This is a genomic window from Glutamicibacter sp. BW80 (genome assembly GCF_002332385.1).
Classification (GTDB): Bacteria; Actinomycetota; Actinomycetes; order Actinomycetales; family Micrococcaceae; genus Glutamicibacter.
On record NZ_NRGV01000017.1, the window covers coordinates 114168 to 168715 of the forward strand.

Annotated in this window: 72 protein-coding genes and 1 other RNA gene (1 of these 73 only partly in view); 4 read left to right on the forward strand and 69 right to left on the reverse strand. The window is 55.5% G+C overall.

The window, feature by feature from the left end; genetic code table 11:
- The 32 genes from CIK76_RS04790 to CIK76_RS04975 all read right to left on the reverse strand — a co-directional run.
- Positions 1 to 790, reverse strand: the start of a protein-coding gene (locus CIK76_RS04790; RefSeq protein ID WP_176484090.1) for a glycosyl hydrolase family 18 protein. 1244 nt of this gene lie to the left of the window's left edge; the window shows 790 of its 2034 coding nt (coding positions 1-790); its start codon is at positions 788 to 790; the stop codon falls past the left edge of the window.
- Between the two features lie 53 nt (positions 791 to 843).
- Entirely contained in the window at positions 844 to 1311 is a 468-nt protein-coding gene (locus tag CIK76_RS04795) for a hypothetical protein (protein WP_096283989.1), read from the reverse strand.
- Positions 1312 to 1323: 12 nt separating this feature from the next.
- The gene (locus CIK76_RS04800) at positions 1324 to 1716 is read right to left on the reverse strand and encodes a hypothetical protein (protein WP_096283991.1); all 393 of its coding nucleotides are present in this window, start codon (positions 1714 to 1716) and stop codon (positions 1324 to 1326) included.
- Positions 1713 to 2105, reverse strand: a complete 393-nt coding sequence (locus tag CIK76_RS04805) for a hypothetical protein (RefSeq protein ID WP_096283993.1) — start codon at positions 2103 to 2105, stop codon at positions 1713 to 1715. The genes CIK76_RS04800 and CIK76_RS04805 overlap by 4 nt, the downstream gene beginning before the upstream one ends.
- 370 nt (positions 2106 to 2475) lie before the next feature.
- Complete coding sequence (locus CIK76_RS04815) at positions 2476 to 2853, reverse strand: hypothetical protein (protein WP_096283997.1); 378 nt, start codon at positions 2851 to 2853, stop codon at positions 2476 to 2478.
- Positions 2850 to 3221, reverse strand: coding sequence for a hypothetical protein (locus tag CIK76_RS04820; protein ID WP_096283999.1), 372 nt, complete (start codon positions 3219 to 3221; stop codon positions 2850 to 2852). The genes CIK76_RS04815 and CIK76_RS04820 overlap by 4 nt, the downstream gene beginning before the upstream one ends.
- Positions 3218 to 3598, reverse strand: coding sequence for a hypothetical protein (locus CIK76_RS04825; protein WP_096284001.1), 381 nt, complete (start codon positions 3596 to 3598; stop codon positions 3218 to 3220). Before CIK76_RS04825 ends, CIK76_RS04820 begins: the two co-directional genes overlap by 4 nt.
- An 866-nt stretch (positions 3599 to 4464) precedes the next feature.
- Positions 4465 to 5187: a hypothetical protein gene (locus CIK76_RS04840; RefSeq protein ID WP_096284008.1), complete on the reverse strand. Its 723-nt coding sequence runs from the start codon at positions 5185 to 5187 to the stop codon at positions 4465 to 4467.
- 9 nt (positions 5188 to 5196) lie between these two features.
- The gene (locus CIK76_RS04845) at positions 5197 to 7839 is read right to left on the reverse strand and encodes a phage tail spike protein (protein WP_141393462.1); all 2643 of its coding nucleotides are present in this window, start codon (positions 7837 to 7839) and stop codon (positions 5197 to 5199) included.
- Between the two features lie 9 nt (positions 7840 to 7848).
- On the reverse strand, positions 7849 to 8616 hold the full coding sequence (locus CIK76_RS04850) for a hypothetical protein (protein ID WP_096284012.1): 768 nt from the start codon (positions 8614 to 8616) through the stop codon (positions 7849 to 7851).
- The gene (locus CIK76_RS04855) at positions 8613 to 10958 is read right to left on the reverse strand and encodes a phage tail tape measure protein (RefSeq protein WP_096284014.1); all 2346 of its coding nucleotides are present in this window, start codon (positions 10956 to 10958) and stop codon (positions 8613 to 8615) included. The genes CIK76_RS04850 and CIK76_RS04855 overlap by 4 nt, the downstream gene beginning before the upstream one ends.
- 38 nt (positions 10959 to 10996) lie before the next feature.
- On the reverse strand, positions 10997 to 11263 hold the full coding sequence (locus CIK76_RS04860; protein WP_096257683.1) for a hypothetical protein: 267 nt from the start codon (positions 11261 to 11263) through the stop codon (positions 10997 to 10999).
- 95 nt (positions 11264 to 11358) lie between these two features.
- Entirely contained in the window at positions 11359 to 11748 is a 390-nt protein-coding gene (locus CIK76_RS04865; RefSeq protein ID WP_096257681.1) for a hypothetical protein, read from the reverse strand.
- A 99-nt stretch (positions 11749 to 11847) separates the two neighbouring features.
- Positions 11848 to 12429, reverse strand: coding sequence for a hypothetical protein (locus tag CIK76_RS04870; RefSeq protein WP_096284016.1), 582 nt, complete (start codon positions 12427 to 12429; stop codon positions 11848 to 11850).
- Between the two features lie 91 nt (positions 12430 to 12520).
- Positions 12521 to 12898 carry a hypothetical protein gene (locus CIK76_RS04875; RefSeq protein WP_096257677.1) on the reverse strand — a complete coding sequence of 126 codons (378 nt, stop codon included), beginning with the start codon at positions 12896 to 12898 and terminating at the stop codon, positions 12521 to 12523.
- Positions 12898 to 13146: a hypothetical protein gene (locus CIK76_RS04880; RefSeq protein ID WP_096257675.1), complete on the reverse strand. Its 249-nt coding sequence runs from the start codon at positions 13144 to 13146 to the stop codon at positions 12898 to 12900. The genes CIK76_RS04875 and CIK76_RS04880 overlap by 1 nt, the downstream gene beginning before the upstream one ends.
- Before the next feature lie 330 nt (positions 13147 to 13476).
- Positions 13477 to 13869 carry a Gp19/Gp15/Gp42 family protein gene (locus tag CIK76_RS04890; RefSeq protein ID WP_096284020.1) on the reverse strand — a complete coding sequence of 131 codons (393 nt, stop codon included), beginning with the start codon at positions 13867 to 13869 and terminating at the stop codon, positions 13477 to 13479.
- Positions 13870 to 13871: 2 nt separating this feature from the next.
- Positions 13872 to 14285, reverse strand: a complete 414-nt coding sequence (locus CIK76_RS04895) for a hypothetical protein (protein ID WP_096284022.1) — start codon at positions 14283 to 14285, stop codon at positions 13872 to 13874.
- Between the two features lie 77 nt (positions 14286 to 14362).
- Positions 14363 to 15385 (reverse strand): major capsid protein, encoded by a 1023-nt coding sequence (locus CIK76_RS04900; protein WP_096257667.1) that lies wholly within the window; start codon positions 15383 to 15385, stop codon positions 14363 to 14365.
- A 12-nt stretch (positions 15386 to 15397) separates the two neighbouring features.
- The gene (locus tag CIK76_RS04905; RefSeq protein ID WP_096257665.1) at positions 15398 to 15766 is read right to left on the reverse strand and encodes a K structural protein; all 369 of its coding nucleotides are present in this window, start codon (positions 15764 to 15766) and stop codon (positions 15398 to 15400) included.
- Positions 15767 to 15796: 30 nt separating this feature from the next.
- Positions 15797 to 16441 (reverse strand): hypothetical protein, encoded by a 645-nt coding sequence (locus CIK76_RS04910; RefSeq protein WP_141393463.1) that lies wholly within the window; start codon positions 16439 to 16441, stop codon positions 15797 to 15799.
- A gap of 94 nt (positions 16442 to 16535) precedes the next feature.
- Entirely contained in the window at positions 16536 to 17198 is a 663-nt protein-coding gene (locus tag CIK76_RS04915) for a hypothetical protein (protein ID WP_096257662.1), read from the reverse strand.
- Positions 17198 to 18610 (reverse strand): hypothetical protein, encoded by a 1413-nt coding sequence (locus tag CIK76_RS04920; RefSeq protein ID WP_141393464.1) that lies wholly within the window; start codon positions 18608 to 18610, stop codon positions 17198 to 17200. Before CIK76_RS04920 ends, CIK76_RS04915 begins: the two co-directional genes overlap by 1 nt.
- Positions 18611 to 18625: 15 nt before the next feature.
- Positions 18626 to 20167, reverse strand: a complete 1542-nt coding sequence (locus CIK76_RS04925; protein ID WP_096284026.1) for a hypothetical protein — start codon at positions 20165 to 20167, stop codon at positions 18626 to 18628.
- A 13-nt stretch (positions 20168 to 20180) separates the two neighbouring features.
- Entirely contained in the window at positions 20181 to 20645 is a 465-nt protein-coding gene (locus tag CIK76_RS04930) for a hypothetical protein (RefSeq protein WP_096284028.1), read from the reverse strand.
- Positions 20646 to 21095: 450 nt separating this feature from the next.
- Positions 21096 to 21437 (reverse strand): hypothetical protein, encoded by a 342-nt coding sequence (locus tag CIK76_RS04940; protein WP_096284030.1) that lies wholly within the window; start codon positions 21435 to 21437, stop codon positions 21096 to 21098.
- A 331-nt stretch (positions 21438 to 21768) separates the two neighbouring features.
- Positions 21769 to 22416, reverse strand: coding sequence for a GIY-YIG nuclease family protein (locus CIK76_RS04950; protein WP_096284032.1), 648 nt, complete (start codon positions 22414 to 22416; stop codon positions 21769 to 21771).
- A 110-nt stretch (positions 22417 to 22526) separates the two neighbouring features.
- Entirely contained in the window at positions 22527 to 23258 is a 732-nt protein-coding gene (locus tag CIK76_RS04955) for a hypothetical protein (protein WP_096284034.1), read from the reverse strand.
- 166 nt (positions 23259 to 23424) lie between these two features.
- Positions 23425 to 23721 carry a hypothetical protein gene (locus CIK76_RS04960; RefSeq protein ID WP_096284036.1) on the reverse strand — a complete coding sequence of 99 codons (297 nt, stop codon included), beginning with the start codon at positions 23719 to 23721 and terminating at the stop codon, positions 23425 to 23427.
- Positions 23708 to 24007, reverse strand: a complete 300-nt coding sequence (locus CIK76_RS04965; RefSeq protein WP_096284038.1) for a hypothetical protein — start codon at positions 24005 to 24007, stop codon at positions 23708 to 23710. The genes CIK76_RS04960 and CIK76_RS04965 overlap by 14 nt, the downstream gene beginning before the upstream one ends.
- 96 nt (positions 24008 to 24103) lie before the next feature.
- Positions 24104 to 24328: a hypothetical protein gene (locus tag CIK76_RS18990; RefSeq protein WP_141393465.1), complete on the reverse strand. Its 225-nt coding sequence runs from the start codon at positions 24326 to 24328 to the stop codon at positions 24104 to 24106.
- Positions 24325 to 24585 (reverse strand): DNA cytosine methyltransferase, encoded by a 261-nt coding sequence (locus tag CIK76_RS04975; RefSeq protein WP_255248351.1) that lies wholly within the window; start codon positions 24583 to 24585, stop codon positions 24325 to 24327. The genes CIK76_RS18990 and CIK76_RS04975 overlap by 4 nt, the downstream gene beginning before the upstream one ends.
- A gap of 76 nt (positions 24586 to 24661) precedes the next feature.
- Between CIK76_RS04975 and CIK76_RS18995 the strand changes: the two genes are divergently transcribed.
- Entirely contained in the window at positions 24662 to 25321 is a 660-nt protein-coding gene (locus tag CIK76_RS18995) for a hypothetical protein (protein WP_141393466.1), read from the forward strand.
- Positions 25322 to 25996: 675 nt separating this feature from the next.
- Here CIK76_RS18995 and CIK76_RS04990 read toward each other — a convergent pair.
- The 22 genes from CIK76_RS04990 to CIK76_RS19000 form a co-directional block, all read right to left on the reverse strand.
- Positions 25997 to 26389: a hypothetical protein gene (locus tag CIK76_RS04990; protein ID WP_096284046.1), complete on the reverse strand. Its 393-nt coding sequence runs from the start codon at positions 26387 to 26389 to the stop codon at positions 25997 to 25999.
- A 10-nt stretch (positions 26390 to 26399) separates the two neighbouring features.
- The gene (gene dnaN, locus CIK76_RS04995; RefSeq protein WP_096284048.1) at positions 26400 to 27497 is read right to left on the reverse strand and encodes a DNA polymerase III subunit beta; all 1098 of its coding nucleotides are present in this window, start codon (positions 27495 to 27497) and stop codon (positions 26400 to 26402) included.
- A 10-nt stretch (positions 27498 to 27507) separates the two neighbouring features.
- A complete protein-coding gene (locus CIK76_RS05000) occupies positions 27508 to 27789 on the reverse strand; it encodes a hypothetical protein (RefSeq protein WP_096284050.1) in 282 nt (93 codons plus the stop codon).
- A 365-nt stretch (positions 27790 to 28154) separates the two neighbouring features.
- Positions 28155 to 28427 carry a glutaredoxin domain-containing protein gene (locus CIK76_RS05005; RefSeq protein WP_096284052.1) on the reverse strand — a complete coding sequence of 91 codons (273 nt, stop codon included), beginning with the start codon at positions 28425 to 28427 and terminating at the stop codon, positions 28155 to 28157.
- Positions 28428 to 28966: 539 nt separating this feature from the next.
- On the reverse strand, positions 28967 to 29206 hold the full coding sequence (locus CIK76_RS05015; protein WP_096284054.1) for a hypothetical protein: 240 nt from the start codon (positions 29204 to 29206) through the stop codon (positions 28967 to 28969).
- 252 nt (positions 29207 to 29458) lie between these two features.
- A complete protein-coding gene (locus CIK76_RS05025; RefSeq protein ID WP_096284057.1) occupies positions 29459 to 30142 on the reverse strand; it encodes a single-stranded DNA-binding protein in 684 nt (227 codons plus the stop codon).
- Positions 30135 to 30719: a hypothetical protein gene (locus CIK76_RS05030; protein ID WP_096284059.1), complete on the reverse strand. Its 585-nt coding sequence runs from the start codon at positions 30717 to 30719 to the stop codon at positions 30135 to 30137. The genes CIK76_RS05025 and CIK76_RS05030 overlap by 8 nt, the downstream gene beginning before the upstream one ends.
- Positions 30720 to 30721: 2 nt before the next feature.
- On the reverse strand, positions 30722 to 31549 hold the full coding sequence (locus CIK76_RS05035; protein WP_255248352.1) for a lambda exonuclease family protein: 828 nt from the start codon (positions 31547 to 31549) through the stop codon (positions 30722 to 30724).
- Entirely contained in the window at positions 31550 to 32764 is a 1215-nt protein-coding gene (locus CIK76_RS05040) for an ATP-binding protein (RefSeq protein ID WP_176484092.1), read from the reverse strand.
- Entirely contained in the window at positions 32761 to 33090 is a 330-nt protein-coding gene (locus tag CIK76_RS05045; RefSeq protein ID WP_096284063.1) for a hypothetical protein, read from the reverse strand. The genes CIK76_RS05040 and CIK76_RS05045 overlap by 4 nt, the downstream gene beginning before the upstream one ends.
- Complete coding sequence (locus CIK76_RS05050; RefSeq protein WP_096284066.1) at positions 33080 to 33460, reverse strand: hypothetical protein; 381 nt, start codon at positions 33458 to 33460, stop codon at positions 33080 to 33082. Before CIK76_RS05050 ends, CIK76_RS05045 begins: the two co-directional genes overlap by 11 nt.
- Positions 33457 to 33921 (reverse strand): hypothetical protein, encoded by a 465-nt coding sequence (locus CIK76_RS05055; RefSeq protein ID WP_141393468.1) that lies wholly within the window; start codon positions 33919 to 33921, stop codon positions 33457 to 33459. Before CIK76_RS05055 ends, CIK76_RS05050 begins: the two co-directional genes overlap by 4 nt.
- Before the next feature lie 155 nt (positions 33922 to 34076).
- The gene (locus CIK76_RS05060; RefSeq protein ID WP_096284070.1) at positions 34077 to 34412 is read right to left on the reverse strand and encodes a hypothetical protein; all 336 of its coding nucleotides are present in this window, start codon (positions 34410 to 34412) and stop codon (positions 34077 to 34079) included.
- A 57-nt stretch (positions 34413 to 34469) separates the two neighbouring features.
- Positions 34470 to 34634 carry a hypothetical protein gene (locus CIK76_RS19285; protein ID WP_176484093.1) on the reverse strand — a complete coding sequence of 55 codons (165 nt, stop codon included), beginning with the start codon at positions 34632 to 34634 and terminating at the stop codon, positions 34470 to 34472.
- The gene (locus tag CIK76_RS05065) at positions 34631 to 35008 is read right to left on the reverse strand and encodes a hypothetical protein (protein ID WP_141393469.1); all 378 of its coding nucleotides are present in this window, start codon (positions 35006 to 35008) and stop codon (positions 34631 to 34633) included. The genes CIK76_RS19285 and CIK76_RS05065 overlap by 4 nt, the downstream gene beginning before the upstream one ends.
- Before the next feature lie 222 nt (positions 35009 to 35230).
- Positions 35231 to 35833 carry an ead/Ea22-like family protein gene (locus tag CIK76_RS05070; RefSeq protein WP_176484094.1) on the reverse strand — a complete coding sequence of 201 codons (603 nt, stop codon included), beginning with the start codon at positions 35831 to 35833 and terminating at the stop codon, positions 35231 to 35233.
- Positions 35834 to 36406: 573 nt separating this feature from the next.
- Entirely contained in the window at positions 36407 to 36691 is a 285-nt protein-coding gene (locus CIK76_RS05085; RefSeq protein WP_096284080.1) for a hypothetical protein, read from the reverse strand.
- 65 nt (positions 36692 to 36756) lie between these two features.
- Positions 36757 to 36960 carry a hypothetical protein gene (locus CIK76_RS05090; protein ID WP_096284082.1) on the reverse strand — a complete coding sequence of 68 codons (204 nt, stop codon included), beginning with the start codon at positions 36958 to 36960 and terminating at the stop codon, positions 36757 to 36759.
- Complete coding sequence (locus CIK76_RS19290) at positions 36960 to 37124, reverse strand: hypothetical protein (protein ID WP_176484095.1); 165 nt, start codon at positions 37122 to 37124, stop codon at positions 36960 to 36962. Before CIK76_RS19290 ends, CIK76_RS05090 begins: the two co-directional genes overlap by 1 nt.
- The gene (locus CIK76_RS05095; RefSeq protein WP_096284084.1) at positions 37121 to 37405 is read right to left on the reverse strand and encodes a hypothetical protein; all 285 of its coding nucleotides are present in this window, start codon (positions 37403 to 37405) and stop codon (positions 37121 to 37123) included. Before CIK76_RS05095 ends, CIK76_RS19290 begins: the two co-directional genes overlap by 4 nt.
- Before the next feature lie 94 nt (positions 37406 to 37499).
- Positions 37500 to 37736, reverse strand: a complete 237-nt coding sequence (locus tag CIK76_RS05100; protein ID WP_096284087.1) for a hypothetical protein — start codon at positions 37734 to 37736, stop codon at positions 37500 to 37502.
- Positions 37733 to 37912 carry a hypothetical protein gene (locus CIK76_RS19000; protein WP_141393470.1) on the reverse strand — a complete coding sequence of 60 codons (180 nt, stop codon included), beginning with the start codon at positions 37910 to 37912 and terminating at the stop codon, positions 37733 to 37735. Before CIK76_RS19000 ends, CIK76_RS05100 begins: the two co-directional genes overlap by 4 nt.
- Positions 37913 to 38128: 216 nt before the next feature.
- Here CIK76_RS19000 and CIK76_RS05105 point away from each other — a divergent pair, with 216 nt between their 5' ends.
- Both CIK76_RS05105 and CIK76_RS05110 read left to right on the forward strand, forming a co-directional pair.
- Positions 38129 to 38584: a helix-turn-helix transcriptional regulator gene (locus CIK76_RS05105; protein WP_096284089.1), complete on the forward strand. Its 456-nt coding sequence runs from the start codon at positions 38129 to 38131 to the stop codon at positions 38582 to 38584.
- Positions 38559 to 38978 carry an ImmA/IrrE family metallo-endopeptidase gene (locus tag CIK76_RS05110; protein WP_096284091.1) on the forward strand — a complete coding sequence of 140 codons (420 nt, stop codon included), beginning with the start codon at positions 38559 to 38561 and terminating at the stop codon, positions 38976 to 38978. Before CIK76_RS05105 ends, CIK76_RS05110 begins: the two co-directional genes overlap by 26 nt.
- Before the next feature lie 50 nt (positions 38979 to 39028).
- Here CIK76_RS05110 and CIK76_RS19005 read toward each other — a convergent pair whose 3' ends face one another.
- The 13 genes from CIK76_RS19005 to CIK76_RS05180 form a co-directional block, all read right to left on the reverse strand.
- A complete protein-coding gene (locus tag CIK76_RS19005) occupies positions 39029 to 39649 on the reverse strand; it encodes a hypothetical protein (RefSeq protein ID WP_141393471.1) in 621 nt (206 codons plus the stop codon).
- A gap of 75 nt (positions 39650 to 39724) precedes the next feature.
- Complete coding sequence (locus tag CIK76_RS05125) at positions 39725 to 40777, reverse strand: site-specific integrase (protein ID WP_141393472.1); 1053 nt, start codon at positions 40775 to 40777, stop codon at positions 39725 to 39727.
- Between the two features lie 202 nt (positions 40778 to 40979).
- Positions 40980 to 41348, reverse strand: a transfer-messenger RNA (tmRNA) gene (gene ssrA / locus CIK76_RS05130).
- A gap of 105 nt (positions 41349 to 41453) precedes the next feature.
- Positions 41454 to 41933, reverse strand: a complete 480-nt coding sequence (gene smpB / locus CIK76_RS05135; protein WP_096284099.1) for an SsrA-binding protein SmpB — start codon at positions 41931 to 41933, stop codon at positions 41454 to 41456.
- 54 nt (positions 41934 to 41987) lie between these two features.
- Positions 41988 to 43451, reverse strand: coding sequence for a M23 family metallopeptidase (locus CIK76_RS05140; RefSeq protein ID WP_096284101.1), 1464 nt, complete (start codon positions 43449 to 43451; stop codon positions 41988 to 41990).
- A gap of 61 nt (positions 43452 to 43512) precedes the next feature.
- Positions 43513 to 44427: a permease-like cell division protein FtsX gene (gene ftsX, locus CIK76_RS05145; protein ID WP_096284103.1), complete on the reverse strand. Its 915-nt coding sequence runs from the start codon at positions 44425 to 44427 to the stop codon at positions 43513 to 43515.
- On the reverse strand, positions 44424 to 45218 hold the full coding sequence (gene ftsE, locus CIK76_RS05150; RefSeq protein WP_096284105.1) for a cell division ATP-binding protein FtsE: 795 nt from the start codon (positions 45216 to 45218) through the stop codon (positions 44424 to 44426). Before ftsE ends, ftsX begins: the two co-directional genes overlap by 4 nt.
- A gap of 358 nt (positions 45219 to 45576) precedes the next feature.
- Positions 45577 to 45702, reverse strand: a complete 126-nt coding sequence (locus CIK76_RS19575) for a putative transporter small subunit (RefSeq protein WP_096284107.1) — start codon at positions 45700 to 45702, stop codon at positions 45577 to 45579.
- Positions 45703 to 45704: 2 nt separating this feature from the next.
- Positions 45705 to 47414 (reverse strand): sodium:solute symporter family protein, encoded by a 1710-nt coding sequence (locus CIK76_RS05160; protein WP_096284109.1) that lies wholly within the window; start codon positions 47412 to 47414, stop codon positions 45705 to 45707.
- Between the two features lie 645 nt (positions 47415 to 48059).
- A complete protein-coding gene (gene prfB / locus CIK76_RS05165; protein WP_096284111.1) occupies positions 48060 to 49175 on the reverse strand; it encodes a peptide chain release factor 2 in 1116 nt (371 codons plus the stop codon).
- Between the two features lie 48 nt (positions 49176 to 49223).
- Entirely contained in the window at positions 49224 to 49622 is a 399-nt protein-coding gene (locus CIK76_RS05170) for a hypothetical protein (protein WP_096284113.1), read from the reverse strand.
- A 58-nt stretch (positions 49623 to 49680) separates the two neighbouring features.
- Entirely contained in the window at positions 49681 to 50103 is a 423-nt protein-coding gene (locus CIK76_RS05175) for a hypothetical protein (RefSeq protein ID WP_141393473.1), read from the reverse strand.
- A complete protein-coding gene (locus CIK76_RS05180) occupies positions 50096 to 50443 on the reverse strand; it encodes a TadE family protein (protein WP_255248353.1) in 348 nt (115 codons plus the stop codon). The genes CIK76_RS05175 and CIK76_RS05180 overlap by 8 nt, the downstream gene beginning before the upstream one ends.
- A 232-nt stretch (positions 50444 to 50675) precedes the next feature.
- Here CIK76_RS05180 and CIK76_RS05185 point away from each other — a divergent pair, with 232 nt between their 5' ends.
- Positions 50676 to 52169 (forward strand): recombinase family protein, encoded by a 1494-nt coding sequence (locus tag CIK76_RS05185; protein ID WP_096284119.1) that lies wholly within the window; start codon positions 50676 to 50678, stop codon positions 52167 to 52169.
- Between the two features lie 172 nt (positions 52170 to 52341).
- Here CIK76_RS05185 and CIK76_RS05190 read toward each other — a convergent pair whose 3' ends face one another.
- Positions 52342 to 53664, reverse strand: a complete 1323-nt coding sequence (locus CIK76_RS05190; protein WP_141393474.1) for an AAA family ATPase — start codon at positions 53662 to 53664, stop codon at positions 52342 to 52344.
- 1 nt (position 53665) lies between these two features.
- A complete protein-coding gene (locus CIK76_RS05195) occupies positions 53666 to 54283 on the reverse strand; it encodes a hypothetical protein (protein WP_141393475.1) in 618 nt (205 codons plus the stop codon).
- Positions 54284 to 54548: the final 265 nt, after the last annotated feature.

Consider the following 54548-nt stretch of genomic DNA (forward strand, 5'->3'; position numbering starts at 1 on the left):
GTGAGCGGCTCGATTCGTCGCGGTAGCATAACCATCCGATAGCTTCGTGTGTGCCTGTGTCTGACCAGGGGCGCGCTCCGGTGAAGTATTGCCATGCGCTGTAATACGTGCCAGACACGCCGCGCCGGGTTGCTCCCCATGATGCCGGGTAGTCGTGGATTGACCAGAAGTAGGCGTAGAGCGGTAGGCCCATGCTGACCTTGGCGGGGTCGATCTGCGAGGCCGCCCAATCGTAAACCTGTTCAAGCCAGAAGCCGGGAGATACCGGGCCGGGCGCACTACCGGACCAAGCGAAGTCGTAGGACATGATCGAAACGTGGTCGAGTATCTGCCCTAGTTGTTTGTAGCGCACCCAGTTTTCGCCACCGACTGAGCCGGTCGCGGTGAGTGCGGGTAGTGCGCCAGATGCTTTCTTGCCGAGCGAGTGAGCCCGGTTGGTGACGACTCGAAACAGTTCTTCGGAATCCGCTGAGCGTGTGTTTCCGCCCGCTTCCATGTCCAAATCTACGCCGTATAGCCACGGGTACATGTCGAACATTTTGGTTTCGACTTGATCAGCGAGGCGGGTGCGGGCGGTGGCTGAGTCGCGCAACGCTTCGAAGATTGTGTATGGCCCATCTATGGGGTCATCCATGTTTCGGAAGCAACCCCACCAGCGGATGTGCGGCCATTTTGCCCGGTATGCGTCGAGCTGCGCGGGGTCGAATGTTTCGGTGAGTGTGCCGTCTTTGCCGACGATCCAGCCGAAGATTGATAGGTCGGTGATTCGGTCGCCGTACTGATCTAGCACTAGGCGGATTCGGTCAGTCCAAGATAGGCCAACCCATGCCCAAACGTTCGCCATTATGACCTCTCATTCCATGAAGCTTGTAGGTGTGCGCGTCCGGTCAGGACTGTGTTTAGTGTGAGGTCTTGGCGCTCGGTGATGATCGGTGCGCGCCCGTAGCCTTGCGAGGCGTAGTGATTGAGGCCATCAACTTCGGCAACGCCGTTGAGAGCCCCGAATTTGTATGCGCCCACACGGGTAACGCCCTTGCCGCGAATTCGCATGTATACGGGCGCGGCCTTGTCTGCGTTGGATAGGGCGACGACTTGCAAGCCGGGGTTGATTACCCCGTTGCGGTATTGCGCCCGCCCTATCGTTGTTCCGACCTCAGCGGGGTTAGGCACGATGCCGGTCGGCTGCTCACCGGCCTGTAACTGAATGTCGGTTATCGTGACGCTGGCCGAGGTTGGAATGTCGGTAGCGCTGATTTTTAGCTTGATCGACGCGACAGGCTTATCAACGTAGATCGGCTGCTGTAGGCGCACGATACCCCCTTGCTAACTTCGCCGAACGTAGGTTGCCTGGCAGACAACGTTCTTGTTCGTGCCGTCCGCGATGCCACCGCCCCAATATGGGAGATGCAAAGTGCCGTCTGCATGTAGCTCTAGAACGACAGTGCCGACACCGTATTGGAAGGCAGGCAACGTCCAGTATCGAACCGCTGAACCGCCAACTTCGGGCAGTAGTTCATCAGGAAGCGCGCTAATGATCTGTCGCGCCGTTCCCCCGCGAGTGTGCAACTGCAAGGTGACCTCGTTGGCCGTGACCTTCGCTAGAAAGTTGAACGACGAAGACGGGCCGAGCATGTGCCAGTTATTGATCGCGTACTCATGCAAATCCAGCCACGGCTCACGGTCAGGATAAGGCTGCGGAATAGCTGAAAGACTCATACTGTCCTCCGAAGGTAGGTTGATTCCACGACGTAGTTACTCAGGGTGCCGTCTGTGAGTTCCGGGTAGCTTCCCGTTATCGAGAAGATTTGTGTTCGCCCGTCCGTTCGCATCCAAAACGCTATATCGCCGGGTGCTGCGGCATACGCACCGAAAACTCGGTCGCCAGCCGGGATGATTTCGTCTGGCAGTTCGCTTGTTATGAACCGGTCAGTTCCGCGCCGTGTGCGTAGGTAGATGCTGATTTCGTTTCCGTCGATCTTCGCCATGAATGGGAAGTTCACCGGGTCAGCAGCCCAGTTATTGAGCACGAGACTCGACAGGTCATACCAAGGGCTAGCATCAGGATACGGCTGCGGCATTTTCGGGAAATCATAGAGGCTACTCACGCTGGCCTCCGTAGCGTGCGTGCTTCGAAGCTGAGTGAGCCTCTATCGTTCAATCGGGCTGAGTAGATTTGCATGAACCGCCAAGACGCATTCCACTGAACTTGCGCGGCCACTGTGCCGTGTAAAGCGATCCGCGCTGTGGATACTCCGGGCATCAGATCGGCAGGCAAGTTCTGGAAGAAATACCTATTGTCGGGGTCAGTGATTTGCGAGGTGTCTAGTCGGATATCCCATGAAACATGATTCGGCTCAACGGTCGCCGTCACCGATCCGGGCCCGAATGCTTTCACACCGTTCACGAGGAACTGTGAAATGTCGTAGGTAGGAAACTGGTCAGGATACCGAGATTCGACCATCGGAAGATTCAAACTCATGCTGACCTCCGTATGGTTCGTGCTTCGAACATGATTGCGCCGTCGAGTAGGCTTTTGGACGCGTCGCTGAGGAACACCCATCCGCTTCGGTGCCATTGAATGAGCGTGAAGCCCACGCCCAACGCACCGGGGCGCGTGATGCCAATCGGTGGTGTTAGTTCTGGCGGTAGGCCTTGGAACATTCGGCGGTTCGGGTTGTTCTCCGCGTTGAAGGTATTGATTCGCACATCCCAGAAAACGTGGTTAGCCTCAATCGTTGCCATGACCGAGCCAGCGCTGAACGGCTCACACCCATTAGTGAGAAACTGCGACACATCGTAAGTCGGGTTGATACCCGGATACGGCACGTCCACTATCGGAAGAACAAGGCTCATGAGATCACCCTCCGTGGCATAATCCCGGTCACGATGACCACATCGTTCGGGTAAGAAGCGCCTCGGGACTGCTCAGGGATCAGCATCATCCGGTTCGTGATCTTTACAGCGCTCGCCACACCGTCAATAAACGCAGCCAAAAAGGGGTTTCCCACGGGCAGTATTTCGTTAGGAAGCTGCTCGGTAAGCGTCCACGATCTGGCATTAGCGCCATTCAGGCGAATACTGTAGGAAACCTTATTCCCTTCAACCAAGGCGGTCGCCTCGTTTACTGTTTGCGCGACCCACCCGCCGACCAAAAAAGTTCCAACGCTCACGAACGCGGGCAAGTTCTCGTACGGTTGCGGGATAACCCGAAGATCACTCATACCGCTGCCCTCCGTGGCCAAGTCATAGAAAGTTCAACGTGAGCGGCGTCGCCCATGACTCGATTCAGCCATCCTGGGAAATAGATGTTGCCGTACTGGTTGACCTGCACCGGGGCTGGCGTGTCGTAGTGCATGGCAATCCCTGGGCTGATCGTCGGCGGTCGCAATTCGGGCGGCAAGCCAATCACAATGAAATTTCGGTTGTCGATCATCTGATTTGTGCGTGCCCGTATCCCTGCGATAACAAGGTTCGGTTGCACTTGCGCCCAGCACCCGAATCCGATTGGTTCAGCGCCCTCAGCCAAAAACTGCCGTATATCGTAGATTGGATACTTCGACGGGTAAGGCGTTTCTAAGATCGGAAGATCAAGGCTCACTATGCCCTCCTTTGGTAGGTGACGGAAAACAGAAGAATCTCCCCCGCAGGGAACCCGCCAAGAGGGTTGTAGGAGTATGGTGGCACGTAGAATCGGCCTCCCGTGAGAATTTGGCATTCAACAGTGCCAATGTCACGCAAATGAGCCACGAAGGTCTCCGGGTTTGCCGGACGTAGCCCTACAGGCAAAGTAAACGCGGCCTTCGGGTCACCCGTCACGAGAGACCCTGAAAGGGTGACCGTGTTCCCATCGACTAAAGCTTTCACTGACCGCGTCAACGCATCAGCGTTCCACCCATTGACGAGATAACCGGACAGGTCAAGCCACGGATTTGCGTCCGGGTAAACATTGTTTGCCGCGACCTCAGCCACTACGCTGCCCTCCATCCGGTCATGACGAAACCGATTTGCGTAGTCCCGGATGGGTCTTGGCCTGTCCGCGTTGGCACGACGATCCTGCCAGCCGTATCCGCAACCACCTGCGAAGGGGTGCCAAGATAGTCAGCATACGCAATTGTCGATGACCCAACCCTGAACTCTTTGGGTAGATTCTCGAAAAGAAGCCACCCGCCATTCGCAATCCTCGAAACATACTCAGACCCTACGACCAATCGAACTGCATAGTGAATCGTGTTCCCGTCCACCTGAGCAGCGGCAGAACCCGTAAATCTCGGGCGCAGACCGGGAAGTAGATAAGAGCTGATGTCGAACCAAGGCTTTGACTCTGGATAGTAGGTACTCAATGGCGACGCATCATTCACGGCATCCTCCTGAAAGGCGACAATCCCGGCGTGAGGTACTGAGAAACGTCGTACCAAGGATTCTTCGTCGGGTAGGGCTGAGAACTGAGCAGAGGCAGATCGATCATTACTGGCTCCGTTCCGACTTTGTGCCCAGCTTCGGGCGAGTCAAGCCAATGCGCCCGGTTGCGCCCGCCGTCCTGCCAACAAGCACGAACGCCGGACGCGCTGCCCGCGAAGCCGGAAGAATGAAATCGTGCTCCACCCGGTAAGACCAATCCGGCCAAGCCGTGAGTGAAAGCTCAGCATTTGAGCCGGTCACCGTCGCGCCGTCCATGTAATCCACACGCGGCCGCAACGAACCAACGCCCGCCAAACCTTGAGTAAACACCTGCATCGACCAGCCATAAGGCCGAGACGACGACTGCACCGCATCACTGCTCGGATACCAAAAACCAATATCGCCAGTGCCCGGCAACGCGGCAACATCAATCCACGAAACCCAGCCAAGGTCAGCATCCCAAAGCGTTTCAACATGCGCGTTATTGCCCGAAGAATCACCAACCCAAACCTGAGCCGGTGCCATAATACGGTTCAAATAAATCTGCGACTCCGCAACCTGAGATTCCAGCGCATCAATACGTGCGTTCAATTCCTCAGCCCCCTCCGGTGGCACAATCCCCGCCGACCACGGCAACTCCGTAACGTGGGGCAACCAACCCGACACCACGCCCCCAGGCTGTAGCATCAGGTCGGTTACCTCCACCGTCGCGCCGGTCGGCAAGCCCTTCGAGGTCACGCGCAGTTTGATCAGATTCGGATTACCCGAAGTGCGCAAAACACCTTGCAACGTGACCTCCTAAGAAATTTCGATCTGGATAGTCTCAGACGTTCCATCCTCGTAAGTAACCACAGCTTCAACGCCAATGTCAGGAACAAAACCAGTCGGCCCCGTACTGCGCACGTCAAAACTGAAAGCATACGATTCGCGATTGTCCGGCGTGACCGTCTGCTCAATCCACCGCTCGCCCGGCCCGCTAAACATGACCGCTTGATCCCCCGTGCCTTCACCGTCCACGACTTCCGCGCCGAAGCTAGCCCAATGAGCCAGCCCGTTATCGAAACGCGCATTCAGTAGAAGGTTGAAAGGCACAAGGTCAAAAGCGCCTTGCCCCGTGCCCGTGGTAAGCAAGCCCGCGTCCGTGGATTCCGAAGAGCCTAATTCGCGAAGCTTGGCCGAGAGCGTGATGCCCGAGCGCCACGGCTTGATAATGTCGTACTCCAAACGCACAATGCGCTGCGTGTCCGAAATACCAATCTCTTCGTCAACTACCGTCACGAAATCGCCCGCATCGAACGCGTCAAGCTCGTTGCCTGTATCGGCAACCGTGACCTCGTATGAATACGACGGCTTCGAACGGTTTGCCAGGGTCGCGTTGGCCATTGCGAGCATCGTGTAAGGCGACGTGCCAGACTTGAAATCGTAAGTCGCCGAACGAACTTCTGACGTGTGCGAATAATCCTCCACATACGGCACACCGTTATTCACCGAGGCGATGGTTTGCCCGTCCGCGTTGCGCGCATAGATCCGGGTGATTAGCGAGGTTGTATCAATCACGCGCTTAGGATCGCTCAGACCCTTGCCGTAGAAGAACGCCACGCCGTTATCGCGGCCCGAATTCGTGACCAGTGAAACCCGATGATTGCGGTTATCAAACACCAAATCGCCGCCGTGATTCTTTTGAACCTCACGCAACAGGGCGAGCGGATTCGTGTTCTCAATCGAATACGTGCGCAAAGTCCGCACGTTCGCCACGTCCACAGACCAACCCGTGCCAGCCAACGCAATAGTCATCACGTCGCCCGCCGCCACCTGCCGAAACTCCTGCGCGTCAATCTGCCCCGCCGTCGCCAAATCATAAAATTCAGCCTCAGCATAAACGGACGTGTGAACCTTCCGGCCAGACCGCGCATCCGTGATACGCCGAATACGGTAACGCTCCCCCGCAACCTCAACGAATCGCTCGCTAGTCAACGTCGAAGCGTACTTATGAGTCGCGGGCAAAGTGAACTCAAACTTATGCTCGCCGTTCACCTCAGACGTGACCACAGCACCCAAAGAATCAATGATCACCGTCACCGGCACATCATCACCGTCATAAAGAATGATCGGCGCATGCGGATAATTCGGAGGCGCGCCAGCTTCCCACTCACGCGCCGTCACCGTCACCGTGAAAGTACGCGAAACCTTGCGCCCAATTTCATCAGTCAAAGTAACCGTCACTTGACCGTCGCCGACCTCGAAGCCCGAGGCCAAAGTAAGCACCGAACCTGAGATAGTCGCCGAAGCGACAGGCGGCGTGCTAATACTCCACGACGGCGCACCCTGATTAGAGAACACCAAAGGAATATTGACCAGGCCGCCCTGTTCCAAGGTCTGATTCGGGATAGCTTCAAGCGTCGGCGCTGGCTCGCTCGGAACGTCCACCGTGAAACCGCTGAACGACTGGCCAACCGTCATCGGCACAGTCCACCGCAACAGGCCATTCAACGCGGCGGGAAGCTGCGAGCCCGTCTGCCACGTCGCGCCAGCGTCAGTAGACCAATAAGGCGTAACCTCAGCCGGTGCGCCCGTCACGACAGGCTGAGCGCTCCACGAAACCCGCTCAGCACCCGTCGAAAGGGTGCCCGCAACTTGGGCGGTAATAGATGACTCGCTCAACGTGTAGCGTGTCCGATTCGCGTCCTTTTGCCCGTCTGCCCATTTGCCAAGAGCCACCGAATCAACGAACCCTGGCAGGTCGAAACTTGCCCCAGGGTGAGCTACTAGCGCTTCGTCAAAAACGCCCGTAGTCCAATACCCAGCAGACTGCAAAGCGTACACATCAAGATCAGCCGTCGAAGCCGGGTTAGGCGCACCAGCCAAGGCGCGCACAGGGCCGATCCAAGACGCGCCAGTATCTGCAAGCACGCTGAAAAGCTGCGAAGTCTGCGCACCATAATCAAGCAGCTGCCCAACAAACTGCCAACCGAGCGTCTGCACCCAAGGGGTATCCTCGTACTGGTCAAGCAAGCTAGCGCCAGTCGAGCTATACACCTGGTGACGCAACCGGCCACTAGCCGCCGTCGCCAAGTACGCAACCGGGCTAGAACCGCCTCGCGTAGACATGAGCGGAGAATGCGCCATGACGTAACTTTGACGCGTCCACAAGCCCATCAAGAGCTTTCCGCTGGACGGCCACAAGCCACTGAAATAAGGTAGCTTGAAACCGCCCTGATCAGTCGCCGGGTTTACCTGATTCAGACCCATCTGATAGCCCCACTGGCCCGCAACGTACCCATCATTCGCGCCGCCGACCACGCGTTGCCACATCCGCGAAGGGGTCACAGCATCCGCATAATCCAAGCCCGAAGCTGGCTCAATACGCTGCAACGCAACAGGATTCAAATCAGGGTAAGAAGTCGGAACCTCCCCAGACCACGAAAAACGGTTATCCCACAAAAGAGCCCCCTAAATCCTGCGCGCATTCGCATACAACCGACGCGAACCCGTAGGCGCGCCCGGCACCGAAACACTCACCGTCTGCCCCGGCGTAAGCGACGCACGGCGAAAATGACTCATGAAACGAACGATGCTGGCCAACCTCGCGCCCGTCGTCGCATCCTTTTGATAAAACTCCATCGCCTGATAATCCAAAACGTTCGTGCGCCCCGAAGTCGTAGCCGAAACCACAACCTCAAAGCCGCCAACCTTCACCGTCGCCTGAGCGCCAGATGGAAACTCAATCTGCGGATAAGCAACCGTATTTCCACGATCCAAAGTGAACGAAAGCGACGAAGCGAAACTAACCGGCACCTGTTCGGCCTCCATCGCCGCCGCATCGCCCACCGTCTCGAATGAAACATCAGCGCGCAACGTGAAGCTCTTACCGCGATGCCAGCCACAAGGGCGCCAGTCGATCTGGCCCGAAACCATGACTTCCCACCACTGCCATGCCGTATCCAGCTCGGCAATCAAGCTCTGCGCGCCACGGTGCGGGGCAATCAAGCCCACGAAATTATCGCGTCGCTCTGCAGCCTGTTCCGGCGTAGACCCCTCGATAAGAACGTCAAAAGTGAACGCCGTGTGAGACTGAGAAGCGCCGTAGAAATACCGCGCATCCCGGCCTTCTGTGTCCTCAGTTTCCAAAGACAACCCGCCGAGTGACGGCCACTCAGCAAGAGTCGCCGTCACCCCAGCCAGGCTATTTGTATCCACGCCACCGAAGATAAAACTCAACTCACCGGCCCCCCTAGACTTACTTTGCCGTTGGATCGGTTGGAATTGCTTCCCCGAGCGTAAAGACCCTGAGAAATGTCGCTAACTCCAATATCTGCCTGAACCTCAACCGGGCGCTCAGCCAACTTTTGAAGCGCGTAGATAATCCGATCAACGTCGCCGGAAGCCATGCCCCCGCCGCCGCCTTCCGGCACGTGCTGAGATAGCTTCGACAATGGAATGACAGCTTCCGGCCCGGCCTCGCCCACAACCGCAAGCGTCGGCTTCGTGACAACGCCACCCTTTGCCAACATAGGAATGTTCGGCACAGACCAGCCGCTGCCACCCACACCAGGAACCCAGTCCGGGATAGTAAAGCTGATCTTTCCGACCGTGTTATTCCAGAATCCGGCAATCGAATTGAACGCATTGCGGAACGGGGTCATGATCGCATCGCCGATTCGTCCAAAGATCCCTGAAACCGTGGATACGGCGCCAGAAAAGAAGCCCATAATTCCATCCCAAATATTCGAGACGGTGGTCTTCACGAAATTCCAGCCGCTAGACCAGATAGATTTGATCGTGTTCAGAATGTTTGAAATGTTCGTCTTGACGTTATTGATGTAAGTCTTGACGAATCCAACAATGCCTTCCCAGACTGACTTCGCTACGCTCTTGATGCCGTTCCAGACGCTTGACCAAATACTCTTGATCGCATTGATTACCGTCGAGATGACCAGCTTCACCGCATTGATGTAGCCCGTAACGAAAGCCACGATTCCAGCCCAAACCGCCGAAGCCACAGTCTTGATCGTGTTCCACACGCTCGACCACGTTGCGCTAATCGCTGAAACGACATTCGCAATAACAGTCTGCACGCCAGTGATCGCCGAACTAATGAAGCCGGTAATCGCATCCCAAACAGACTGCGCAAACGAAGATACCGCGCTCCAAACAGCAGACCACGTATCACTAATCCAAGTTAGCGTTGAACCGATAAAGTCACCGGCAACCTGAATCGAAGTCTGAATGAACCCCCAAACCGCATCCCAAATGGTCTGGAAAAACTCGGTTTGAGTCGCAAGGTAAACGATGCCAGCCACAAGGGCGACAAGGCCAAGGACAACCCATGTGATCGGGCTTGCCAGCAGGGCCGCGTTCGCCGCCCAAATGCTCGTAGTCCACGCCACAACAGCCGCAACCAGAGTCACACCGATAATTCCCGCCACAATGCCGAGAACCCACTGATTTTCACCCAGCCAGGCGCCGAACGCCTGAATGCTCGGCATCATGTCCGTCAGTGCCGTGGAAATGGTGCTAAAAATGCCCGAGGCCAACGGCTCTAGCGCCAGCGTCGCATTATTCTTGACCACATCCCATTGCTGGCCAAAGCTCATAGTTTCCTCAGCAGTGCCAAGGATCGTGTCCGCGGTCTGCCCTGCAGCCTTGCCAAGGTCATCCATGTTTATGGCGCCGGACTCCAACGCCCCGATGAACTGCGAGGCGCCGCGAGTACCGAACACCTCAGATGCCAAGTCCAGCGCGGCCGCCTTGTCGCCGGATTCAATAAATCCGCCAATCTCGCTTTGCACACGCTGGAACGCCTCGGCAGGCTCTTCGCCGTCCTTGGCAAGGTTGACAAGCCCCCGAGACATGGACGACATGACCTGAGTCGAGTTCAGGCCGGCCTTATCCAGCGAACCAATCAGCACAGCAGTCTCTTCGAAGCTGAACCCGAGCGCCTGAACAGCCGGAGCATTCTCGGATACCTGAGAAGCCAAGTCATTCATGCCAACGCCTGTAGCCTGGGATACCTGAAAAAGGTGATCCATCGACTTAGAAACGTCGTCGCCCTCGATCTTGAAAGCACTAAACGCCGCGGAAGTCTTGCCAACGTCCACGGCCTCACCGAGGATATTGCCCGCTTGCAGGTACTGCGCCGCGACGGTTTCCATCGTCTCGCCCGATAGGCCCATGCGGGTGTTGATATCGGCAACCGCCGTACCAATATCGCCGAACTCATTCGGTACCGTCTTGCCAACGTTCTTGGCAACCTGCACCAGACCTTCAAGGTCATCACCCGTCGCCCCAGTGCCGACGCGAATTGAGTTAGCCATTTGGTCGAACGTGTCGCCAATTTTCCACATGCCAGCAAACGCGCCTGTGACAGCCGCCGCCGCACCGAGCGCAACTAGGCCTTTTTTGAACGACCCGGAAAACTTGCCGCCCGCGCTCTTGCCCGCCTGCTCCCCCGCCTTATTCGCGCCGGGGGTCAAGACGTCGGCAATCGTTCCCTGCGCACCCTCCATCGACGGAATGAGATGGACGTAAGCCTGAGCAATATCAACGCCGCTACCAGCCATTTAGACCCCCTTCGGGCATAAAAAAAGACCCCAAAGGGTCAATTGGATTCCCACCAGTCATCGAACTGGCTAATCGGAATAGGGTCTTTGCCGAACGAGCGCGAACCGTTTTCAGCGCCGGGGCGGTCAATCGGCTTCGGATGCGGCGCATTTTTACGCCCTGCACGCTGCCAATTTCCCTCGGCGAGCATGTCGCCAATGAGCGCCAAGAGCTGCGCATTAACTTCACCGTTGGCCCAAGCGGCAACCTCTGGATGCATCGCACGCGCAATAGCCGAACCGGCCGGAGCATGACGCACAATCACCCAAAGGTCACGCCACGAGAGCTCAAAAGTGCCAAGATCATCTATGTGCTTCCCGAGAGTCAGCAGATGATACTCAATGGCCTCGCCATACTCCCTTAGGAGCTGGACGAGGCCGAAGATTCCCCCAACTCAATGTTGGAAACCCGGCCCCATTCCTGCATGACTTCCTGAATTTCGCCCTTAGTACCAGCGGCGTAGCAACCCGGCGCGTACTTCTCGAAAAGCTCACGCTGAATTCGAGACAACGACGCCAACATGTCGGGATCAAAATCATCAGGCAGAACCGGCTCTTCACCCGAAGCGCTCGCCAGCTCCTTGGCTTCCTGAATCTTCTTGATCATCGGCTGCGCAGTCGTCGCCGCTTCCTCTAAGCGCTCGGCCAAATCGGCGCTAATGTACTGGCGCAACGGAATGGAAAACTTCTTCTTGGAACCGGAGAGCTGAAACTCAAAAACGTTCTGCTTGAAACTAGGCTTGAAAACCATTTGCGGGAACACCTTTCAAAAATTTGGAATGGGAGCGCATTAGAAAAAGGGTGAGCCGGGGAGCGCTCCCGCATGAAGAAACCCCGGCCCACCAGCCTGTTAGGCGGAGAAAACCCCGTCATCGGTGTAGATGTGAACGTTGTATCCGTCCGCATCTGGGAACGTCTTTAGCGTGATCGGCCAAGTGATCGCGTTCGTCTTCGTGAACGCAACTTCGCCCTGCTCAGACACCTGGCCGTCAGGCACCACAATCAGCACCTTGGCTTTGCCGTCCTTGACGCGGAACTGCCACGGCTTACGCGGCATATCCGTAGCGCCCATGGAAGCCTTGATGATGCGGCCCGTGCTGTCAGTTGCCGGGGTGACCTTCACATTGTCGTCGCCGAAGTAGTTCTTCAACGCCGCTTCGTTCGTCTCCAAATGAGCCCACGCCAGAGTGCCGTTGAATTCCTCCAAGATTTCCTTGATGGTCGCACCCGACCAGTCTTTGATCCCGGTCATTGACCGTTCGGGGGTCAGCGTGAGTCCGTCCTCGGAGATATACCCCGAGTCTTCCCAATCGGCCCCGGCCGCCTCTCCCGGCGCAGTCGGCAGAACAGCTTCTGGGCCACCCGAAAGGATCGCCCCGGTGGTTGCCTGATCCGGCCCACCTACAAGAACATTCTTGGCATCAATAGCCATGGTTATTACCCCTTCCGGGCATTAAAGAACAACGCCACGCACCGCAATTTGGTACGTGGCATAAAAACGTGAGTGAGTTGGAGCGCGAGGGCTAAGCGATCACCGCATGATGGACATGGATAGCCGCATTGAACTGATACCGAAACAGGGTCGGCTTGTCAGGATGCGGAAGATTGACCGGAAGGTTTGCTTCCACCTCGTAGAACTGCACCCCATCAAGAAAAAGACCGTCCAAGCCCTTGACTAGCCCCCACACCCGTTGCGCCAGCTTGATCGCTAAAGCCTCGCGCTCGCCGTAGCAGTCAAAGACCAGCCTCGGGCGACCGGACACCAGCGTTGCTTCGGGGCCACCCAAAGAGAAAGCGACCAAAAAATTCTTGTCGTTCGTCATCTTTGAAGAAACGGGTACGCCCGCCAGCGGTTTCAGGTACTCGCGCACCAGGTACTCAACATCGGCAGGAGCTTGCATTAGCCGCCACCAAGTGCGCGCAACAGTGTCGCGTTGCGTGCATTGTCGATAGCGGCCTCTGTCGTCTCTGTGCCAATGAAGACACGGGCGCGAGTCTGCCCCCGAGTTCCTGCCACGGCTTCATAGCCCGGCCCGGCGCGGTTGGCGATCTTCTGCCCTTCACTCATAAGTAGGCTGGCAACAGCCGGGTCATTGAGTAGCGCCCGAGCGCCCGCGCTTTTCAGCTTGACCTTGATTTTTCTAGCCATCACGCCTCCGCAATCGAATTCGAACGTGGTCAGTACGCAAGCCGTAAATCCACGACTCAGGCTCGCCAAGTAGCACGAACTGACCGTCAGTAACGGGAAGCTCAACCCTTGCGCGACGTGGCACCATGGCAGTCTCGGGAAGGTAGACCGTGAAGTCAGCGACCACACCATCAGCATGCTCAAAGTCGCGGCCACCGTTCCCCGGCTGCACAGAACACCCATCAATCGGCGTGCGCGTCGGAACCGTCCAGCTCTCCACCGTCTCTCCGCGCTCCACAATCTCTTCGGGCATGAGCACGACAACAGTCTGGTTAGCGAATCGGGGCAACATTACGGCAACCCCGGAACGATCATGAACGCCTTGCGGCCACTCTTCCCGCTACCCAAAAGCGCCTTGTCATCCTTCGTCAGATACAAGTTGCCGTTCGGGTTGCTAAACGAAAGGCCAGTGCTCACACCGCCCGCGGTTTCGTTGCGCGATGCCACGCCCTCAACATCGTTGATAGCTGCGAGCAAGGCACGCTTGACCATTCGGCAAACAATGAGCTTGGGAACTTCCGCGTCAAGCTTCCCTGTCGAAATTCGCCCGTCAATTCCGGGGTAAAGCTGCCGAAGGACAATCGAAGACTCTTTGAGCTTCTGATCCCCCTCGGCGTCATATTCGGTCGGCATGCCCGGCCAGTGAGAGCGCAAGTCTTCAATAGTTGCGAATGGTACGGCCATGCTTAGACCTGCTTACGCGGGCGCCCACGCTTAGGCGTTGCGGGCTTAGTGAAGTCTGGCTCGCCCGATTCCTCAGCGGTAGCGTTTTCGTCGCTCTCCGCCGATTCTGCGCCCTCGCCTTCGGCAGGGTCAGACTTATCCTTCTGATCCTGCTCGGCCGCCGTGCGAGCCTCTGCAAGAATGGCCTCAGCATCCACCTGGGCTTTGGCGATGATGCCCGCCGCGTCATTTTCAGCGCGAGCGATGACTAGCGCGGCCTGATCCTCGGTAGGGTCGGCAACAATCTCCACGGCAACGGGGTTTGGCGCGGGTTGCTTGCCAGTCGCCCAATCAGGCAACTCTTCACCCGGTTTGAATTCATGAAGGCGGCCAGAGACGTCCAAAGCGGACGCATGGCCAAGAGAAATGATCCCCATTACGGGAACCTCCTAAAAGAATAAGGAAACGCCACTAGGCCGCCTGAATATTCAGACGGCCTAGTGAAATCTCATGCTTAGGTGAGAGCCAGACCCGAAAGGGTCAGGTTTGCGTTCGGCACAACCGGCAACGCGATAGCAGATGCCTTAGTCCACTGCGCCACCGGGTCGTTATCCGAGTACGAACCAACCACGATGCCCGGCGCCTCGGTCGAGTCGATGCCGTAGTTCTCGTCCAGCGCCTCAGCAGTGACACCCCACAGGGTTTCGCCGAGCTTCTTACCGGCAGGCGGCAAGAACAGGATGCGCTTTGGGTCGAGGATGGACTGAGCAACCCCTTCTTCTACCTCCACCTGCGCATCGTAAGTTACGAGCGTCGGCAGTCGGAACGAAGCCAGCAGGGCATTCAAGGCATCAATGGTGACGATGTTCTGAGTCGAACCGGCAGGTAGGACATACCCGCGGATAGCGCTGTTTCGCATCAGAACGGAAACCAGCTGCTCGGAGGCCAACATTTCGGCCGGGCGCACGCCGTTGGTCGCGACGTACACACCGACCCATGCCAGTAGGTCGTTGATCGGGTCGGAATCGGCCTGATCCCAGCGAATGATCGCGGTCTGCGAGTGATTCGCTGCGCGCCCGAAGTCGGCTTCGAGAGCGAGCCCGTTCTCAGACACCGTAACCGAGCCATTCATCAGCGCGTCGCCGCGGGCAATTTCGAGTCGGGCCTTAATTGCCGTTGCCAGCTCAACCGCGTCATTCAAGATTGCATTCTTGATACCTTCATCAAGCTTGCGCATCTTTAGGCGGTCGTACTCACCGAGGCGGCGCTTCTCCGAAATTGGAGGAAGCTCACCGTGGATGCGAGAAATTCCGCGACGCCCGGAAATGGGCGATTCCGTGTCATACGAACGGTACGATGCCGCACGCGACAAGCCACCGCCACCAACCGACGCACGGAAATCAATATCATCCGTTGGCACGTCTGGAAGGTACGCGGACAGGCCGAACGCATTCTGCGGAAGGTCGGCCAAAGCCGAGCGGACATAACCAGTCAGCTCAGTAGGAGTGATGTAATCACTCGAAAGAACAAGCGACATAAGATTGCCTCCTTAGGCGAAGATGATTCGACCGGAGGCAGTAGCCTGCCCGGCTTCGTCAACGGATACGGGAAGCTTGGCTGCCTTTACGCGGCCATGCTCAAGAATTGCGCCACCAACCGGCGTTGCCGGATCGGCAGGAGCCTTAACCGTGGTGAACAGGAAGCCAGCAAGGTCGGCAAGCTCGGTCCAAAGGACATACGTCTCGCCAGACTTAGCCAGCGGCAGGCCAGACTTCAGCCAACCGTCCGGGTAATGAGTGTCCTTGGTGAATGTCGAAACGTCCAAGGTAATGGTCTGCGCAGCATTAGTGCCATGGGCAGAGCCGAGCCAAGACTGATCGTCCTGGCCGAAGGATTCACGCTTGATAGTGAGATCCACGATTCCCTCCTAAAGGGGTAAAAGAATTGATTATTTCTTGCGGCTTTCGTAGAGGTCGCGCCCAGCGTCCAAAGACCCTGCGGGCGTGCCTTTGCCCGACGCGCCTACACGTCGATTCACTCGGTTTCGTGCGTCCTTTGCGAGTCGCTCAGCGAGCTTCGTGCGCTTCTCCTCATCGGAGATTGAAGCCAACAATTCAACATCGGCTTCGTCAACAATTCCGTGAGTCGCTGCCAACGTAGAAACCTGAGCTTCGGCTTTCAACGAGGCAATCTCAGCGTCTTTAGTAGCAATCACCGCGTCTCGCTCAGATACGGATTCGGTCAGCGTCTCGTTCTCAGTGCGCAACGTATTTCGTTCGTCGCGAGCCTTGCGAAGATCGGCCAGAACGGCTTTCTTCGATTCGCCCGATTTGAATTCGTCGTCGGACTTATCCGCGTCCGCATCTTCACCGGCCGCGTCCTCGCCTTTGCCTTCCGAATCCTTGTCGCCGGATTCCTTCGACTTGTCTTCGTCCGGCGCTTGCCCCTCGGATTCTTTCAAGTCCGTAGCATCGTCGGATTCGTTCGATTTGTCGGAATCGTCCGAACCAGTGCCGTCGTTACCTTCAAGGAACCGTGCGCCCTGCATGCCCATCGCGGACATGTAATACGGCAACGGCTCATAAGTTGGCATGACAGATTTCAGCATTGCTACCTCCACATTTTGTTTGCCGTCTCGGCGGTTGAACCCGGCACCATCTAGGGCGGGAAAATAAAATTACGGGCGATCAGGCGCCCTGACGCTCGGCGAGCAGTTTTTCTGGGTCATACCCGTACTCGACGCGTGCGCGGGTTTCTTCCCACACCGGCATCGCATGGCACCGGCAGCCGCCGTGAAAGCGGGTCATCTCACCGTCTGCGCCCTGAGTTTGATCGACAGTGCCGCGAGAGTAAACGAATCCACGACTGGCAAGCATCAGGCAGAAATCGCAAGCACCAGGCTCAGGTACGCGAGCAAATGCCGCACCGTCACGAGCAGAGTTATTCCACACCGTGTTATGCCCCGGCGCCAACGAGTATTCGTTAGCGATCAGCAACATAAAGTCCGCGAATTCCGAAGTCTGGCCAGTGAACAGGTGACCGGCCTCGCGAGTTGCGAAACCAATCCGGGCGTTCACCTGTTCGATCGGCAACGGCGGGGCTAGCACTGATCGAAACGGGCCAGGCAGGCCATTGGCTGCGCGAAATCCTTCGAACCATTCAGCCGCCGCCGTTGCAGAAACATCGCCCCACCGCTCAATCAAGGGTGGAACAAGTTCAAACAACGCCGCACGAGCCGAAACCGGATTATCCAAATCGATACGCGCCAAAATTCGACGCAAATCAGCCGCAACCCGACGCGAAATGTCGTCATTCGCGGCAGGTAAGCGGTTAAGGACAGCCCGTGACATTACGAATCCTCAGGAGCACTAGGTGCCGGAGGGCGTTCGCCGGTCACGTCGCCGCCAACGAGGCGATCTAAGACCGAACCAGCGTTCGACTTCCGCATGTATGCCGTGTTGCGCTTGATCTGATCATCAGACAAGCCGTAAAGCTCCATAGCAAGTTCAGGATCACCATCAGGGAACGCTTGAACATACTTCAACGCCGCATCGGAACGGGCCGCGACAGTAGGCGTACCAGGATCAGCGAAACGAATCGACAGGCCACGAGTGACACGCTCAATCGCCGCGAACGATGTTGCACGCTTTACCGCTAGAACCTTGCGCGCAAGATTCAGCATCGCCGATTCGTAGGAAAGCTCAATCTGATACTCGATCAGCGAGAGCATGTCGGCCTCGGCTGCTCGAATAGCATCGGCCGAGGCGGGCTGATTCTCCTGAATGCCCAAATAGCTCATAGGCATCGAAGTTTCCGAGGAAACTTGCAAACCAATTGACTTGAACATCTCAGAATGCGGTTGCATCGAAGCCTGAGAAAGCTGTTGCAACTGCGCCCGAACTAGCTTGCCCTCTTCGTCATCCCACACGTCAGGCAAAGCCCACACGCCGCCCGTGATCGCCTTCCACAAGTCGATTCGGTTGCCGCTTTCATCGGTGAAGTGCTCTTCGCTCGCGCCAAGCAAAGCCCGTTGCGGAGCAGAGAAGAATTCAGCCGTGACTTCCATGCGTAGCAGGGTGCGCACGCCGCGTTCCATTGCGCCAATCAGCGGGCGGGTGATGCGCGAACGCCCGAACGGGCGGTCAACATCCCAATCCCAAACGAACGGCTCACAGCCAACCACGTCATGGCCTTGGCGCGCTTCATCGACGACAACCCATCGACCATCGACGCGATCAATCGCCAAAATCCAACCGGGAACGTGCATATTCACGCTGTTGCCGCTCACTACTTCAAGAGCCGCTGTCACGATGCCCGTGCGCGAGTCTTGAATGCAAGTAGCTTGCATGGCGGTTCGCACAGCGATGATAACCTCAGGGTCACCAGCACTAGTGTCACCGCTCGCGGTGAAGACGAACGCCGGGCCATGCCTCAAAGATGACTTGATAGCGCCACGCAAAGAACGCGACACATAGCGCCCGTCGAAAACCTCTTGCAGTTCGTCAAGCTCAGTTCCATTACCGGGAAGGCGGAAACCCTCAGGGCGAATGCGCGAACTAGGAACCGATACGGTTTTCTCGCCCCAGCCGAGCGGTGTCTGGAAATCCACCATATGAGGCGGAACCGAAAACCCGACCCGATCCAACCGGCGCTTAGAATCATGCAAGTTCCGGCGCAACTGATTACGTGGCGAGCGTTGCCGAATGGTGCGCAGCATCTCTTCAAACTTCGATCGCTCCGAAGCGTCTAGTTCACGTAGCACACGCACCACCTCCAATCACAAAACCACCGCATGACGCTTCCGCGAAGAGCCACCATCAGGGCCACCGCTAGAACGCTTACGACGACCAAATTTGACCGAACCATAAAGCGCGCAAGTCGCGGCCATAGTCGGCATAAGATCAACTTCCAAATCCGAGCGATTCCATTTGAAAGAACCCGGTCGATTCTTGATCGGCTCTTTCACTGTGGATTTCATAGACACAAAGAAATGCTCTTGCTCAACAAACCACGTAATCGAACGCTCACGCTTTACCGCGTGATAAAGCTGCCCGCAAGCCTGAATGAATTCGTTCGTGTCAAGAATTCGAACGGTAAGACCCCGCTTTTTCAGCGGCGCTTCGAGCAAGTCACGCGCCGGGCTGAAAGCATCCATAACCACAGGAACGCGCCTTTTGCACCGCTCCCAAAGCCAATTGACAAGAGCGGAAATACCCTCTTCGCTAAATGGCGAGTTCGCCGCAAGCTCTAAGTGGGTTTTCGTATCCCCTGGCACGGCCGCGCAAATTGAAACCTTCCTTTTCTCGGGATTCATATCAACCCCAAACGCGGACACCGGCAAATCATGGTCGAGTTCATCGGCGCCAACCTGCAGCGCCTTCAAAACCTTTTCAGAGAACGCAAGTTCCAACACCTCGGCGGGCGAAGGGAACATGTTCAGGCGCTCGCGAGCAAACGACTTAGCAGACCACCGTTCCATCTCGCCTTCAATCGTGGACTCGGCTAAACGAATCCCGAGCGCCGGGTTACCCTCAGCCCAATTGCGACGGTCGCGAACGAAAGCTTGCAATTCAATCTCGGTCATCTTGTCGAGCTCGCCTTGTGGCGAATGCTCAACCCATGCCGTGCGCTTCGAACGGCCCGTAACCGCTGCAGAGCGAACGCGAATGAACGGTTCGCCGCGCTCCCCCACAACCTTCGGAGGCGTGCCCATATAAACGGTCACCGGGTCACCCGAAGGTGAAGCCGAAGTAGTAGGCTCTAGCGCTTCCTGTTCATCCTCTTCATATTCCTGCGCTTCATCAACGATCAGGAAATCAAAAGAGGAACCACGGCCAGCGCCGCCCGTGCGAGCTCCGAGCTCAATAAGTCCACCGTTCGAAAGCTCGATTGCTTCCTGCCCGTTGGTCTTTCGAATCTCGACAACCATTTGGTTTAGCTCGGGGTACTTCGCGTTAGGGTCATTCACCTTGCGCCCGAAGAACTGCATTAGGCGCTTGAACGCCTTGCGCGCCGAGGTGAGCAAATGCGAGGTGTGCAAAATCTTGTACCCCATCATGACAAGCAAATAAAGCTCTACAGCCTCAAGCGCGCCATTCTTGCCATTCTGCCGAGCAACTGACAAGCCCCAAGTGGAAGCCGCCCAGCGCCCCTCGGGGGTCATGCGGAACCAAATGCGAACCGTATTCGCTTGCCACTCATCAAGAGTCAAGCCATAAGCCGCGGCAAGGTCGATACAAGCCTCAGCGTGAACCGTCGAAACGTTCGGGCACTTCGGCGAAATCTGATAGCGCGCAACCTGAGAGCCAACCAAAGACAAGGAGCATCACCTCTTAGCCGTTCTGAGCCGCCACGCGGGCACGCATCTTATCCAGCGCCGTAACGCCTGTCGGAAGCGGGGCCGCGGGTGCGCCCTTCGTTGCCGTAGCCGTCAAGCCGTAGCGAGAAATCTTTTCAATCAAAGTCGCGAACGCCGTTTGCTGCTGCCGGGCCTCGCTGAGAACATTCTGGAATTTGACCTCAACCGTGAAGGGCTCGCCGTCATCCTCGGGGAAATCAAGCCGGAACTGCATCAATTCCAAGACGCCTTTGCCCTGAATAATGTTGTCCAACTCGTTCAGCCGGTCAGCCGTTCGGGCCGCCTCCAAAACCAAAGCATCGCGACCAACCTCGCCCGTTTTCAGAGCCTCCCAAAGCTCTTGACCGCGCTCACCTAAACCGAAAACATCCATGCCGAGAACCTCCAAAAAGACCAAAAGGCCAAAAATAAAGAAATCCCTAGTCAGCCTGACAATCAAGCTCGGGGGGATATTTTCGCTATGCCAGGTGGGGCGGGGCTGGGGTGGGGCAGGAACCTCCTACCCCCTACCCTTCAGGCTGTGGATATGTGGATATGTGGATAACTGTGAATAACTTATGCACATTTGGGGATAACGGGGTTTACCATTTTCGGCTTGTCCGTAGTGGCTTGTTTGCCATTACGGTTTTGACCTTTGGTGCTTGCCGGTTTCCTTTGCTGATGTTGCATGTTCGGCAGATGACGATCAGGTTCGAGGGGTGATCGCTTCCGCCTTTTGAGTATGGGATCATGTGCTCGACTTGTGCGCCGTTGAATGCTCGCCGGTCTTTGTAGTTGAGGCGTTGCTTGCAGTAGAGGCAGTTGGTTTGGCCTCGGTCTTGTGCGTCGCGTATGACTAGGCGTGCGGTGTTGAGCCATGCGGTTGTGCCGGTGCGTGAGGTTGCCATGCTTAGGCTCGCGTGAGGATTGGCCCGTTGGTTGTGTCCAGCGCCGGGATTAGGTGGAAGGCGTCTTCCTCGGTCATGCCTCGGCCTTGGATGATTGCTAGGCCTAGGTTCTCGCCTCTGAGGTTGCGAGCCTGGCGGGGGAAGAGGATTCTCGCGCCGTTGGTGAGCGTTATGGATTCTTGCCCGTTCATCATTCGAACGCGGTCTACTATCTCGACGGGTAGCAGGTCTGTGAGCTGGCGAATGATGGCCGTTAGTGCTTTGTGGGATTCGGGGATGATCGCGATGTTTCGGCCTGATGCGATTTCGTGCAGCATCGCGTCAATGCATGGCTGGCTGAGCATTTCGTTTTCCCCTTTATCTAAGTAGGTTCTCGGCAGGGCGAACCGCTATCGCAAGGAGTAAATAGCGTTTGTGGTGTCCGTCCTTTACGCCTCGGTCGCCCACATGGAAGGCGCGGAGGTTGTCGCTTGACCGAGAAGTGTAGTGACGGCGTTGACTCACCCTACTCGCATACGAGGTTTTGTTAGGGGGCGCGCCACTGAGCGCCAAAGTTCGGATTTGAACCGAAAACCTACCGCTTACAAGGCGGTTGCTCTGCCGTTGAGCTACAAGGGCATTAACGCAAAAAAGGCGATCACCTTCAAACAGTGATCGCCTTTCTATACGTTTATCTCAAGCAGCAACTAACCGGTGCTGCTTGAAGTCTTGTTTCGCTTGGTTGATGTGTTCGATCAGGTCTTGGCCTTGATTGAACCATTCTCGACCGTTTGCGAGGTGGTGCAAGAATTTGTGGTGCATCTGGCGTTCAACTTTGAGCGTGCCTGGATGCGTTGCGAGAAGTATTGAGTGCGGCGGGTATGCCTTGAGTCGTTCTTCGACGCTTCGGGTGTAACCGATTTTGATCAGTTCGCCGACGAGTAGGTAGTAGATGAAACCGGCTTCGATTGAAGTTTGGTTCTTCCATCGTTCGGCGTTCTTGGCCGCGGTTTCTCGTTCTCGTTGTCGGTCTTCTTCTTCCCATTCGATCAGCTGTTGGCGGGCACGCTTCCTGGCTTCGCTTTCAGTTTTTTCGTTCTTGAGAGCTTCGAATGCGATCCATGCGTGATCTTCGCACATTGGGAGGCTTAGGAAGCCTCCGTTGAATTTGCAGCCTTCGAATCCGCAGATGCCAACGAGTTGATTCTTGTGAACTTCGTAGCCGTAGGGCGAGACTTGTTTGGGGCGATAGTTGCGCGCTAACTTCGAAATCTTTCGTAAGTTGCGGTCTTCTTGGGAGAGTGGTTTACTTTCCATGTTGATCTGCTTTCTCAGATTAACCATTCCCCGAACTGTTGACGCAGTTGCGGGGCTTTAATTTTTTAGGAGCTGGGCGAAAGTTTTTACACTTATGCCCAGCTCCTACACGCTAATTTACATTAGTTCGTCGCAAATTAAAAGTTTGTCGCTCTTCTGCTTTCGCCGACGTGTCGGTAGTGAATTTTGAGTATGTCGGCGATGTTGTAGGTAGGGTGTTCGCGCTTGCTTCGATTTGGGTTTGTTGGCTCTAGTTTTCCTTCTCTCGCCCAGTTGCGCACGTCGGTTGATTTGATGCTGAGGTTTGCGTTTTCGCGTATCCATTTGAGCGCGTGCCTGGTTTGCATGTTTTCGGGCGTTGCTCGGTGGATGCGAAATTGGGTCATTGCTTCGGTTTGTTCGTAGTAGTTTTCGCAGTCTTCGCATACTCCTGAGTCCGCTTCTCCGGCTTCCGGTTTGGGGTTTTCGGTTACTACTTTGCCGCCGCAGGTGCATGTGGTGATGACGCGGATTTCTGGCGGGTTGTCGATGCAGCTGTTGGCGTTGTCTATTAGCTGCTTGAGTTCGGGGAGAAAGTTGCCGGCGCGTTGGTCTTTGGCGAGGCTTTCGGCGTTGGCGTGTGTCCATAGTCCGAGTGCTTGGCGTAGTTCTAGCGCGCCGTAGCGTAGTGGCATTGCTGATCCAGTAGAAAGCCCCCCGCCGCCTTCGTGGCGTTGGGGGGCTGTCTTGTCGAGTTTTGCCATTGTGGTGAACAGGTCATCGAGTAGTTCGGGTACTTTGTCGAGCCAGGCTTGCAGGTCGCTTGTGCATTGTCCGCATAGGTAGAGGTTGGTGGGGTTTGCGCAGTCCTCGCCGGTGCATGTGGTCATTGGGTCTTCTCCCGTCCGTCAAGTGAGTGATGGGTGTGTAGCCAGCGGTCGCCGGCTGGATGGTGGATGACTTCACTGATGGGGCCACAGACGCATGAGTCTTGGTTTTCGGTGCCATGCTCGGTTAGGTCGTTGTCCGGGTAGACGTGCCAGTGTCGTTGGTCGCTCACTTGGCTGGCCCTACTAGCGCGTATTCGGACTGCATGCGGTTCGCCTCTGTCTCGGCGATTACGCGCATAAGGCCGGGTAGCACTTCACGCACTGCGTCTAAGTAGGCTTGCACTAGCCCGTTAACCGCGCCCGTGAACGCCTTGGCATGTTGGTTCACTGCGTACCAGGGGTTGAGCTCTCGGCGCTGCTGGTTGGCCTGTTCGAGTGCTTTGCGCATGTAGAGCTTGGCGAGGTTTGGTTGCCCGGTTTCGATGGCTCGTCGGGCGCGGGTGATCAGTTCATCGGTAGTCATCGGGGTTGCCTCCTGTGATTTCGTGGATTCGGTCTATGGCACGGGCGGTGGATTCGGGTGCTCTGGAGTGCATCTTGTATCCGCGGATGCCGCTTATGGTTATTTCGGTTTGCCGGTCGATGGGCATAGGTCTGACGATCATGCCGTCATGCCATCGTTTAAATTCGGTGTTGGTTTCGAACTGAATTTCAGCGGTCGGGCTTTCGGTGTAGAACATGATCTGTTCACCGTCTTCCATCTCGACGGCTAAACCAATGCGCTTGATACGTCGCGGGTCGTGGATCATGCGGTTGGCTCCGTCCAGGTTGCTTTGATTGTGGTCGCTCGGTAGCCAGATTCGCGGGGGTCGCGTCGGTCGCCTTGTTGGTGGCTGAATGAGATTTCAGCGCCAGCGGGAACGCCGGTTAGAAACTCTTGCATTTCGGTGGCTGTGAGCATTGCGGTTACGGTCATTGAGGCGCTGCGGGTGATGTTTGCCATTTGGGGTTATTGCCTTTCGGTTGAGCGTGTGCGTGATTGCGCAGTCGTTGAATGCTTGCCGGGAGAATTCGCGCATCATGCGTTCGGCGGTTATTAGTTCGTCGATGATGCTGTAAATGTGGATCACGGTTTGCGCCCTTTGGCTACCGAGTGGTTGGTGCACTCTGGCGAGGCCCAGAGGATATCTGAGCTGGAAATGTAGCGGGGGTCAGTGACTTGGATATCGGCGAGAACGTGGTCTGTTGCTGGATGGTTGAGGCTGTGCGTTTCGATTGCGCGTTCCCAGTGGTTCATCGCGGTCTTCACGGTTACGCCTGGAATCTCTAGTAGGCCGGTGGATGATCCTCCTGCGCCGCAAAACATGTCGGTGATTGTGATGCTCAATTTGTTGTCTCCTAGGTATAAGAAAAGTCGCCGACATGTTTGGGCATGTTGACGACTCGTTGGTATTGATTGACTTATGAATATTGGTTCTCTAATTCCGTGGCCGCTGAATGCGGACCTAACTGACTTCTGGGTTTTGTGGGCAACTGTGTTTACCGCAATTGGAACTGTGGTTCTTGCGGTATTCGCAGTCTTCGCTTGGAAATCAGCCAAGGAGACTCTGCGTTCCCAGCAAGTAAGCGAACAGCTTTCAGCCGCATCACGATATGTCGCTGCTCTTTACGCTTTGGCCCGGGTAAGCGGTTCCACCCCCGCACAGTTCACGCCTCCGTCTACAGGAAACATCCATGTGGATTTCGCTCTCCGAGACGGGCAATACAGCTCATACGTTGATCATCTCGTTGACGATGTGGAAGTCAACGGCGGGTTGTGGCGTGCATACCATTCTGAATCTGCCGCGATCTTAGCTCCTTTGATACATGGCGAAGCAATGCTGATCGAGGCTCAGTCTTGGTGGAAGAATCCTGAAGAGAAACTCAGCAATTACCGCAACGATCAATTCCAACTGAACGCCAAGTACGGTCGTGATTTTGCTCGGCTCATCTTCGACTGGCAAGTGCGCGAAGATGAGCGTAAAAGCCTCAGTGCACTAGTCGAACAGGAAGTAGCTAGCTTCATTGAAAAATCTCCGTGCAACCCAGGCAAGGCTACTGAATCCGGGATCCCTAGCTCGTAGTCGTTTTCCAGTTTGCTGGTGGCTGTGTTGGCTCACCCCGAGTTAGGCGTTTTCCCATTAGACGTTCGGGTCGGTCGCCAAGCATTATGTCTGCTCGGCATGCTCGGCATGTGTGCGCGTCTTGCCCTGCGTGGTCTTCGCACGGTGGCATCTTCGCTTTCATGTGAGTGGAGTTGCTTGGTGCTGTTGCATCCCAGTGCTTGCCGGTGACGGTGTACAGGTTCGGGGTTCTTTTCAGATACCCGCCGTTTGGCTCTGTCATCGTCGCGTAGTGTGCTGCGGCTCTGAGTGCGTGCTCGAAGTCGTGGGCGGGTATCCCGTCGCCTTGGTTGGCTTCTTGAAGGATCTTGTCTACGGGGTTGTTTGACCAGTCGGGGCGCATGAGCTTGATGATTTGGACTAGCCGTTGCCCTTGCGATCTGGTGAGTATCATTTTTTGTTTTCCTCCTATCTAAAAAATGGCGGCGATCGATTTGAAGCCTCGCGTTAAGTACTTGACGATCGCCGCTTTTCTTCATTGGCACATTAAAAAGATGACCAAAAACTAACTGTGGATTCGACGCGACGTAAGTAGTTAATGGTGTTGGTGTTGGTGTTGGTGTTGGTGCCACTTTTTGCTAGACGTTTGCTACGTGGTTTGCTACTGGTTCTGCTGTAGCACCTGCTAGGCGTTTGCTAGGCGTTTGGGTTCTCGCACCAGTAGCACCCAGGCTTCACGATCCCTTGATTTGTATGGTTTTTCGTGTGCCCGCCAAGCGCCCCAGCAGCAGATTTGTTCGACTTGTGTTGCAGGATTTCCTTCTTCGATTTCTGGTGCTTCAAGTAGTCATGCATCGCGTAGTCGTCGCCCTTTTTGTCTACCCAACCGACTTTGAGAAGCTGCTCCTGCACCTTGGGTGGATACTCTTCGAACACCCATGAATCAACGTGGCCATCTGTCATGAACTCATTGCAATGTGCCCAAAGCTCCAACAAAGTCACGCGGGCTTCAAAGTTGAGTCGCCGGAACTTTGGGTGTCGAAAGAGTTCGTTAGTGACCGCGATGTATGGTCGCGTATCTCTGGACACGTAGTAGCTCCTATTGGTTTGGTAGTCGAACTGGCATGAGTAGATAACGGCTGCTGCCGTCGCTTGGCTCTAAAGTCGTTGGCTTTGGGCCTGCTGGCGAGATCTTCACCTGATCCGTGTCGATGGATCGCAGTACGGTCAGGAGGAAGCCTGGGTTGAACGCAAGAATGAACTCGTCATAGGAGTCAGTTTCGATAGCAACTGACGCGGCATTATCTCCACCGCCAGCATCGAGCACGATCATCGAATCTTTTGCGGTGAGGCGTACTGGCGTGTTTCGTTCAGCCATAACACTTACCGCGTCAACAGCATCAATGAGCTCTTTGCGGTCGATGGTGTGGGTGTCGGTGCTCGCGTTGGTGAAGAGTGCCCGAACCTTTGGGTAGTCGCCACTTAGCAGGCTGATACTGCTTGTGTACGCCCCGGAGGTGACACCGATCCTTGATGCTTCACCATCCTCCATGCTGATGTGCAGAGTGGTTTCACCGGCGATGGTTTTGGAAATGGTTTTGAGCCAGTCCGTTGACACGGTTGCGGATATTTTCATTTCTGCGTTTGGTTCCCAGCCGGCGTAATCGGTGCCGATCTTGTACCGGTCGGTGGCCAACCCGTCGATCCGCTCCCCCAGCTCCAAATGGATGCTCTTCAATACTGGCAAGGCTTCGTCTGTTGATGCGCATCCTTCGAGTGCGTGGATTAGTTTGGAGAAGTCGTTGCCGTTGATGCTGCCAATGTCTTCTGGGTTGCCGTTGAGGTTCTTCGGGTACTCGCTGGCGGGCATGACTGGCATTTCAAACTTCATTGAGCCTTGGGAAATATATGCGCGCTCTGATTCGACGTGCACAGTGACCGGCTTCTTTGATTTGAACTTGTTGACGGCTAGCCCAAGCATCTGCCCGTATAGGAGAGCGCGGCCAGGCTGTTCAACGTCTACTGCCACGGCAACTCTTGAATAGCGAAGGTAATCAGATCCGCTGGCGCGCAGCTCGTGCGGTTGAACTTCGAGCAGTACGGCGCTCATGATTGGTGAGGTGGGCCGGGCAGCGATTGCGGTTTGAGCGAACCGTACGGCTTCTTTGAGGTCTGCGGGATCGATAGAGAACTTCATGGTCGTTTTCCTATTCGTGGTCGAGGGTTGGAACGATGAGCGAGATTTCTAGGCCGGTTTTGGTTATGTCGTGGTCGATGGTGACGCTGAAATGTTTCCCGGATTCGCTCGGTCGCAGGTGATGACCCGCCAGTTTGAGTTTGAAGATTGCCGATTGCCGCTGTGCTTCGTTTTTGAAGTAGAGGCAGACATGCAAGGGCACGTCTTGGTATTCGCGCCCTGGTAGGTCGTCGGCTTCGAGGATGGCGGCAAGCTTGCGTAGTGCGTCGGCTTGCTGTTGAGGGTTGGTCATCGTCGATAACCTTTCAGGTAGACGGGGCGGCCTTGAAGGCCTACCCCGTTGAAGTCGCTGTCGGCTCGCCCGATGGCTTGTTCAGCAACGGGGTCTCGGTAGAGTGACCGCCCGGTTTTTGCTGATTGCTGTGGCGGGGTGTGGCATTTGCAGGTTCCAGACCGGCAGAACATATGTGGTGCTCTGCCTTTGCAGAGCCGGCAGCATGGCGGGGTGTCGGTCGTCATTTGGTCACCATGCGCACTTTCTGGCGGCGTTTGTCTTTGTTGTGCAGGTTTGCCAGTCGAGCTTGGAATGCTTTGGCGCTTCGCATGTTCTCTTCATGCGATGGCCGCGGCGTGATGATTTTTCTCTTGGTCGGCACGTTAGTTCGCCTCCAAGATGTGTTCGTTGATTAGGTCGGGCCGGAAGCTGAACCAATCGGCTATGAGCACGTTGTGTTCGTCGTAGACGGTCACGTAAGGCATTTCTGCCGGGGTGTTGAGTTCTTCTGCTCTGGCTCGGATCGCGGCGGCTAGAGGCTCGTTCTCTTTGGTCGATGCGTCGATGGTCGCGTATGGGATTTTCGCGTCATCGAGCTTGCGTTTGGTGATCCGGCATTTCTGGCATGAGGTCGTGGTGAATACAGTTACGTTCATTTGGCGTTCTTTCTTTCTTGTCGTTTACGAGACATGTATGCGCGATTTCTTGCGCGATGACACTCCAGGCATCGCCTATAAGTAGTCGTTCTTGTCTTGGTTATCCGGGTGTTTTCTGGGGTGAAAAGGTGACCGTGAGCGCATTCATCTCGGCGAGCGAATTCGGCAGTTGGGCCTACCCCGCGGAGTACGTTTTCTTTGATCGTCACCGGTTCAAGATGTGATGGATTCACGCAGTTTCTAACTCGACATAGATGGTCAAGCACAAGCCCCTGCGGTATCTCGCCCACTAGCTGCTCATAGGTCAAACGGTGCACTCTTAGGCAGGTGCCGTTGCTGCCGATAATCCCGTATCCGTCCAGGAGTGCTCCGGTCCAAAGCCAACAGGATTCGGTGACCTGTACCGATTTCCAAAGTCTTCCAAGAAGCGCTTTCAAAATAAGTTCCTTTGGGAATGGTTCGGGGCTGGCATCCGTAGTGAATGCCAGCCCCGTTTTGGGTATGAAAAAAGCCAGTACGTTATGCACTGGCTTGGAGGGTTATTTCTTTAGCATCCTCGGTGTGAATGGCGTGTTGCCGAAAAGCGTTCGGATTGCGTAGACCGGCAAAACGAGCTGCCAGAATGTCAGTCCGATTTCAGGGAACCATGCGGCAACGAACCACCACACGATGAGCGTCCGAAGCGCGAGCATGAAGATCGCGGCGAACACTTTTCCGAACCATCCCTCACCGTTTAGTGCTGGGGTGACTACTTCGACTTTGCTGTACTGCTCTGCCATGTTTTTGCCTTTCTTGGCATAAGAAAAGCGCTACCCGGTTTGGGTTAGCGCTTAGGGGTTACTGCGTGGTGAGTGACGCCAGGATGACGAAGTAGATTCCAACTACGAATGGAGCGAAAGTGATGCAGCCATTCACCCAGAACGGCCAGTTGAACCTATCTGCTGTGCGATCCACTAGGACTATCCACCCGAATAAGATTCCTACCGCTATGAGTAGGCAGACGAGAATCCCCAGAGCGGTCAGCGCGCCCATCAGAATGGTGGCTCGTCTGTGCCTGGGTTGCCCCAACCGCCGCCGCCCTGCTGTGGTTGCGATTGACCGCCGCCAGTGCTCCACGGGTCATTGCTTGGCGCGTTCCATCCTCCGCCCTGTGGTGGTTGCGGCGGTTGCTGTTGCTGTGGAAGCTGATTCCAGCCTCCCCCATTGCCCTGCTGAGGTGGCGGGCCTTGCTGGTTGTTATTCCACCCGCCGCCCTGTTGCTGAGGATTCCCGCCCCCGTCCTGCTGGCTTTGCGGTGGATTGCCCCACCCGCCCGGCTCATAGGTGTTCGCGTTCGAAGCTCCCCCGCCCTGCTGAGGCGCGTTCTGTTGAGGCGTTGGCTTGTTGCGTGCCTTTTCGAACGGCTGAATCCCCCATGCTGTGAAGTCCAATGCAACACCGCGTGTTCCATCTTGCTTGTCGTAATCGCGTGACCAAAACTCACCTACAAGTTTCACGCGGTCGCCCTGTTTTAGGCCACGCTCATAATGCATTTCACCGAGTGATCCCCAGATCGACACGTTGAACCCTTGCGTCTTCAAAGTCTCATAAGTGCCGTCTTGGCGTTTACGATCTTTATTTTCGATGACACGAAAGTTCAGCACGTTAGAACCGCTCGGCGTTGTCTTCAACTGGGAATCGGCGGCGAGATTACCGGTCACTGTCATTTCAGCCATTCGCGTTTCCTCCTATTTTTTCCATGATTACCGCGTAGTCGTGCAAAGTGATTTCGTGCGGCCCTGCTAATTGTCGACCAAGTACCTGCGCCGAAAACTGGGCAGGACTTTCGATACCGGCATTTGTGGCAGCCATGTTGATTTCGTTCCACTGAGCCGGGCTAATCGTCGGCTCTGCGTTTACTGCGGCGACGGTTAGGGGCTCGATCTTGTGGGTTTTGCGTTTATTCTTCGAAGCTGGCAAGACAATGGGCTTCATCTTGTCAATGCCGGACATGTGGCTAATTTCGATACCGCCCACCTTGTCCGGTCCGAAAGTAGTATCGGGGTTGCGGAACAAGGTCAGTTGCGAACCGATATAGGCCAGCGGGTCTTTGCCCCAAACGCTCACCATGATTCGACGCATAGATTTTGAGGGGCGGTAAGGCCTCCCAGGTATCTCCGTGAGATGGAAGTTGAAAGGTTGCTCTCGGCTACCTTTCGTCACGTTCTCTATAGTGAAAGTCCGCGGCCCTGTTCGTAGATCCTCAGCGTTGAGCTGGTCGGACTTCGGGGCAATGCTCTCCGTCATATCCATGGTTACCAAACCTCCATATCTGCAAAGTGGTCGATGCGTTCGGTTGGTGGCAACCCGGCGATGCGCTCGTAGTATTCGCTGATCATTTCCTCAGCATTTTCTTCGAACGCACGCAGGGCAAGCTTGATCGCTTCCTGCCATGCCGGGATCGGGTACACGCGCTTGACGTACATTGGCATGCCACCGGTCCAGCTGAGGTAGTCGCACCAATCGCGGCCACTGACCAAGAGTCCGCATTGGATTTGCGCCATGTTTTCAGGTGGCACGCAATCATCAAGGAACGTTTCGAGTTGCTTTTTCTGTGCACGTGACTTGACTTCGATTAGCCCCTTTTCACCAACAAGACCGTCTGGTGAGTAGCCGATCTTATACCCGTCAATTTCGCGGGTTATGAAGCCAACTTCTCGGGCTTCGGCGTAGTGCTCGCTGTAATGTTCTCGGGCTATTGGTTCGTCAAGGTTTCCGCGTTCCATGTCTCGCGAGGTGAATGACGGTTCAACGAAGCCGGTGATTCTTTCGGCAGCGAGTGATCGGGTTAGGCCTCGCGAAGTTTCGTTGCTCGCGGGCTTCATGGTCTTAGTGGTGATCAGTAATCCGACAACGGAGGCAGTAACTAGGCCGCGGCGCTGTTCGAACCATTCATCAGTGCCTTGTTCGATCTTCTCAAAAATCACTGGCTCACTGGATAGTGCTAGTTTCGGCATAGTCTCTACCGGCTCCGGCTGGCGCTCAACCTTGTCTGGCTTCGGTTCGGTAAACGTCTTGGATACGACTACGGGCGGTGTCTCCACTTTCGGAGTGACCGCCCGCGCCCCTGTCTTGATGACCATTTAGATCAGCTCTCCTTCTGAGAAGAAGTATTCGTCATCGCCCTTGTCTTCCTTCACGAGCTCGATGAACACTTGGAAGTTGGTTGCTTCGGCCATGTCGTTGAGGATCTGCATCCCTTCCATGTCGAGCACGTTGCCGTCTCGAATGACGATGACGCGGATCTCTGGGTTGGTGGCCATGATCATCGCGCAGGACACGATCAGCTGTTCGCGGCCTGATGCGCGACTGAATGGCACGCCTTGGTACAGCACGCCTTCGTCATCGAAGGTGAGTCCTTCGATTGGCATTTCAGCTTGTGCGAGTCCGTCAGTTTTGCGCTGGTCGAGCGTCTTGATCTGCTCGGTGAGGTCTGCGTACTGGTTGCGCAAAGAGTCCTTGGCAGCCACCTGTTCGCGTGCCTGGTTGTTCGCACGGATTGAGGCGTTGGACTCTTCGACGCTTGCTAGCTGGGCTTCAAGCGCGGATGTATCGGCAGGGAGAGGCTGAGATTCAAGTTCAGCTTGACGGTCATTTACAGCAACTGACCACCCTTCAAGCTGACGCGTGAGCTGGGCGATTTCGGCGGTAATTTCCTCTACCTTAGATTCGGCATAATTCAGCCCATCCTCGGCATCCTTGATCTTCGCTGCCTGATCGGTTGCTAGGCGAATAGCCGAGATAATTTCACCGGCGCTGGTTTCTTCGGTTGGCAGGCTGGAATCTACTACAGCTTCACCTAGCGCCTTGCCCTGCTGCCCAACACTGAGTCGCTGCGCTTCGAGGCGTTTACGTTCAGCGTCCAGCTCGGCAGGCTTGAACGGCAGATCCACGATGCTTAGCAGTGCGGCGAGTTGATCCTTTTCGCCCATGCTGATGAACTTGCGCCCGTCGATACCGAGCGAGCTGATTCGTGCATCCAAGTCCTTCTGACCAAACTTGTTACCCTCAGCATCCAAGCCCTTGAGCGTGGTTCCTGATGGGGTGTAGCCGCGGATCAGCGTCGAGCCATCCGACAGTTTGATATCGATGGTTGCTTTGCCGTGGCCGTCTTTGATGGGGCGCTTGATGTTGCGCCCGTTATGCCCGGTCAGTGCAGCTTCGAGGCCGTCATTGGTGGAGGTCTTGCCGGCACCGTTCTTGCCCGCGAGGACGATCAGGTTGCCCGATGGTTCGATCTTGGCGTAGCTGACTTTCTGAAAGTTTTTCAGGGTCGCTTCGGTTATCTGCGTGCTCAATTTTTGTTCTCCTTGGTTTCGGTTTCGGGCAAAGCAAAAGCCCCGCCTAATTTGGTGGGGCCGTGTCGTGTTTCGTGTGCGAGTCCGGTCATTCTCGCTTTTTCGAACCGGTTGTGCGCCGTGGCGGCTAGATGGTCGTAAACCTCAGCATTCGCCTCCGTGCGGATCTGGGCTAGCCAGCGGTCGAACTCGGTGCGAGCTTCGGTGCGGCTGTACGCAAATCCAGTCACCATCGCCCCGGCTACGTACTGCTCTCGAATAACGTCAGTGTCCGGCACGTATTCCCCGCCGTGATATGCAGCCTCGTGCTTCTCATTAGCGCCCATTAGTGGTGGCCTTTCTTATCTGGTCGGCTCGGAATTTGAGCTGATTAGCGATTCCTTGTCGTGCTGAGGCGTAGGCGTGATAGCGCGTATTGTCAGCGCCGGTAAGCGTTACGGCGGTTCGGGCGTAGCCTTCGCCTTCGTCTTCGATTACCTTGGCGAGCCGTTCCACCTCCGCGGCCTCCTGCTCCTGCATGTGCTTTTCCAGCACCTCGGCCAGGTGGGCGCGGTGATGTTCTCGGCGTTCATCCGAATGTGGCTCCACCCATTCGCAACCTAGGCATTCTGATCGCCAGCCGCCTTTGTCATTGATGTCGTCGATGGAGCCGACAGTCACTAGCGTGTGCGCTTCGAGGATTTCTTGGATGGTCATGGCTTTTTCCTTTCGTAGCTGGCCTTGCACCGCGCACACAGGCCGGCGTATTGGTAGTCGGTAAGTTTTGGTTTCAGGTCTTCGCCTGCCGGAAATCTGCGACCTCCGAAGATCCCGGTTTCCCCGTTGAGCCATGCCATGCACTCGGCTTCGTTATCCAGGTCGAGTCCACTGCTGACCATGACTACGCCTTGCACTCCGTGGCAGAGGGCTGTCCTGTGCAATGCCCCCGGCCCGGCGATCCTGTAGCGATAGACGTGGAACTTCTCGCGTGGCCGGGCTAGCGCGTAGCCAGCGTCTTGATCACGCATGTCCTCGGTAAACCAGTCAGCGCCCATTGGGCTTGCCCCCTCGGTGTAGTAGTGGTTTCCACGGTTTGCTTCTTGTCCAGAGCCAGCCGTGGTCACATTCGCAAAACCCGGTGATCCAGTCCGGTGCACCGCATCCGACTTCCGCGCCATAGTGCATATGGTGGCCACATTCTGGGCATCCGTGGTGTTCGCAGATATTGCTCCATGCGCCAACGGTCGCGCCCCAGTCGATGCAGTAGTGACCGCGATGGTATCCATCGCCCCATATGTCATTGACGTGGCGCGACTGCTCAGCGTAGACCTTCCTAGGCACCTGGCACCTCCGGGCGGTACGTCCAAGGGCCGGATGCATTCGGGGTGCGGCGCATTTGGTTGTAGAAGTTTGCGAGGTCGTCGCAAGCTCCGCGGCAGTCCTCACAGGTGGCGTAACTACCCGGCTCGTGGATGCCGTCACAAGTCCAGCCTGCAAGGTTTACCTGCTCACCAGTCACTACCGGATGGGCGGCGGCGAGGTAAGCGGATACGGCGGCGCGGGCGAGGTCGATAGGCGCTTCTGGAAGCTCTTGGCCGAAAGACGCATCAATTACCGCATCACACGCCACTTCGAGCGCGTCCGGGTTTAGCGGGGTTTGGTTAGTCATGGTCGCTCCTATCGTGGGTGTATGCATCTGGGCAATCGGTGTACATGCAGATTTCACTCACTTCTCTGCGCTCCCGTCGTGTTCGATGCATTTGGCAAGGATTGTTTCGCCTTCCCATTCGCGGTCGTTGAAGTCGGGTAGCATCTCGCTGCCGGTGTAGATTGCATCCGACTTTTCGCATCCCTGCGCCGGGCAGGAGACGTAGATGTGATGGCTACTCACTTCTCCGCCCTCCCGCCAAGCTCGCGTGCACGGCTGGCAACGGCGAGCCACGCCTTCTGGATGTGGTCGTCTAAATGGCTGAACTGCAAAAAGATTCGATCTGACCCGTAAGTGCCCGAGGCCTTGAACAGTTCCAGCGCTTCGGCTTCCAACTCGGCTTGATCCTTCGCTTCGGCGGCGCGCTTGTCACGTATCTGAATGTGCCGACGTAGACCCATCACTGCTTCACCTAGCCAGTCATCGTCAACATCAGGTAGCCCCGCCGCTTCGAGGATTGCTAGAGCGAACTTGGCTGATTCGTCAGGGGTATATCTGACAGCTCGGGCACCGGGGCCGTCGCTCGCCACGATCAGTGGCCCGCGAGAGTCGCTCATTACCGTGATGCTCGTGTTTGGTCGCTCCGTGATCGTCAAGTACTCAGTCGGTTTCATTTGTTTTCTCCTTGGTTGGTTCGTGCCATACGGTCGGCGTAGTCGATAGCTTCGGCGTGGGTGTGAAATCGAGCTAGCCAGCCATGCGCCGGTAGGATGCGCCCGCTTCTTCCTTCCACGCACCACGCCCAATGTTTCCCGCCGAGCCTGCGAACCTTTAGACGGTCAGCCACGGGTATCACCATCCAGTGCGCGGAGAATTTCGCCGGACAACGTGCGAATATTCGGCATGTTCATCTGAGCCACTTCTGCCTGAGACTCCAAAGCCAGCTCCCGCACTCTTGCTACGGCCTGCTCAGCCTTGAACAGCTCCGAGCGTTCCCGCGAGCTACGGTGAGCCCAGCGCTTGTTAGCTTCAAGCGCCGACTCTAGGTTCTCCTCAGCCTGTTCGAGGCGGGTGATTAGCGCGAGGACGGTTTCAGGGTTTGCGGCGGCCATGAACCGGGCGTTCGGGTGGCGTACGTCCACAACATCTGCCCGATACACCTTGGGGTGATTGCGCGGGGTGTCATCCGGCAAGTTCTGATTACGTGCAACCTCGTACACCATCAGATCCTTGGCGGTCTCCATCATCAATGAGTCGTCATCGAGGAAACGTGGAACTGCTCCCTGCATACCCCAGCGTTCGAAGTCCATGACTTGGCAGCGCCCAGCACCCTTGATCCACGTTGCAAGGTACAGCTGGCGGTTGTCGGCGTTCCCTGACCAATGCCACGGACCCGGTGTCGCTGTTTCCGCGGTCTTGCGTAGTTCGGATAGATCTTTCACAGGATCAACTCCCAAAGTAGTGTCACGCCGATCACGATGCCGACAGGTATAAGAAAAGCCCCAGCCACAAGGGCAAGGGCAACAGGGGTCAAGTGTCCGGGATCATCATTCACAGCCGTCACACTCCCGCTTCGCGTCAAACTCTGCGAGCCAAGCTCGATGATCAGCCGCACGCTGAGCACGCCACTCCGCAACAAATTTGCGGTGTCGATGCCGAGCAATCAGAGTGAGTACTAATGCAACAAGGAAAATCGCGGTAATGGTCGAATAAAGAGGATTCATGCGTCTGCCCTTTCCTTCCGTGGCTCCCAAAGGATCAACCGCCCACCATTACGTGACTTCGTGCGCGACTTGCCATAACTAACTTCGACTAGCGAGAATTCGGCGATAGCGCGACGCATGGCCGCGCCGTACCAATTTGAATGCCTCGGCGAAGTGCCCAGGCGCTTACGAACGTCGTCATTCGAAAACGGCGTTCCCTCCCCCACAAGCTCCGCAACAGTTCCGGTATAGACTTCGAAAAATTCCTCTTTCGAAGTCTCAAAAAGCATCGGAACCGGCAAGCCCGCCGCGCTAACCATTGAGGGTCTTCTTATGCTTCATGGCCCTTAGTTCGTCCTTCACATGAGCACGAGCACGACGCTTAGCGTTCTCAACGCACCGCGAAAAGAGACGATGGCGGAAGACCCAGTTCGTGCCCTTGTGATCCTCGGCGACGTAGAAACGCATGCCAGCATCGACTAGGTACAATTCGAATACTTCGTGATGCCGGGTCGGCCTCACGCTCACACGGGCGGTTCTCATATCACCGTGCACCACATAATCAAGCTTCGGTTCGGGCGGGGCTAGAATAGACATGTTGTGTTTTCCTTTCGAGGGATGCAAAAGGCCACCAGTTCGCACCTGGTGGCCTTACTTTTTGATTAGAATAGGTCGCTACGTTTAGCCGGTGGCCTCGGGCGAAATGCGGGCACTTGCGGCTCCGGCGAATGCTTCTCGCCAAGCGCCACCCCCTTATTCCAGTCCTCAACGGTGATCTGCCCGTTCTTTTCGAGCAGTGCCAGAAAATAGCCAGCCATGATCGGATCAACAAGACGTGCAGGCGGGGCAATCGGTTCGGTGCTCATTACTTCTCCTTGTAAGTTGCGGTGGCATCGCCAGATACTGGCAATGGGTAATCGTCGTCATGGAAGTCGTTCAGTTCGGGCGCTGACAATCTGGCGAAGTCCTGCGCAGGAATCACACGCTGCGACAACCAAAGCTCAACCATCGGATCAGGGCAGTCACTCATGCAGCCATCAACCTTCTCTCTACTGACTTATGGTGATCGCACTCTTTCGGGTTCATCACGTGAGCAACAGCGGTTTCGCCGGTGATATCGCTGTACTCCTTCTCATAAGCGAGCGCCAAGAACTCGGCGGCTTCAATCGCTTTGTCGGCGCGATCGTTGAACGCACGCTCAAGCCGGCGTGCAGTTTTCTTCATCTCTGAAAACGTCGAACTAACGCCGTTGATCGCGTTATAACGAGCAAGTTCAGTGAGGAAGCCCGGCTTCGGGTTGTTTTTGGGCATGACAAATAGTCCTTTACTTTCCGCAAACAACACGGAAGGGAGGGTTCGAAAGATACTGCGGGATGTTTGCCCAGAATCGGGCGGGGGTGCCTAGTTAGGCGAAGGGGTCTTCGTCGCCGGTTACCGGGTCGATGACTGGCTTTTCTTTTTGCTCTTTCACAAACGCGATAATCGCGTCAATATTGTCTTGGTCAAGCATGATGCGGTTGTTACTCAGTCGCGTGTGGTGCTTCTCGCTTGCCCGGCAGTACCGGCGAAGCTCGGTCGGCGTCATCCCTAATTCAGGGGCAACCACCTCCGGCGTGCGGAAGTACGCGGTTTCGGTACTCATGCCATGACCTTTTCGGTCACCACTTCGAACATTTCGCCGATACCCATGTTGTAAGTGACTACCATTGCGGCAATGAATCCGCTTGACGGCGAGCCCCCTGCATCGATCCGGCGAAGCGTTGTGCGGTCAACGCCGATCATTCGGGCCTGTATATCTTCGCTATCAATACCGTTCATTTTGCGAAGTCGCCCTAGTAGTCCAGGACGAATTTGGAGTGTCGCTGACATAACTCCCTCTCTGTGCATATTTGCTTCGTGATGATGTAAGACTACAACACAAGTATGCGAACTTACAACACTGTTATTAGCGATGATGCGAAACTACTCTGCTAATTCGCATGAAATCAGGCTAATCGGCTTGCAAATGATGCAAAGATGCTACAAGATTGAGTCATGACAACGTTTGAAAGCTACATAAAGGACGCCACAGGCGAGGGAAGCTTGCACGCGATTGAGCGTCGGACAGGTATTGCCCGCGCAACTCTCACGCGAAAGCTAAAGGGTATTCCTCCCGTAGAAACAGTCGTGGCAATTTGCAGGGCGTATGGGCTCAGCTTTTCCGAAGCGTTCGTTGAGGCCGGATATATCCGACAAGATGAAGCCGACACACTAGCCAGCGACGGGGCGCTGCGCCTCGCGACAGATCGGCAACTTGCCGAGGAAATATTGCGTCGAGCCCTAGCCGCCGAGGGCACCGAATCCTCGGAGCTCAATCAGCCAATCCGACTCGTAGACAATTTGCCCGACTACTCTCAAATGTCGGATGAAGATGTTAGAAATGCTTATGACCTAGCAGCGCTCAAGAAGCCCGAAAACATTGGAGATGACGAGCTACCACATGCACCTTGAAAGCCTGGCTTCGGTTTCAGGGGTCCGGGTCAGAACGGCACCGGTTCCCCCTGGCCACTGGGGCTTATACGATCACTCTCACAAGCTGATCACCATCAAGCCCGGCCTCGGGCGAATGCAATACAACTACGCTCTAGCCCACGAACTAGGACACGCTCACTTCGGGCATCATGGGCATCAACCGAAACAGGAACGCATCGCCGATAAATGGGCGGCGCGACAACTCATAGATTTTGAAGACTTGCTCGAACATTCGAAGGTCAGCATGGATAGGCTGACCACCGCCGCGAATTTAGGCGTATTGCCGAGCGTTTTGGAAACTTACATTCAGTCCTGCCTATCCCCTCGGCAGTCAATCTGCTTATTGAACCACTTGGCCGAAATTTACGCATAAAAAAAGACCCTCACCGATTGGTGAGGGTCTAATTTTTAGCCGAGGGTTACTCAATCGGCTTTCTTACTCGTTTTGGAGCCGCGATCCGGAAGCAGCTGCTTTATGAATCCCAATACGGGCAAGGATAGGAATGCCCCGCCAGCTATCGGGTTGCCGAAAGCGAAGAATAAAGCCGACCCAATCATGCACAAAACCATGAGGGATACAGCGGCTACTCGCCCAGCCTCGGCCTCTTTGACCTCGGCCTCTACCAACTTATCCATTCGATTCGTGTACCCAATAGTCTGCGACTCATGAATAGCGAACAACCGCTCAGGTGCATCCGGAAGTATCGCTTGATACTCACGCATGTCCTGAGGTGAAGGCATAGGCCCAGTCCAGCTAGACATTGAAGATTGCGACGCAGTAACTACCTCAAGCAGTCTGCCGGTAACAATGTCGGCAATTTCGCCTTCTAGTGCTTCGAGGCCTTTGCTGTTTTCATCGCCTGCAGGCGACCCACTAGCTGGCTGTAACGTGCCGCTTCCGCTTGCTCGGCTTCCATCTGTTCCCGCATCCGGCGTATCTTGCTGGAATTGTTCAGGCTCAGATCGTTCAGTCGGAGCGGATTCCATGCCTTTCGGCTCGCTCGCGGGCGGATCTTGTGTGCCATGGTTGTCATTTCCGGTCACGCCCTTCTCTTTCTACGCATGTTTCTGTTGCTTTATTGATCATAGCTACTGTGGCTGTGAAAACCATAGATTTCTTTAACCGAGTGCGTCGGCGGCCTTTTGGTCATCGTCGGTCGCGAGCCGGGCGTAAATCTTCAAAGTGGTTTGCGGGTCTTCATGCCCGAGGCGGGCTTGCACCACGTTAACTGCTACGCCGGCTTGCAGTAGATGCGTCGTGTGCGCTTTGCGGATTTCGTGGATCCATGGTTTTTCGTCTAGGCCGCCGTTCTTGACCAATTCGTTGATCGCGGGCTGCCAAGTGTATTTGTGGAAGTAGCTATTTCGAAGAAACTCACCGTCTGGCCGGGTGAATAAGTATTGGCCCGGGCGCATGTCCTTCATGTGCTCTATCAAGTCCGCGGATAGTTCCAAGGTGCAAGTGACGTTTCGCTTCGCCATTTCGGTTTTTGGTGGGCCGATCTTTTCGCCTTCGTCGGTGGCCTTCCAGGCGCGGCTGACCATGATGATGCATCGCTTGCCTTCGATCCGAATATCACGCTTACGCAACGCGGTTGCCTCGTTGTAGCGAAGGCCGGTCTTTGAGAGCACGCGAATAAATAGCTTGTAGCGCTCTGGCATCGCATCCTCGATGATAACGAGGTCATCCTTCGACAGATATACCGCTTCGCGTGCTTCGCCCGTGTCCGGGTCGCCTACGCCCTTTGCGACGTTCTTTGTCATCTTGCCGTCATGGACGGCGGTATCGAATGCACTCGATAGTAGCGCGTGAATATTCTTTTTAGTCCGCTGAGATAGTTCTGAGCCGACCGGCACATTCGAGCCCTTCACTGCGCGCAACCCGTCCATCCATTCGATGACGGCTTGCTTAGTCACTTTGTCGATTGCCAGCTTGCCGAGGTTCGAATCTACGATGTGCCCGGCGTTGTTGTTTCGGTAGCGCTTGATCGTTCCCGATTGCGGCTTGCTGAGCTGGTCGATGTGGGCGGTGACGATTTCGTGAACGCGTGGAAGTCGTTTGTCGTGCACGCGTTTTACCTCGATAGCGGCTTTGAGGCTGGCACCATTCGCTTCGAGAAAATCTTTGAACGTCTGGGCCTTGTCCGGTTCATCGAACATGCGTGAAGACATTTTCCCGGTGTCTTTGTTTCGGTAGACAACCCGGTAACCCGTGCCCTTTTTCCGATCCACTTCTTGGATGACTGCCACTTTGATCTAGCCCGTTCTATGTCGTGTCTAAGTTGTTCCGGGTTAGCTTTAAGCATCATCTAGGCCGTTTTAAGCATCATGAAAAAAGAAAACCCCGTAACCACAAGGGCTACGGGGCTTACTATAGTGGAGATGGGGAGAATTGAACTCCCGTCCGATGTGGCGTTGCCAGGTCTTCTCCGGGCGCAGTTTGCTGCGGAATTTCTCTGCCCCAACCATCACGCAAACATGTGGTTGATCCGGGCACAGTTACCAAAATATGTACCCAACAGCGGTAACGGCCGCTGGATACAGTGGCTATCTAAATGACGTAAGGAACAGGGGCGATAGCATCCCCTGGCTTACGGACTGTCTGGCTGCTTAGGCAGCGAGAGCGAAGTCAGTGCGCTTTGAGTCGGCACTTATTGTTTTGCAAAGAGCGTTTACGAGATAACTTTGCATCCTCGGCCCGCTTCATCTGTCGCGACTCACACCGTCGAAACCGATCATCCCCGTATTTTGTTGTCAGTCCCGGTCTCCCGGGTGCAACCACACCAATGGTGCGTTAATCAATCATAGCGCAATTCGGGAGGGTATCCCAACGAGTTTCGCCTCACGCTTATGCGTGGCCGCGATTACGCTCTCGCATTGCCCGTAGTGCTTCGCGATTGTCCTGCTGTTCACGCAGCGTCTGTCGCTTATCGTATTCGCGCTTGCCGCGGGCCACACCGATTTCGATCTTCGCGCGCCCATCTTTGAAGTACAACTTCAATGGGACGATTGTCAGACCTGACTCAGAGATTTTACGTTCGATCTTGAGCAGTTCTGCGCGATGCAGCAATAGCTTGCGACGACGTCGGGCGGCATGATTAGTCCACGAACCGTTCAGGTACTCAGGAATGTAGCAGTTCTCAATGTAGAGCTCATTGCGGTAGAACTGGCCGAAGCCCTCCACCAGCGAAGCTTTGCCTTCGCGCAGTGACTTAACTTCGGTCCCTGTCAGCACCATGCCCGCTTCGAAGGTATCTAGAATCTCAAAATCGTGGCGCGCCTTGCGGTTGCTCGCGATGATGCGATCTTCTTGGTTCTTCTTAGCCATGACACTCCTTGCATGTCGCGGGCGGATTCCCGCGCACAAATAACAAGTCTAACGCTAGAGAAGTCCCAATGGGTTCACATGCGAACCGTTGATGATCGTTTCGAAGTGCAGGTGACAGCCGGTCGAGTTACCCGTCGTGCCCACATACCCGACAACTTGGCCCTGGTTGACGTGCTGCCCGTTGCTCACAGCGATACGTGAAAGGTGATGGTAGTTTGTCGCCAAAGCCTTGCCCTTGACGACACCGTGCGAGACGGTCACCTTATTGCCCGAGGAACCACCCCATCCGGCGAACCACACTTCACCACTGGTAGCTGCGACAACCGGTGAACCACATTGGCCGCCGAAACCCCAGTCGACGCCTGCGTGAACATAGCCACCGCGACCGGTGTAGTCAATGGTTCCCGCCGGGGTCGGACGCCAGCCGAAGCTGGAAGTAATTCGCGAGCTGCTCGTTGGCTTGATCAAGCCCCAGCTGCTTGGTTCCGCGCGGGATTCGGTCTTCGGCTTTGCCTTGGGAGCGACGTATTGCTTCTTCTGGTACGTCTGCTGCTTCCGCTTCGCTTCGGCGGCTTGGCGCTCCTGCTCGGCCTCGTAGGCTGCCTTCTCTTTAGCGATGCGCTGACGCTCCGCCTCGGCTTCCTTGCGAGCTTTCTCCTCCGCCTTGCGCTTGCGCTCGGCTTCTTCGCGGATCAGGCGCTCTTGGCGTTCTTTGATCTGCTGATTCACCGTGGCGTATTCCTGCTCTTGCGACTTCAGCTTCGCCTGAATCTGCGGCTTCTTAGATTCCAGCTCGGCGCTGAGAGATTCGGTGCTGGCCACGAGGGCGTTCAATTCATCTTTGGCCGATTGCGCTGCATCGCGGGCGCCCTGTTCCTGCGCGAGAGCTTCTTCGGCTTGTCCCTTGAGTGAAGAAATTTCTTCCTCCACGGCGGCCAGGCGAAGTTTGTTACTCTCGTCAGTTGCCTTCTCTTGCGCCAGATCGTTATATACGGCGTTCTGAGAATCCATGGCCCTATTGGCCATGTCTAGACCGTCGGCCATGGCAGTGGCCGAGTCCATGTTCAGGATCATGTCTAGACCACTGGAAACTCCACCGCGCTTGTAAGCCTCGGAGGCGATTTGCGCCATGGTGTTTTCAGCTTCAGCTATCTTGGCTGCGTTTTCTTCGATCGCTTTGGCAACCTTGTCACGGGTGGCCTGGGCACTGATCAACCGGTTCGTCAGGTCAGCGACAGTGGCTTGGGCATTTGCTACACGGCTTTGCGCGTCGGCCAAGGCCGCTTCTGCCACTGGAACTTGGGCTTGTTGCTCTCGCAGCTTGCGATCCGTCTCAACGATATCCGCGTCTAGGACTTCCATATCCTGTTCAAGGTTGTCGATGTTCTGTTCGACCTTTTCCTTACGGTCATCCAGTTCGTCGGCGAGTACGATACCCGCCGGCAAAGTAAGCGACAAAGCAAGGGCTCCACCGATGGTGGCGCGTAGGAACTTACGTCGCACCGCGTTGGATAGCATACTGCTCCTTAGAGGGTTTTTGTGCATCAAGTTCTGAAGTTCGATCAAAGATAACGAACAGCTAAACCTTCAGGTAACGCTTCAACGTTACCACTGAAGAAATTGTGGCTAAAACGATACCAATAATCAAGAGCCCTGGAGCAACGAGTAGAACTTCATTCGTCGAGATGAAGGCAACGCCAACGTTTTCGTTGGCGAGTTTATCTTGAACAAGGAACTTCACAAGCAGCCACAAGGTGCCCGAAGCAAGTAAACCACCGATAACGGAGGCAATCACGCCTTCGATAATAAACGGAAGTTGGATGGTCGTTTTCGAAGCACCGACCAAACGCATAATCGTGGTTTCCAAACGCCGGTGCATCGCAGAAAGTTGAATGGTCGTACCGGTCAACAGCACCGCGCAGGCAATCATCACGATCGCCACCACAGCCGCAGCGGCCGATGCTACTCGGACGAGCTGGAAGACCTTTTCCAAAAGTTCGCGTTGATCCACCACCGAGTCGACGCCCGCAACGGTGGAGAACGCCTCGTTGATCACCGGATACTTCTCCGGGTCAACTAGCCCAACACGGAACGACTCCGGAAGCTGATCCTCGGTGACCTGATCCACCAGGGAAGAGTTCTTGTATTGCTCCTTGAAGTTCTTCAGGGCATCAGACTTCGACTCATACGCGAATTCCTTGATGTACGGAGACATCTCGTCAGATTCCAGCAGCTGTTGAATACTCGTGCGCTGCTCATCGGTGACCCCCTCGCCGGCGCAATTGGGCGCGGCGGTGTTGTCGTCGCACAGGAAGACCGCAACTTCCATGCGGTCGTACCAGTAGCCCTTCATCTGGTTGATCTGCAGCTGCAGCAACGCCGAAGCGCCGACGAAGGTCAGGGATACGAATGTCACCAAAACAACCGAGACGACCATGATGACATTTTGCCGAAGGCCCTTAGCAGCCTCGCGGAGGATAAATCCTAGTCTCACTGGTCCTCGTCCTTCTCTACGTTCGTTGCGAGCTCGCCAGATGCTTCCTTAGCGGCCTCACCGGTGAGCAGCTCGCGAGAACCATCTTGATTAATTACGGTGGTCATCGCCGTGTACTGACCATCAGCTTCGTCGCGGACGACGTTGCCCTTACTCAGTTCGATGACGCGATGACGGAATTCGCTGACCAATTCGTGGGCATGCGTGGCCATCAGCACGGTGGTGCCATTCTGATTAATCCGATCAAGCACGTTCATAACCTCGACGCTGTTTTTGCGGTCGAGGTTACCAGTCGGCTCATCGGCAAGCAGGATCGATGGCTTGTTCACGATGGCGCGGGCAATACCCACGCGTTGCTGCTCGCCACCTGAAAGTTCGGTTGGTTTACGGCGGGCTTTGTCTTCTAGCCCGACCATTCTCAGCGCGTCCGGAACTCGATCACGAATCTGCGCGCGGGAGGCACCAATAACTTCCATCGCAAACGCGACATTATCGAACACTGTCCGTTCGCGAAGTAGCCTGAAGTCCTGGAACACGAAACCGATGTCGCGGCGCAATTTGGGCACACGGCGGCTCGGGATACGGTTCAGGTTTTGACCTGCAACGTATACCGCTCCATCCGTGGCTCGTTTTTCGCGCAGTATCAAGCTCAGAAAAGTAGACTTTCCCGAGCCGGATTCTCCAACTAAGAAGGCGAATTCGCCACGGTTAACCTCGATGTTTACGTCATTCAAAGCAGCATTCTTCTGCTTCGGCTCGTAAACCATCGAGACATTTTCGAATTTAATCATGTCTTCAATCGCTAGTTGCCGTCGGGGCGCGACCCACGGAAACTCGGGTCGAGATCGAACGTTTTTGATGCGCCAGTCTTCCAAACCTTATCGGTGCAACGTGAACATCGTGTGCGGCTGGGGCGGTGTGTTGTCACATTCATGCTGTTTCCACAGCCTTGGCGCAATCCGTGAAGCACGGTGACCTGACTACTTTTTCGTCCAACAAGTAGCCCCGGTGACCTTGCGCACATCAGCGGTGCTTCCGGATAGTTCAGGGGTCCGGCATATCCCACAAGGGATTCTGATCTTTTCGCTATTAAATGCTTCAGGGGCAAGCGTCGGCAAATGACCGGCGCTTACCCCTGAAATTAGACTGCTAGATCAGCGGGTGGCCATTGCGCTTTGCTGCGAGGGCCTCGGCGATGAAGGCCCTGCCAATAAAGATCGCCACTCCGGCGACAACCACGGGCCAGGCCAATACGTAAATGGTGAGTGCCAACATGTTTATTCCTTCCCCTTCGGAGTATTCGTACCTTCGGTTTTATCGGCACCACTCGTGGCGGTGGCGATCAGCTCGTCGACCGGGTCGAAGTCGCCAGCGCGCTCGGCGATGACCGCAAAGTCAAAGTCTTCCTTGGAACGGAACGACATGAAGTAGCAAATCAGGGTACTCACCGAGTAAGCGACGAGCGAGGCGGTCAAGGTCGTGTAGTCACGCAAGAAGCCGAAGCAGAATGGGGCCGCGACGAGCGTGGCGATGGTGCCGACGATCAATGCCGGGCGCAGCCCAAAGAAGCCGAAGCTCATCAGACCAAGCACGATGCCGATACCAAGAATCGCCAGGAGCTCGATGACTACGGCGGTGAATCCGGTCATTGGGATCAAATCGAAACGCACCGGAACGAAAACAGCCAAGGCGACCAAAACCGCTGCGGTGAAGGCCTTGTTCGTGACCTTTTTCCAGTAGAAGCTGGCAAGCACTGGGAAAACCAAGGCACCCCAAAGTGCACCGACGAAGACCAAAAGGTCAAGGATGTTCAATTGCAAACTAGCGAGGCAGACCGCCAAGACCGTTGCCACGATCATCGTGATGCGTCCTACCAACAACATGGTCTTCGGATTGGCTTTCTTCTTGCCTGCAACGTTCTGGCCGTAAACATCGGCCATCATAATCGATGACAAAGCAGCTAGGTCCGAGTCAGCGGTGGATGAAAGCGCACCGATGATCATAACGAAGAACAGAGCCAACAAGATACCAGGCAGGTAGCTCATGGCCATCTCCGGAATGATGTTGTTGACGTTGCCATCGGTTGGTTCGAAGCCTAGGTACAGGGCTAGTACGCCGATCATGCCGACGCCGATTACCATGGCGCCGTAGCCGATGGTAGCGGTGATGAAGGTCGGCTTGATCAAATCCTCGCGAACCGCAAACAGACGCTGTGCGATGGTTTGGTTACCGATTGCGTAAGCCAACACCGCGGCGATATACGGGGCACCCTGGTTCAGGAATGCTTCGGAAGAGAAGAAGTTCGATTGTTGGGCGGTCAGGTTGCCGGCACCGGTCTCGAACGCCGCGGGGAATCCGGCAGCGAAGAAAATGAACGGGACGATGATTGCCACGGCGCCAAGCATCGCCATAACTTGCATGAAGTCGGTGAGAACTGAGGCGCGAAATCCGGACCACAGCGTGTAGAGCAATACGCCACCGGCTACCGCGAGTACGCCTTGAATGAAGTTGAAGGGAGAGAGCATGGAGATGAGCACGCCACCGGCGATGAAGTTGGACATCAATGAGATGACCGAACCGACAATATTCGAACCGGCTAGCATCAGCTGGCTGGAGCGACCGTGACGGGCGTTCATAACTTCGGCCAGGGTATGGGCCTTCGGTGCGACTTTGCGGATCCGCTTACCGAACGGGTAGATGAACAGAATCATCAAGGCGCCCCAGAGTCCATAGTGGATAGGACCACTGATGCCGTAGGTGTAGCCCGAGGCGGCGGAGGCATACATTGAGGATGCCCAGATCCATGTCGCGGTCATACTGGCCGCGGAGATTCCGAATCCGATTTTATTGCCTGCGGTCATGTAACCGTCGGCGTTTTCATTTTTCTGGCCAATCTTCGTGGAAACGAAAAAAGTTCCCCCATAGAATAAGACCAGTAAAAGTACGATGATCAAGGCGCTGAAACCGACCGTTTCCGGGTTGTTCACACGCCACCTCCTTCAAACGACGTAGTTGAGAATTGGCATCTTCCGAGGCAAGCCTCGAAACTTTTGATGCGTGGTTCGCACGTCTCATCCCGCGAAATGATTCGCGAGGATTCGCTTAGCCGACGTACATAAGCCCTCTATCCATCAATCACTTCCTTCACTCACGTTACGTATCGTTATCAATTGCTTCGCATCCTCATGCTGGCAAGCAAAGAGCTGCCCCGATTCCGGGACAGCACCGCCGCATTAATGCGATTTCCTTCGTTAAAAACCGAAATTACACACGCAATTGCGCGCGAATGTCCGTTCAAATCTATAGATTCTCGGTTGTTCATTCGTTGCCGAGACCTCGCAAATGATGCGCCTAATTTTCGCGTCTATCTGCCATTATCGATGGCGTTTTCGACGGCTTCAAAGAGGCCAATGCGCCTACATCGAGCGGGTCTGAGCTACTAGAATCGCGAAAACTGCAGGGCGCAATGCCCTCAGCAACCATCTCATCTTAGCATGTACTTGATTTTCACGTAGCTGAAATCCTAGGATTTCAGCTCGAAACCGGCAATAAACTTGAACTTTTTAGTTCTAAAAATCAGAGGAATTTAGAAACAAAAAAGCCTGAAACTATTTCAGTTCCAGGCCTTTGAGTTAGTTCGCGGGGCGTCGGTTTCCCGCTCGCCAACGGATTCCCGCGTCAATGAAATCATCGATTTCACCGTCGAGTACCGCCTGAGTATTACCGACCTCGTGTTCGGTACGCAGGTCCTTCACCATCTGATAGGGGTTGAGCACGTAGGAGCGCATCTGGTCACCCCACGATGCTTTAACGTCGCCAGCCAGCTCTTTCTTCTGCGCGCTCTCCTGTTGCTTCTTAATCAGCAACAAACGCGACTGCATAACGCGCAATGCGGCGGCGCGGTTCTGGATCTGTGATTTCTCGTTCTGCATCGACACCACGGTGCCCGTGGGAATGTGAGTCATGCGGACCGCCGAGTCCGTGGTGTTCACGCTTTGGCCGCCTGGTCCCGAGGAACGGAAGACGTCCACTCGAAGCTCGGATTCGGGGATTTCGATGGTGTCGGTCTGTTCGATCAGGGGCACAACTTCCACCGCGGCAAAGGACGTTTGACGGCGCCCTTGATTGTCGAAGGGTGAGATCCGTACCAGGCGGTGAGTTCCGGCTTCGACGGAAAGAGTTCCGAAGACGTATGGCACGTCTATTTCGAAGGTGGCGGATTTCAAGCCGGCTTCTTCCGCATAGGAGGTATCCATTACGGTGGCCTTGTAACCGTGCTTTTCCGCCCAGCGCAGGTACATGCGCAACAGCATTTCGGCGAAGTCTGCGGCATCGACGCCGCCTGCTCCGGCACGGATCGTCACCACCGCACCGCGCGAATCGAACTCGCCATTGAGCAACGTGACGATTTCCAGCTCATCCAGCGCCTTGTGGATCGAGATGAGTTCCTTGTCCGCTTCGGCTAGGGTTTCGTCGTCGTCTTCCATTTCGGCAAGTTCCACGAGAACTTCAAGATCGTCGATTCGCGTGCGCAACTTATTCAGGCGTTCAAGTTCCGTCTGTCGATGGGACAGCTTGCTGGTGACAACCTGCGCGCTGGCTGGATCATCCCATAGGTCAGGGACGCCGGCTTCTTCCGAAAGCATGGCGATATCGGCCTTAATTTGAGCAACGTCGCTTACGTCCTCAATCGCAGAGAAAGTGGATCGAAGCGAACGAATTTCAGCGGAGAAGTCAGTTTTTGCCATAGTTATCTAAGCCTACGCCATGTAAGCGGACGGCTTAAGCTCGCGACACTATCTGCTCAAAACGGTGCGCGCGGAGGAATTGACGCTGATGTTCACCCCGGAAGGGACGATCCACCCGATGATCGGTGGCTGTACCGACCCAGTCAGAGATAAACGCGCCCCCTGACCATCGGGCAGAATCTGTACCGATCCAATGGCAAGATTATCTACACGCTGTCCCGCGTCCACATCCTGCAGATAGCGCTGAACTGCCGCCCGCACTTGAGCCTGGTTCAGTTCGATTCGTGGCTGACCTCCGTCGGCTACAAATTCGAACTCATCCACGGCCGCGACGATCGCGCCATCAGCGACGGACAAAAGCTGGCGCGCTTTGAGGTTCACCGCGCTCGCGGCGAGCACCACCGAAATAGTCAACAAGGTGATCGCGCACAACCCAATGGCAAGCACCAGCGACTGCCCGTCCTCGGCGCGGGCAGTTCGCAGTAACCTCGACCGCCTCCCGCCGCTAGCCAAAACGGTCGATTCGTTGCGTCGAGGCAGCCTCGACGGTGAAAGCGGAGACATCAAAGTAGTCGGAGACAAACGGCAACTGCACGCGCAAGGACACTTGAATCGTGACAATGCTACCGGGGCTCAGACATTCAAGATCGCAGGATATCCGCGTGCTGGCACCGGATAAACCGAAGTTATTCATCGCACGCTCCACCACCCGATGGGCATTTGACTGCGCCTGGGCGGGTGTATCGGCGACGGCGAAGACCTTGGCGGCTTGGTCTGCCGCACCGACTACTGCATAGGATCCTGCCTGGAGCTGACCTGCAGCGAGAATCAGGTAAATCATTGGGATCAGCAGAACCGTGGAGGCGAACACAAATTCCACGATGGCGCTGCCCTCATCGCGCGAGGCACGGGGCATCCGTTTACTCATAACGCACCGCTTCGCCGCGAACATTCAAATTCCACCCGTTGGGCAATAGCCCGATCAACGGCACCCGCGTCGACACTGTGACGCTCACTAGCTGACTATCCCCGACCGCGCTCGTTGACACCTGCACGTTCTGGGCGAAACCGCTATGCAAGGATTCGGCAATCAACAGGCGGGTTCGACCGCCCGCGTCGGATGGAGTTCGGTTAGCCAATGCCCCGTAGTGCGCGCCGTTGGCCGCCGCGTCGGTGAGCGTATTGCGCACATGGAGCACCAGCGTCAGTTGAATCAGAGTAAGTGTGATGACGATCAGCAAGCTGGTGATCATGACGAATTCGGCCACGGCCGATCCCGCCTCATCCGGGCTTTGTCTCCGGAAGCGACGTAGGACAACGGTCGCGGCGCAGCTCATCCTCGCGAGGCCCTGGCTCAGCCTAATCCAGAGACTCGATCGATTGCCTGGTTGAAGAGGTCCTGCAAACGCGGACCAGCGATGGCCAACAACGCGGCAACCAGCAGAGCGGACATCAGGGTAATCATGACCCAGCAGAAGATATTCCGATACCCTATGAAGCATGAAGGCTTCAATTTATGCGCGTTTGAGCCAAGATAAGCGCAAAGGCTCAGCTGAGGAAGGTTCAAGCGTCCAAGCACAGGTGGAGGCTTGCAAGGCGTTCATTGCTGCCAAGGGCTGGACACTGGACAAGACATACGTGGATAACGACATTAGCGCCACAAGTGGTGCTGTACGGCCACAGTTCGAGCAGATGCTGAAGGACTCCCCCGCTAATGTAGTTGCGTTCAAGTCTGACCGTATTAGCCGTGACGTAATGGATACGCTCAGGCTCAAGGCTTCTGGTGTCACTGGCTGGCTGTGCGACGGTGGCAAGCTGGACTTTTCCAGCTCCGATAGCACCATGCTTACCCTGTTCCGTTCCGTGATCGACTCGACCGAGCAGACAAAGAAGTCTGAGCGCCAAAAGTTGGCAACACTGAGAGACGCTAAGGCCGGTAAGTACCGAGGCAGTATTAGGCCGTTTGGGCAAGACCGCACTGGCGCATGGGTGGAGCCTGAAGCGTCGGCAGTACGTGAAGCCACAGGCAAGCTACTGAGCGGAGAATGGACGTTCTTCAAGGTGGCTACTGAGTGGAACGCGCGAGGACTGCTCACGCCTCAGACAGGCAAACAGGGTGGCCGTGAATGGACTTCTGGCACCGTTAGCCAATACTTCAAGCGTCCAAGGCTGAAGGGCTACCAAGAGTACGAGGGCACGCTCTACAAGCTGACTGACTGGAAGCCGTTGCTGAGTGAAGAAGAGTTCGAGCATATCCAGCTCATTCGAGATTCAAGGAAAACTGGCGTTAGAGGCAAACAGGGATATAGGCATAAGCCACACCTGCTGAGCGGTTTTATCGAATGTGGCGTGTGTGGGCGCAAGCTAAATGCTTCCTATAGAGGTAAGCCGACTAATACAAGGGCTTACTCCTGCCCTACACCTAGGCACTTGTCCAGAGCTGCTGAGCCAATAGAGAAGATGCTGGTAAGCCGTCTGCTGGTGCCTTTATTCACCCCTAGCGCCAGTAGTGTGCTGGAGCCTCACGGAGCAGAGGAAGCCAACAAGCTACGCAAGGAGCTATTGGAGCTGACTAAGGCGCACAGAGAATGGCTAGATGAAGCCGTGGAAGCTGGCATGAGGCCAGCATTAATTGTGGCGCGTGAGAGCAAGCATGAGGCTGGCATAGCAGACCTGAAGGCGAGGCTGGCTGAGCTTGAGGCTGACTCAGTATTCGCTGGCATTGACTGGGTTACGCACGTACAAGAAACAGATGACTTCGCTTCATTTGAGCCTATCGCCTTGGCTAAGTGGGCAGAGCTGACAACTGACCGGCAGAGGGCGCTCATACAGGCGCTGTACGCCTCAGTACGCGTCCAGAAGCAAGGCGTGGGCACTGGCACTAGGTTCAAGCCTGAGCACGTCCTAGTGGAGCCTACACCGCTCTTACTGGAGCTTGAGAAGGCAGCACACCAATGGATGAGCTACAGCATTATGAAGTCTCTTTTTGGGTAAGAAATACCCCCGCATTCCTTTTGGGAGTACGGGGGTATTTGCCTATTTCTTATCTAGCCATTTGTAAAGCTTGGTGCGTTCGACACGGTTCACGAACCGTAGTAGAGGCTTCAATAACTCTCCAAGCTCTTGCAATGCTTTGGTCTGTTTATCCATAGGGTTACGCTGCTTCCTAATGATTGACGAATATTTTTCTATTGGTGAAGCGGTACGACTTTCGATTAGCCTTGCCAGTCGTAATCTCTAGCTGGCCTTCGCCCTCTAGACGTGCGATAAGAGAAGTTAACCGGCCTTTAGTAGTGCTGAAAGACTTCTTCCAGAGTTCGTCCAGTTCGGTGCGCTTCACGTCTGGTTGTCCGTCTAGAACTTCCCTCAACCACTGCTCTTCGTCTTGTGAAACGTTGACCAATGCGAGGCGGTGGAGCTCAGAGTCAAAGACTAAGGGGGTCTTTTCAAGCCCTACGTTTCGACCCTTGATTTTGATAAAACGCTCTTCAGCTTCATTGGAAGTTAGGTTAATCAGCGTGTCCTGCTTATCTTCAAAGGTGGACGCACCGCGCGAGTTCTCACCGCTCCAGCCCGCGTGGGCAATGAATACTGTTTGCAGGACTCCGGCACGTTGGAACATTGTATAAACTTCCAGAAGCCAGTTATTGACCTCTGTATTGTCATTGGCGTTCTGGCCGGGGAAAGCATCTCCGTAAGAGTCAATAATTACCGCCTGAACGTTATTGCTCTTGAGTTCTTCCTCCAGCCATTCACGGCCGATTGCGGAGGCAAAGGGGTTAGCCTGTCCACGCAAGTCATACGTGCCGAAGCGCTCCTTCAGCCCTACCTTCACAGTCCACTGCTGAATGTCCGCTAGCTCCATGTCGTAGGACAGGAAAGCTACGTTCCCCTCAATACGGTTATGCACTTCATACTTGCCAAGGAAGGGCGTGCCCTGCGTGTAAGACTTTGCAAGGTCAAGCGCCAAGGTGGTCTTGCCAGTCTTACGCTTAGCAATAATGGCAATACGCGAGACTTCTTTGGCAATGCCTTCGATGCACCACTTGGTTTTATTCTTAACTAGTTCGGCCATTAGCTCAGTGTTGATAAAGCCCATAGGCGCTACCCACTGTGCAGCAGCTTCCTCTTCGTGTACTAGGCGCTCAGCTTCACGCTTTAGCTTGATACGTGCTACCTCTGCCTCGAGGTCGCTACCGGTTGCCCCCTTGGGGATAGGCCAAGGGGTGGCCATACCGTCTTCGACGCTCCTAGTGACCTTAGTCTTGATTTCGGCGTCCGACAGGGGGTTAGGGTGGGAGTCTGCAAACTCTCGCACCAAGCGCTTAGCGTCTGCCTCAGTGTGCAACGCTGGCACAGCCTGCCCGTAGCCGAACGCTAACTTGTTTAGGGCAATATCTCGTCCGCCTTCAGGGGTGCTCATAAAAGTGTTCTCCAACGCCTTCAGCACAGCTTTAGGGTTGTTTGGGGCTTCAAGAGTGTTAGTCAAGTTACTTACCCCCGTTCAGCAGGACGGCCTTAGTAGGCTTAGCTGGGTCGCTCTTGTGGTTCAAGGTTCCGGGAACTCGCAAGATACGTGCTGTGTCGAAAACGGGGTCTAGCTCCGCGTCGAAAACAAATTTGGCTATGTCTTGTGCCAGTTCGCCAAACTTCTTGAGTTCGTACTCCATTAGCTGGCGGTCGCGCCGTTCGGGCGTATCTTCTAGTAGCCAAATAGGCTGCAATCCGTTGCCTGAGTAGATAAGCACATCTGCTGGCCGTCCGTAGACGTGCTCCAGAGTGGCTAAGAAGCGTTTAGCGTGCTCAATGTCGCTAAAGCAGCCTTCCTTCACGTCTAAGTCAGCGAAAAGGGCGGTTAGACGGGCAATGTCTGCCTTAGCGCGTCCCTTGGCTTCTGGCTTTAGCTCATTAATGCCGAACCACAGGTCGCGGTTATAGAAGCGTGCTTCGCTCCAAGATGTTGCCCTCTCAGCGTCAATAATGCGCTGGATTAGGCGCTCTCCGGGTAGCTTCGATTGCACCGCAATCTTGCCTTGGTCAAGCCCGAGGAGTTCCAATAAATCAATAAAACTAATTTCAGTCTCTAAAGACAAAACAATTCCAATCAATAGTCATTTGATACCGGCTTGCCAACCGATAATTCAATACTACTTCTTGTGTTTGGGTGGCCGAGTAGCCACAATCACGTCTATTACAAGTATGTCAACCGCTCAGCCTTAGCGTCCACAGGAATTAGGCAATTAGCGCCAGTTTGTCGGCTTATAGGTTCCTCAAATGAGATGTTCCTCAATGCCTATTGAACGAGAAAAGCACCCCCATTTCTGAGGGTGCTTACTCGGGCAAAGATTCTAATGGAATCCCTATTGATAGATA

Excerpts from the sequence above, each read along its gene's own strand:
- CIK76_RS04800 (WP_096283991.1), bottom strand. The coding sequence starts at position 1,716 with ATGAGTCTTTCAGCTATTCCGCAGCCTTATCCTGACCGTGAGCCGTGG.
- CIK76_RS04815 (WP_096283997.1), bottom strand. The coding sequence starts at position 2,853 with ATGAGCCTTGTTCTTCCGATAGTGGACGTGCCGTATCCGGGTATCAAC.
- CIK76_RS04820 (WP_096283999.1), bottom strand. The coding sequence starts at position 3,221 with ATGAGTGATCTTCGGGTTATCCCGCAACCGTACGAGAACTTGCCCGCG.
- CIK76_RS04855 (WP_096284014.1), bottom strand. The coding sequence starts at position 10,958 with ATGGCTGGTAGCGGCGTTGATATTGCTCAGGCTTACGTCCATCTCATT.
- CIK76_RS04865 (WP_096257681.1), bottom strand. The coding sequence starts at position 11,748 with ATGGTTTTCAAGCCTAGTTTCAAGCAGAACGTTTTTGAGTTTCAGCTC.
- CIK76_RS04870 (WP_096284016.1), bottom strand. The coding sequence starts at position 12,429 with ATGGCTATTGATGCCAAGAATGTTCTTGTAGGTGGGCCGGATCAGGCA.
- CIK76_RS04875 (WP_096257677.1), bottom strand. The coding sequence starts at position 12,898 with ATGCAAGCTCCTGCCGATGTTGAGTACCTGGTGCGCGAGTACCTGAAA.
- CIK76_RS04880 (WP_096257675.1), bottom strand. The coding sequence starts at position 13,146 with ATGGCTAGAAAAATCAAGGTCAAGCTGAAAAGCGCGGGCGCTCGGGCG.
- CIK76_RS04890 (WP_096284020.1), bottom strand. The coding sequence starts at position 13,869 with ATGGCCGTACCATTCGCAACTATTGAAGACTTGCGCTCTCACTGGCCG.
- CIK76_RS04895 (WP_096284022.1), bottom strand. The coding sequence starts at position 14,285 with ATGGGGATCATTTCTCTTGGCCATGCGTCCGCTTTGGACGTCTCTGGC.
- CIK76_RS04900 (WP_096257667.1), bottom strand. The coding sequence starts at position 15,385 with ATGTCGCTTGTTCTTTCGAGTGATTACATCACTCCTACTGAGCTGACT.
- CIK76_RS04910 (WP_141393463.1), bottom strand. The coding sequence starts at position 16,441 with ATGCCAACTTATGAGCCGTTGCCGTATTACATGTCCGCGATGGGCATG.
- CIK76_RS04915 (WP_096257662.1), bottom strand. The coding sequence starts at position 17,198 with ATGTCACGGGCTGTCCTTAACCGCTTACCTGCCGCGAATGACGACATT.
- CIK76_RS04940 (WP_096284030.1), bottom strand. The coding sequence starts at position 21,437 with ATGCTCAGCCAGCCATGCATTGACGCGATGCTGCACGAAATCGCATCA.
- CIK76_RS04950 (WP_096284032.1), bottom strand. The coding sequence starts at position 22,416 with ATGGTTAATCTGAGAAAGCAGATCAACATGGAAAGTAAACCACTCTCC.
- CIK76_RS04955 (WP_096284034.1), bottom strand. The coding sequence starts at position 23,258 with ATGACCACATGCACCGGCGAGGACTGCGCAAACCCCACCAACCTCTAC.
- CIK76_RS04960 (WP_096284036.1), bottom strand. The coding sequence starts at position 23,721 with ATGACTACCGATGAACTGATCACCCGCGCCCGACGAGCCATCGAAACC.
- CIK76_RS04965 (WP_096284038.1), bottom strand. The coding sequence starts at position 24,007 with ATGATCCACGACCCGCGACGTATCAAGCGCATTGGTTTAGCCGTCGAG.
- CIK76_RS18995 (WP_141393466.1), top strand. The coding sequence starts at position 24,662 with ATGAATATTGGTTCTCTAATTCCGTGGCCGCTGAATGCGGACCTAACT.
- dnaN (WP_096284048.1), bottom strand. The coding sequence starts at position 27,497 with ATGAAGTTCTCTATCGATCCCGCAGACCTCAAAGAAGCCGTACGGTTC.
- CIK76_RS05000 (WP_096284050.1), bottom strand. The coding sequence starts at position 27,789 with ATGACCAACCCTCAACAGCAAGCCGACGCACTACGCAAGCTTGCCGCC.
- CIK76_RS05005 (WP_096284052.1), bottom strand. The coding sequence starts at position 28,427 with ATGAACGTAACTGTATTCACCACGACCTCATGCCAGAAATGCCGGATC.
- CIK76_RS05015 (WP_096284054.1), bottom strand. The coding sequence starts at position 29,206 with ATGGCAGAGCAGTACAGCAAAGTCGAAGTAGTCACCCCAGCACTAAAC.
- CIK76_RS05025 (WP_096284057.1), bottom strand. The coding sequence starts at position 30,142 with ATGGCTGAAATGACAGTGACCGGTAATCTCGCCGCCGATTCCCAGTTG.
- CIK76_RS05030 (WP_096284059.1), bottom strand. The coding sequence starts at position 30,719 with ATGGATATGACGGAGAGCATTGCCCCGAAGTCCGACCAGCTCAACGCT.
- CIK76_RS05035 (WP_255248352.1), bottom strand. The coding sequence starts at position 31,549 with ATGGTCATCAAGACAGGGGCGCGGGCGGTCACTCCGAAAGTGGAGACA.
- CIK76_RS05045 (WP_096284063.1), bottom strand. The coding sequence starts at position 33,090 with ATGGGCGCTAATGAGAAGCACGAGGCTGCATATCACGGCGGGGAATAC.
- CIK76_RS05050 (WP_096284066.1), bottom strand. The coding sequence starts at position 33,460 with ATGACCATCCAAGAAATCCTCGAAGCGCACACGCTAGTGACTGTCGGC.
- CIK76_RS05055 (WP_141393468.1), bottom strand. The coding sequence starts at position 33,921 with ATGGCGCGGAAGTCGGATGCGGTGCACCGGACTGGATCACCGGGTTTT.
- CIK76_RS05060 (WP_096284070.1), bottom strand. The coding sequence starts at position 34,412 with ATGACTAACCAAACCCCGCTAAACCCGGACGCGCTCGAAGTGGCGTGT.
- CIK76_RS05065 (WP_141393469.1), bottom strand. The coding sequence starts at position 35,008 with ATGAGCGACTCTCGCGGGCCACTGATCGTGGCGAGCGACGGCCCCGGT.
- CIK76_RS05085 (WP_096284080.1), bottom strand. The coding sequence starts at position 36,691 with ATGTCTATTCTAGCCCCGCCCGAACCGAAGCTTGATTATGTGGTGCAC.
- CIK76_RS05090 (WP_096284082.1), bottom strand. The coding sequence starts at position 36,960 with ATGAGCACCGAACCGATTGCCCCGCCTGCACGTCTTGTTGATCCGATC.
- CIK76_RS19290 (WP_176484095.1), bottom strand. The coding sequence starts at position 37,124 with ATGAGTGACTGCCCTGATCCGATGGTTGAGCTTTGGTTGTCGCAGCGT.
- CIK76_RS05095 (WP_096284084.1), bottom strand. The coding sequence starts at position 37,405 with ATGCCCAAAAACAACCCGAAGCCGGGCTTCCTCACTGAACTTGCTCGT.
- CIK76_RS05100 (WP_096284087.1), bottom strand. The coding sequence starts at position 37,736 with ATGAGTACCGAAACCGCGTACTTCCGCACGCCGGAGGTGGTTGCCCCT.
- CIK76_RS19000 (WP_141393470.1), bottom strand. The coding sequence starts at position 37,912 with ATGAACGGTATTGATAGCGAAGATATACAGGCCCGAATGATCGGCGTT.
- CIK76_RS05105 (WP_096284089.1), top strand. The coding sequence starts at position 38,129 with ATGACAACGTTTGAAAGCTACATAAAGGACGCCACAGGCGAGGGAAGC.
- CIK76_RS05110 (WP_096284091.1), top strand. The coding sequence starts at position 38,559 with ATGACGAGCTACCACATGCACCTTGAAAGCCTGGCTTCGGTTTCAGGG.
- CIK76_RS05125 (WP_141393472.1), bottom strand. The coding sequence starts at position 40,777 with ATGTCTTCACGCATGTTCGATGAACCGGACAAGGCCCAGACGTTCAAA.
- smpB (WP_096284099.1), bottom strand. The coding sequence starts at position 41,933 with ATGGCTAAGAAGAACCAAGAAGATCGCATCATCGCGAGCAACCGCAAG.
- CIK76_RS05140 (WP_096284101.1), bottom strand. The coding sequence starts at position 43,451 with ATGCTATCCAACGCGGTGCGACGTAAGTTCCTACGCGCCACCATCGGT.
- ftsE (WP_096284105.1), bottom strand. The coding sequence starts at position 45,218 with ATGATTAAATTCGAAAATGTCTCGATGGTTTACGAGCCGAAGCAGAAG.
- CIK76_RS19575 (WP_096284107.1), bottom strand. The coding sequence starts at position 45,702 with ATGTTGGCACTCACCATTTACGTATTGGCCTGGCCCGTGGTTGTCGCC.
- prfB (WP_096284111.1), bottom strand. The coding sequence starts at position 49,175 with ATGGCAAAAACTGACTTCTCCGCTGAAATTCGTTCGCTTCGATCCACT.
- CIK76_RS05175 (WP_141393473.1), bottom strand. The coding sequence starts at position 50,103 with ATGAGTAAACGGATGCCCCGTGCCTCGCGCGATGAGGGCAGCGCCATC.
- CIK76_RS05185 (WP_096284119.1), top strand. The coding sequence starts at position 50,676 with ATGAAGGCTTCAATTTATGCGCGTTTGAGCCAAGATAAGCGCAAAGGC.